Annotated in this window: 36 protein-coding genes, 1 tRNA gene, 1 pseudogene and 1 riboswitch (2 of these 39 running past the window's edge); of the genes and pseudogenes, 5 read left to right on the top strand and 33 right to left on the bottom strand. The window is 44.0% G+C overall.

From position 1 onward, the window contains the following. From DESYODRAFT_RS06420 to DESYODRAFT_RS06410, 3 genes are all read right to left on the bottom strand, one after another. Positions 1–5479: the 5' portion of a cell wall-binding repeat-containing protein gene (locus DESYODRAFT_RS06420; protein WP_007780920.1), read on the bottom strand. It extends 5360 nt beyond the left edge of the window; 5479 of the gene's 10839 nt are visible here — the first part of the coding sequence; it begins with the start codon at positions 5477–5479; its stop codon lies beyond the left edge, outside the window. A gap of 273 nt (positions 5480–5752) precedes the next feature. Further along, positions 5753–7711: a cell wall-binding repeat-containing protein gene (locus DESYODRAFT_RS26520; RefSeq protein WP_007780917.1), complete on the bottom strand. Its 1959-nt coding sequence runs from the start codon at positions 7709–7711 to the stop codon at positions 5753–5755. 55 nt (positions 7712–7766) lie between these two features. After that, positions 7767–8948, bottom strand: coding sequence for a hypothetical protein (locus DESYODRAFT_RS06410; RefSeq protein ID WP_007780914.1), 1182 nt, complete (start codon positions 8946–8948; stop codon positions 7767–7769). A 623-nt stretch (positions 8949–9571) separates the two neighbouring features. Between DESYODRAFT_RS06410 and DESYODRAFT_RS06405 the strand changes: the two genes are divergently transcribed. Further along, on the top strand, positions 9572–10309 hold the full coding sequence (locus DESYODRAFT_RS06405; protein WP_007780911.1) for a LytR/AlgR family response regulator transcription factor: 738 nt from the start codon (positions 9572–9574) through the stop codon (positions 10307–10309). 210 nt (positions 10310–10519) lie between these two features. Then, a pseudogene (locus DESYODRAFT_RS06400) lies at positions 10520–12649 on the top strand (thioredoxin domain-containing protein). Positions 12650–12744: 95 nt separating this feature from the next. On the opposite strand, the gene DESYODRAFT_RS06395 reads toward DESYODRAFT_RS06400, so the two are convergent. The 21 genes from DESYODRAFT_RS06395 to preA form a co-directional block, all read right to left on the bottom strand. Then, a complete protein-coding gene (locus tag DESYODRAFT_RS06395; RefSeq protein WP_007780909.1) occupies positions 12745–13812 on the bottom strand; it encodes an HD-GYP domain-containing protein in 1068 nt (355 codons plus the stop codon). A gap of 315 nt (positions 13813–14127) precedes the next feature. Next, positions 14128–15855, bottom strand: coding sequence for an adenine deaminase (gene ade / locus DESYODRAFT_RS06390; protein ID WP_052315240.1), 1728 nt, complete (start codon positions 15853–15855; stop codon positions 14128–14130). 120 nt (positions 15856–15975) lie between these two features. Next, entirely contained in the window at positions 15976–17307 is a 1332-nt protein-coding gene (locus DESYODRAFT_RS06385) for a 5'-deoxyadenosine deaminase (protein WP_007780903.1), read from the bottom strand. A gap of 193 nt (positions 17308–17500) precedes the next feature. Further along, complete coding sequence (locus DESYODRAFT_RS06380; RefSeq protein WP_007780901.1) at positions 17501–18877, bottom strand: NCS2 family permease; 1377 nt, start codon at positions 18875–18877, stop codon at positions 17501–17503. Between the two features lie 82 nt (positions 18878–18959). Beyond that, complete coding sequence (locus tag DESYODRAFT_RS06375; protein WP_242833549.1) at positions 18960–19415, bottom strand: xanthine dehydrogenase family protein molybdopterin-binding subunit; 456 nt, start codon at positions 19413–19415, stop codon at positions 18960–18962. A gap of 53 nt (positions 19416–19468) precedes the next feature. Beyond that, a riboswitch (purine riboswitch) is annotated at positions 19469–19568 on the bottom strand. A 269-nt stretch (positions 19569–19837) separates the two neighbouring features. Next, positions 19838–20683, bottom strand: coding sequence for a selenium-dependent molybdenum cofactor biosynthesis protein YqeB (gene yqeB / locus DESYODRAFT_RS06370; protein WP_007780899.1), 846 nt, complete (start codon positions 20681–20683; stop codon positions 19838–19840). After that, positions 20676–21326: a nucleotidyltransferase family protein gene (locus DESYODRAFT_RS06365; protein ID WP_007780897.1), complete on the bottom strand. Its 651-nt coding sequence runs from the start codon at positions 21324–21326 to the stop codon at positions 20676–20678. Before DESYODRAFT_RS06365 ends, yqeB begins: the two co-directional genes overlap by 8 nt. Next, a complete protein-coding gene (gene yqeC / locus DESYODRAFT_RS06360) occupies positions 21308–22129 on the bottom strand; it encodes a selenium cofactor biosynthesis protein YqeC (protein WP_007780895.1) in 822 nt (273 codons plus the stop codon). Before yqeC ends, DESYODRAFT_RS06365 begins: the two co-directional genes overlap by 19 nt. Positions 22130–22247: 118 nt before the next feature. After that, a complete protein-coding gene (gene xdh, locus DESYODRAFT_RS06355) occupies positions 22248–24803 on the bottom strand; it encodes a selenium-dependent xanthine dehydrogenase (protein WP_007780893.1) in 2556 nt (851 codons plus the stop codon). A gap of 2 nt (positions 24804–24805) precedes the next feature. After that, positions 24806–26200 carry a dihydropyrimidinase gene (hydA, locus tag DESYODRAFT_RS06350; protein ID WP_007780892.1) on the bottom strand — a complete coding sequence of 465 codons (1395 nt, stop codon included), beginning with the start codon at positions 26198–26200 and terminating at the stop codon, positions 24806–24808. A gap of 399 nt (positions 26201–26599) precedes the next feature. Beyond that, positions 26600–26836 (bottom strand): hypothetical protein, encoded by a 237-nt coding sequence (locus DESYODRAFT_RS29025; protein ID WP_242833547.1) that lies wholly within the window; start codon positions 26834–26836, stop codon positions 26600–26602. A gap of 124 nt (positions 26837–26960) precedes the next feature. After that, a complete protein-coding gene (gene arcC / locus DESYODRAFT_RS06345) occupies positions 26961–27911 on the bottom strand; it encodes a carbamate kinase (RefSeq protein WP_007780889.1) in 951 nt (316 codons plus the stop codon). A gap of 2 nt (positions 27912–27913) precedes the next feature. Continuing rightward, entirely contained in the window at positions 27914–28918 is a 1005-nt protein-coding gene (locus DESYODRAFT_RS06340) for an ornithine carbamoyltransferase (RefSeq protein WP_007780887.1), read from the bottom strand. Between the two features lie 84 nt (positions 28919–29002). Further along, on the bottom strand, positions 29003–30250 hold the full coding sequence (locus tag DESYODRAFT_RS06335; protein ID WP_007780884.1) for a YgeY family selenium metabolism-linked hydrolase: 1248 nt from the start codon (positions 30248–30250) through the stop codon (positions 29003–29005). Between the two features lie 335 nt (positions 30251–30585). Next, positions 30586–32352 (bottom strand): sigma-54-dependent Fis family transcriptional regulator, encoded by a 1767-nt coding sequence (locus DESYODRAFT_RS06330; protein WP_007780881.1) that lies wholly within the window; start codon positions 32350–32352, stop codon positions 30586–30588. A gap of 167 nt (positions 32353–32519) precedes the next feature. Beyond that, positions 32520–33743: a diaminopropionate ammonia-lyase gene (gene dpaL / locus DESYODRAFT_RS06325; protein ID WP_007780878.1), complete on the bottom strand. Its 1224-nt coding sequence runs from the start codon at positions 33741–33743 to the stop codon at positions 32520–32522. Positions 33744–34125: 382 nt separating this feature from the next. Next, positions 34126–35508, bottom strand: a complete 1383-nt coding sequence (locus DESYODRAFT_RS06320; RefSeq protein WP_042338282.1) for an 8-oxoguanine deaminase — start codon at positions 35506–35508, stop codon at positions 34126–34128. 91 nt (positions 35509–35599) lie between these two features. Beyond that, positions 35600–37078, bottom strand: coding sequence for a pyridoxal-phosphate dependent enzyme (locus tag DESYODRAFT_RS06315; protein ID WP_007780873.1), 1479 nt, complete (start codon positions 37076–37078; stop codon positions 35600–35602). A 147-nt stretch (positions 37079–37225) separates the two neighbouring features. Beyond that, positions 37226–38467 (bottom strand): threonine synthase, encoded by a 1242-nt coding sequence (gene thrC / locus DESYODRAFT_RS06310; protein ID WP_007780871.1) that lies wholly within the window; start codon positions 38465–38467, stop codon positions 37226–37228. 10 nt (positions 38468–38477) lie between these two features. Beyond that, positions 38478–39806 carry a putative aminohydrolase SsnA gene (gene ssnA, locus DESYODRAFT_RS06305; protein WP_007780868.1) on the bottom strand — a complete coding sequence of 443 codons (1329 nt, stop codon included), beginning with the start codon at positions 39804–39806 and terminating at the stop codon, positions 38478–38480. 86 nt (positions 39807–39892) lie between these two features. After that, positions 39893–41104 (bottom strand): NAD-dependent dihydropyrimidine dehydrogenase subunit PreA, encoded by a 1212-nt coding sequence (gene preA / locus DESYODRAFT_RS06300; RefSeq protein ID WP_007780863.1) that lies wholly within the window; start codon positions 41102–41104, stop codon positions 39893–39895. A 482-nt stretch (positions 41105–41586) separates the two neighbouring features. On the opposite strand from preA, the gene DESYODRAFT_RS06295 reads away from it, so the two are divergent. Continuing rightward, the gene (locus tag DESYODRAFT_RS06295; protein ID WP_007780859.1) at positions 41587–42882 is read left to right on the top strand and encodes an IS110 family RNA-guided transposase; all 1296 of its coding nucleotides are present in this window, start codon (positions 41587–41589) and stop codon (positions 42880–42882) included. Positions 42883–43525: 643 nt separating this feature from the next. Here DESYODRAFT_RS06295 and DESYODRAFT_RS06290 read toward each other — a convergent pair. From DESYODRAFT_RS06290 to DESYODRAFT_RS06260, 7 genes are all read right to left on the bottom strand, one after another. Beyond that, entirely contained in the window at positions 43526–44875 is a 1350-nt protein-coding gene (locus tag DESYODRAFT_RS06290) for a nucleobase:cation symporter-2 family protein (RefSeq protein ID WP_007780856.1), read from the bottom strand. A gap of 562 nt (positions 44876–45437) precedes the next feature. Next, positions 45438–48506 (bottom strand): putative selenate reductase subunit YgfK, encoded by a 3069-nt coding sequence (ygfK, locus tag DESYODRAFT_RS06285; protein WP_007780854.1) that lies wholly within the window; start codon positions 48504–48506, stop codon positions 45438–45440. Between the two features lie 83 nt (positions 48507–48589). Beyond that, complete coding sequence (gene xdhC / locus DESYODRAFT_RS06280) at positions 48590–49096, bottom strand: xanthine dehydrogenase subunit XdhC (protein WP_007780853.1); 507 nt, start codon at positions 49094–49096, stop codon at positions 48590–48592. Then, positions 49089–49970, bottom strand: coding sequence for a xanthine dehydrogenase FAD-binding subunit XdhB (gene xdhB / locus DESYODRAFT_RS06275; RefSeq protein WP_007780851.1), 882 nt, complete (start codon positions 49968–49970; stop codon positions 49089–49091). Before xdhB ends, xdhC begins: the two co-directional genes overlap by 8 nt. 15 nt (positions 49971–49985) lie before the next feature. Next, a complete protein-coding gene (gene xdhA, locus DESYODRAFT_RS06270; RefSeq protein ID WP_007780849.1) occupies positions 49986–52346 on the bottom strand; it encodes a xanthine dehydrogenase molybdenum-binding subunit XdhA in 2361 nt (786 codons plus the stop codon). Positions 52347–52602: 256 nt separating this feature from the next. Further along, positions 52603–54372 carry a sigma-54 interaction domain-containing protein gene (locus tag DESYODRAFT_RS06265; protein ID WP_007780848.1) on the bottom strand — a complete coding sequence of 590 codons (1770 nt, stop codon included), beginning with the start codon at positions 54370–54372 and terminating at the stop codon, positions 52603–52605. A gap of 136 nt (positions 54373–54508) precedes the next feature. Further along, complete coding sequence (locus DESYODRAFT_RS06260) at positions 54509–54802, bottom strand: DUF1294 domain-containing protein (RefSeq protein ID WP_007780846.1); 294 nt, start codon at positions 54800–54802, stop codon at positions 54509–54511. 232 nt (positions 54803–55034) lie between these two features. On the opposite strand from DESYODRAFT_RS06260, the gene DESYODRAFT_RS06255 reads away from it, so the two are divergent. Continuing rightward, positions 55035–55121, top strand: a tRNA-Leu gene (locus DESYODRAFT_RS06255). Between the two features lie 224 nt (positions 55122–55345). Beyond that, positions 55346–56194: a hypothetical protein gene (locus DESYODRAFT_RS28615; protein ID WP_007780844.1), complete on the top strand. Its 849-nt coding sequence runs from the start codon at positions 55346–55348 to the stop codon at positions 56192–56194. A gap of 52 nt (positions 56195–56246) precedes the next feature. Here the strand turns inward: DESYODRAFT_RS28615 and DESYODRAFT_RS06245 are convergent, their stop codons facing one another. Both DESYODRAFT_RS06245 and DESYODRAFT_RS06235 read right to left on the bottom strand, forming a co-directional pair. Beyond that, entirely contained in the window at positions 56247–56978 is a 732-nt protein-coding gene (locus DESYODRAFT_RS06245) for a zonular occludens toxin domain-containing protein (RefSeq protein WP_007780842.1), read from the bottom strand. A 261-nt stretch (positions 56979–57239) separates the two neighbouring features. Continuing rightward, positions 57240–57671, bottom strand: partial view of a hypothetical protein gene (locus DESYODRAFT_RS06235; protein WP_007780839.1) — the 3' portion only. It continues 390 nt past the right edge of the window; the window shows 432 of its 822 coding nt (coding positions 391–822); its start codon lies beyond the right edge, outside the window; it ends in the stop codon at positions 57240–57242.

Below are 57671 nucleotides of genomic sequence, written 5' to 3'. Positions count from 1 at the left end.
CGCCAAAGGCATAGATATAGGCCTTAATTCTGAGATTGGTCAAATAATCTGTGACATTTTCTTTGTCTGCTTGCCATGAGTAGTCAATGCCTCCAAAGGAAACAGGTTCATAGAGCATATGGGCATCAAACTCCAAACGCACGGCAGCACCCAGGGCAAGTTCAAAGGTGGCAGGAACAATGCCGCCAATCAAGACATTGTTAGTCGTTGAGTAATTGAAGCCAATGCCCGCTTTGATCCCGCCGCCAATGGGACGTATTTCCCATGTTGTCGTTTCAAAATTGTAACGAACTTGGCAGCTGAAGTAGCCGCCTACTTGGTAGTTGACCGAACTATCCTGGGCATCTTCCTGTAAACTCTCAAGATCATCCTTCAGATTGCCGGCCAATTCACGGGCCTTAGCGTAGCCGGATTTGACAGCGCTCTCCACCTCGTCATCATCCAGCATCAGCGAAAACTCGTCCTCTTCCGGGCCCATATCCATGACATCGTCTCCTGCCTTGAGCTGCAAGAGTCCGTTAAAGACGGTAGGATCTGAGGTGGGTGCCAGCATTAAGGAAAAGTTGTCGTTGCCAAACTTGATGTTGCTGGCATAGTCGAGGGCACGTTGGGTGAATTTGTCCTTGGCATCAAAGGAAGAACCGGCTTTGATGCTTTTTTGGAGCTCCTCTTGAAACTTTTGGTTAATATCCTGGCTTTGGGAGACATTTTCCACGTTCAGCATATTGCGAATCGAATAAGGTTGCAACGTGGAATTATACAGGGTTCCATCTGCGTTGAAGAGCTTAACGGTAAGTTTCCCCCTGCCCTTTTCATCCACCCAAATATTACTTTGATCAATGACCAATTGGTTCTCAGTTACCAGCATGGTTGCAAAGGGGTATTGGAAGGTTTTGAAATTCTGTCCGGCAAGGACGGAACCTTTTTCATTGATCAGGGAGATTGAGACCTGTTTGTTCTCCAGGGGTTCTCCCCACCAAAGTGCTTGGGTATCAATTCTGACCTTAGGTGTTTGGGCATTCAATCCCAGGTTTCCTGTCGCATTTTTTATATAGTCAAGACGTCCGCTTTTCTTGTAGCGGTCTAAATACTGGGCAGCGAAAAAGGGTTTATCCTTATCCTCTGCAGCAATCGAAACCAGATTTACAACGCTTTCACCAAAGCGCAGTACATCGGCACCGGATAAGTTGCCGGAAAACTTCCTGATTTGGGGCTGGTAATCATCGTTGCCGAAGTGAAACTCAAAGATATAGTCAATTTTGTCGCTGGCATTTACGCTGGAAGTGCTGTTTTCCCCTCCAGCAGCTGACCAAAAGCGGGTAATATCAAAGACTTGTCGATAAGCACCGTTGTCCGGGTTGATGGTGATGGTTCTTTTCCAAGCGTCAGCCTGATCAGAAATTTCACTGTCTTCACAGTAATTTCCGTTTTTATAGACGCCGCCGCGGAGGGTAACCGTCCCTGTGTAGGGTGTACCATCAGGATTTTTGAAGTTCAAGTCCAGCTGGGCGGCTTTCCGGAGCACAAAGTTATTGATGGGATAAAATTGTCCCTTGGAGCCGTCATTTTCACCGGACAACAGGGTGTTATGATAGATCGTTCCCAGATAGATACTGTCACCCACGGTACTTTTGAGCTTTACGTCGCTTTTAATACCCTTCGGTTCATAAATAGCGACAGCACCTTGATTATCGCTGGATATGGTTTTCTCTGTACCGTCTCCGTTGGTGTAACTAAATTCAGTTACAGCCAAGGGCATGGCTTGGAAGAGATACAGCTTGTCCTTCAAGGTCTTGACTGTGACTCCTAAGGTGTCGGTCATTCTGGACAACTTATGAGTAGCATCAATTGTGGTTGTGCCATCCTTTAAACCGGCCAGGATAAAGTTGGTCGTCGGCATGTAGGATGGGGAAGCGTAATTTTCAATGTTCTTATAGACGCCACCTTGTGAATAATTAATGCTGCCAACTTTGGAGTCACTGGATTTCCATTCAATTTGGTCGCTGACAGAACCATAGGAATAGTCACCATAGTTAATACTCAGTTGATTAGTCAAAGCAATGTTTCTTTCTAAGGCAACTATTTCCGCACTGGTCATGGCCGAAATACGTCCGGAATTATCCAGGGTAATGCTGGAAGACGGGTCTTGTTTATCCACCCAAATTTTCATGGCCTGAGCGTCATAGACATTGAGGACAAAGGAGTCATAGCTGTAAGCCTCGTCCCCTGTGTTTTTGATTTTGGCTGTGACTGTATACACGTCCTTTAATTTACCGGTAACATCCGCCAAATTAAGGGTATAGCTGCCGCTGGGTTCTTGGCTTTCGGTCACTGAAGCCCCATTTTTGGTCACTTCAAACTCGAAATCATAGCCGCTGGCGGTGTTTACGTTCATGGACTGCCAGTTTACAGTGAGTTGATTGGCCGTATCTAGGATATAGTAGCTGGCAGGGCGGTCAATCTTAACCTGGGCCGGAGGGGAAGTAACGATAATGTTCCCCACTGCTGCCACCGTATCGCCGGAAACGTTGGGATTATCCGTGCTTATTTTTACGGTATAGGCAGGTTGGGCGCCGATGGAAAGCTGGGTCAGTTGATCCCCGGGAATGGTAAAGGAGCTGGCATTTACCCCGCTGGTTGCCGTATAGGTGGGTGTTTTACCCATCAAATCAGCTATACTTGAGTAGCTGCCCTCATAAAGCTCCACGTTAAACGTTGTATCTTTTTGAGGCTCGGCCTGTTGGTTCATGTAGATTACATTGGTGCTCCACATAACTTGCACCGGCACACCCTTTTGGGTCGTGATAAACTTGCTCACGCTCAGGGAGGGCTTATCAAGGGATGCTTGAACCGTAAATTCGGCTGATTGAATACTTACATCCTTTGTCCCATCGTTTGTGCCATTCATGGCTACTAGATTAAACGTAACCTTGCCAACACCCACCGGCGTAATCTCGCCTGTGCTGGCTGAAATAGTCGCAATCGCGGGATCAGAAGATACCCATTTGAAATCTTCAGGTTTTTGATAGGTGGCGTCTCCACTATAGGTATACGTAAGCTTAACTGTTTCTGAATCCCCTAAATTGAGCACCTTATCCCTCCCTGAAGGATAAGACTCCGGATAGTTAATCGTCATGTCCTTTGCCTCGACTAATGTCAAAGCACCGATACTGAAATTGGCACTGTATCCGTTTTCAAAAATCGGGCGAAAAATTGGTTTCGATTCCTCATCCAATTCTCCGGTAGCCATGAAGAGCCTCATTTTGAAGACTGTATCCCTCGAAGGCAAGTCAAATTCGGCAGTCAGTTTATCTGTAGCATCTGTAATATAGAGGGGTATTTTGTTTACTCCGTTGTCATAGGAGGCAAAAAGTCGGTCAACCGTGAATTTTTGACCATCTTCTGGATCAACAGTAGTATGGTTAATCAGCCACTCATTTTGCTTGGCCCCCACGGTAGACTGATCGATGGTTGGCACATTGCTTTGGAACAACTCAATTTCCAATTGGCCTTTGGTCTCCTCTGGCAAGTAAGCCCCGGTTAGTTCAGTGCCATCTGCATGTTTTAGGGTCAAGTCCAGCAAACTGTCTAACTCGTTATAGGCAAAGGTCGTTGCCAGGGGAATAGTTTTACCAGTACCCCCATCGATTGGGAAATTATAAGCCGCACTTAGGTTGTCAGAAGTGTCCTTGACCCCTGCCGAAATACTGACAGGCCAGAGGGTTATCGGGGTCTGAGGCTGTATATCATACCTAAAAGTTACTTTGGTGCTTATGAGCCCTGTGGCTTGGCTTGTAGCGGTGTATATTTTGTTATTAGCGTCTTTCATGGTTAACGTAAGCCCGCTGTTCTGCACAACCGGTTCGCTGAAGGTGACTACGATTGGCACCTGTTCTCCTGCTTTGAATGTTTTAGCAGGGGAACTTATAGCTTTCACTTTGGGTGCCACAGTATCTGTGACCGTCAGTGAAAAATTTCGCATTGAAGGCCCCAGTGTAAGAGAGTTGTTATTTTGCGCCACCAATCTCATATGTGTAGTATTAATAGGCACTGTATAACCCGAAAAAGATAGCGTCTCGTTATGTGCGCCAACCTGGTAATCCTTATCATAGACCTGTTTAAGAGCAAGGTAACCTATATCCAAGTACTCTGACTGACTCGGTTGCCTGTCGTAAAAGTAAACTAATAGAGACGCCGTCATTGTTGAGCTTGCCTGTCCCCAAAAGGTTCCTCTGGCGCCAACCTTCAGTTCCCCGTTTGCAGCGAGGCTAATACCGTCTGCACTCAGTTGCACGTCTTGCCATGCAGTTACTGTACTATTTGCGTTACCTTTGATCTCGCCGCCATAAGTACCGTTATGCCAACGACCCTTGTCCACTTTCCAACCATCTAAATTGTTATTGGGGACCGGGTTTAGTAACACATTTGCACCTTTGAAGGCGGTAAAATTAAAATTACTATTCATTTTTACAGGAACAAGCTGGCTAGATTTCCCGTTCGCAAACAGACCACCCTGCAGGGCATGTAAGCGTACATAACATAGGTCAGCTCCACCCTTCCAGAGTATATTTTCAACACCAGGCAAATTAAGGGTAACCGATTCTGTTGGACTACCGGAAGTCAGGGTTATAGCTGCTGAGGTTGTCGTTATAGCATCAGCATCCAGAACTCCCGACAAACATTCCTGAGAAAAGGTGACACGAGCATCCGCTCCGCCCCCTGTCAAGGTGTAAGTTATGTCCACCGTGTTGTTTGCGGAGATAGCACCCAGACTATACTCGACTACTGCATCCGGATCAGTATCCGAGATTACGGCGTTTTCAGAAGTACCCTCTACAAGGCTTATACCTTCGATATTAAGCTGATTCTCAAGGTCTGCCAACATTTTTAAATGCTCATCCGTTACCGTTACCTGATTCTTGAGAAAATTGTCCTCAACAAATTGCAGGTACTTTTCAAAGTTAATTAACTGAGAGATAAAAGCCAGCATGACCACTTTGTCATCGACTTTAACCTCCTTAGTTAGGTCAACGCCGGGAGCATTGACAATCTCCCGCATTTGGTCCAAAGTGTAGAGCTTGCCGTCCATCTCGATTTTGTAGGTAAGACGGTTGCCCTTTTCATCAACGATACCCATGGAAACCATTGAGTCAAACATAGCTTCGGAGTTTTCGGAGCCGTATTGCTCCGCTAGAGCGGCAATAAGCTGCTCTCTTGCGTTTGGGTTACCTTCCCCTGGGGCAAGTGAATTTGCGGTAGTCTCAGAGATGTCTGTTTCAGACACTGCCGGATCACTGGTCTCTAGATTAGAACTCCCCTGTTCCAAGGAATTTGAAGTGCTTACAGGCCCGTCTTTGTCAGACATTGCAGCGTCACTTAAGCTTAGATTAGATGCCTGAGCAAGTGAATTTAGTGGCAATATAGAAAGCAACATGACGCTTACCAAGAAAACAGACATTACTTTTTTGAAATTTCTCACCTTTTCTGCTCCTCCCTCTAGTATTTTTTGTCTTCATTTGTCCTGTTGAAACGAACTTAGTGAAGGGTCCCTGTGTTGAGAAAAAGGGAACAATCTCACCATAGCATAAATTTTTTCAAAATAATGTTCCCCCTGCATGAAATGTATGTTTTTCGTCATGAAACGAAAAATTTCTTAGAACTATAACTCCTTTTACTTTTTAAAACGAGTGAGTACAAAAATACGCCGGTGTGTATTCCTTCACATGCGAAGACAGAGTCTTTAAGGCAAGTATTATTTTGTAATGCTGCCGTCAAGCGCTATAGCCTCTTGTGCAAAAAACAATCCTGTATCCTTTACCCTTTCCCAAACATCATCAAACCCTGAATCAGGATAAGGAATTTCGCTGCGATATGGACAGAGCTCAAGGGTAAAGGTCGGAATTTTTAGTGACCGGGTCCAATCCGCAATCCCAGCACCCCAATTTCCTGAGGTATGTATTTTCCCTCCTTTTTCATATCCGGTGAGGCTTACAAGTCTATTTGTCATCGGTTCTAATAGATAATTAAAAGAACCGCAGTTTTTATCCGACCAAAAAATATATTCGCCTTGGGTATGATAGGACACGACAATCTTAAAACTGTTATTTTTAACCAAATCCATGACAGCCATTACTTCAGGTTCGGTCATCGGTTGCGTTCCTTTATAGTTTTGTGAACTTGGAACCTTGGTATCGCTTGATTTTACATCCCAACCTACCGGAAAATTTCGATTGAGGTCTACGCCGTTGATATTCGCCTTCCAACTGGCGTAACCCAATTTCGGATAGAATAGACGCATTTGCTTAACTTTCTGAGGATTATTTACGGCAGATAACCCGTTTTGCACTAAATTGACCCCGTCCGGATTGACCATGGGGACGATGTAGAGTGTTACATTGTCCAAAAGCGTTTTGACATTATAGTTATCGAATGGTTCATCATACGTATAGGCATAGGCGTATTCATCAATCATTTTCATCAGGAAAGAGGTCGTCATATATTCCCTGGCATGCATACTGCCATTCAGAAAGACTTTCTTTTCTCCCTTGCCAAGTTTAAGGAGTAACAGCTCTCTATTTTCTACAGATTGGCCTATAGTTTCTAATTGTACAGCCTCAGGATAAAGTTCTTGAATTTCTGCAGCGTCCTTGCGCATTTGCTCATAACTATATTCTACATAAGGATTGACTACACTACTCTTCTGCCTCAATCCTCTTACTAATTCAGCCGATAAAGCCTGCGTCCCACCGAAGCAGGTGATAGTTGATACTGTTCGGAAATTGGAAAGTTCTTGAATCTGTGCATTAGGGTTGATCAATAATACCGGAGCTTTGGTTTGGGCGGCTAGCATGCCTCCCGTTATACCATCAGGGAATTGGAGACCGGATGCTATATAAATATTGGAGGCATCCGGAGCAAAATAATTGGCGATCTGACGGGAGGTATCATATCTGTCTTTGCCGGCGAATCGTATGAATTCCGCTTCCGGTTGAATCAGCTTTAACTCCGCTTCCACTTCAGCAGATACTACCACTGTTCCCCCGGTAATATAAAATTGGGAAGGTTTAATCGAGCTTATATATTCTTTAATTGAATCAGGTAGTTGATTGTTCTCGCTAAAAAGTATCGGCCAGCCATTGGCTGCAGCAATGCTGGAGATCGATAACGAATCGGGAAAATTTTCACTAGTAGCAATAACAACCGGTGTCCCTATCTGCACACTCAATTCTTTGGCAATCAAATGGTCTGTTTCAATCTTGTTTTCACCGCTGATTCTCGTAATGTTCGCACACCCGATATCCGCTAATTTACTCTCAACATCTTGTCCTATCTGATCGCTGTCCCCCACAAGGTAGACCATGCCAGCAGTATTTAAGTGCTTGGCAATGAAATCAAAGGCTTCTTTCGTTTGATTGGCACTGGGCCCTACTAAAAGAAATGCTGCTTTTTTTTGATACGCTAAAACTGCTGCCGGAATTGCATTCGCATAACTATTTCCAGGAACAAGGACAATATTTTCTACGGTATCGCTGCAATATTTTTCAGCAATCGCTTTGGCTGTTTCATACCTATCTGCTCCCCAAATCCTTGTGACCTCCGGTGTTTGTGTTAGATTTATCGAGGGGGTGGCTGCAATCGTGCAGGTGTTAAATAGCATAAAACTTGTTACAGCAAGTACAGTAATGAATACCTTAATACTATTTCTTTTCATCAATACTCCCCTTTATAATATAATTCTCACAGGCATTGATGGCGTATTTCTCAGGCTAAAACTGCTTTTCCTCAGAATCCACGTTAAATTTATTTAAATTAAGGAGTGCCTTTATCCCCCGATTGCTTTTTGTCGCGTTAATCCTGCCGTTTTCACCCGCCTTTTTTATAATAGTTTCTCCCGTGAGCAAGTTATAATCTTCCTGATCGGCATTCTCTCTTGTCGTTGTTCCTGTAAAGTATGAACCAAGTGTAGCTCCAATTAAGTACCAACCATTATCTTGAAATCTAAATCGATATTGTTTATACCATCTCCAATTACTTCCACCACAGAAACTTAATAGAATTGATCCTCTATCAACGGAAATGCTTTCAAAAGGATCTCCCCATACTCCACCTTCGTTTGCTCTCATAATCGCCGTAGCAGTCTTAACAGTTAATGTATAGGATCTATCCTTGTCTTGAACAAGAACAAAGAGAATACGTGGAAACGAACTATCTTCATCATCTTTTTTCTCAATTACAGCTACAATATCGAGCAAAGAATCCATGTTCAAATCGCCTTCAGCGGAACTCTTGATGTCCCACCCCTCCGGAATAAAGCCTTCTAAATCCTTACCCTTAAGGGGCAGTGTCGGATTATTATCATTAGCTGAATTCTGAACAGTTGTTGATGCATTAGAAGTAAGAATTGGTTTCTCTTCCGTAATACCCTCTTCCTTTCGACCAATTCCTAAATTATTTTCTGCAATAATAAATTCATATGCTTTCCCAGATATCGTCTTCCATTGAACTTTTTCAGAGGGTATCCCGTCTGGTAAATATGTTTGTATGACAATAGTTTTATTGGTTAGTGTATCAAACTTATTAATAACCCTTGTCTCTATCAATGCCTTTAGTTTGTCGTCCCATTTTAATTCTACATGTTTAAAATCCTTAATCTCTCCTTCTACAACAACTTCAATAAATTCTCCCTTCAGTAAACCATTGAGAATTATCGTATTTTCATCCTTTAATGATGGCGGCTCTTTATAATATGTCTTGATTGCAACTTTAGATTTTATTCCGCTTTGATTATCCTCTTTGCTTTCAAAAATACTAATGCCCTGATTCTGAGTCTCATGTTCATTATTCATTTGATTTAGAATAGGTTTACGATTATCGCTTTTCAAACTATTGTTAGAGCATCCGACAATTAGTATTAATATCAATAATACAGCGGCTATTATTCTTTTCATAAGTTTCCAAACCTTCTTTCATACCAATCAACGTTATGGGTAGGTACATAATAATTTATCATCAACAAGACAAATCCGTTTTCATAGACTCAGCCTTTTGTTACAAATTTTTCGAACTTGGCATTCTTCCATCTAGATTCATAGTATTATAGCAATAAATATATGAAATAAATTGAGACCTGCATGAAACGGTTGTTTTCTGTCATGAACTGTAATCTTGGTCCTAGGGATGATTTTGCGTAAAGTAAGCGTTTAACGAACTTCTCCCCAAAACGAAGAAACTAGACCTAGGAGAGATTTCTCTCTTCTAGGTCTAGTTTTCGTTTTTGCCTAGATATTCCTACTCCAACGTTTACTGCTGCTCCTTGGGCTCTTCCAGAGTAGTACATCGTAGCTTGCTTCATTAACCACATCTGTCCATGTTGCTTTCTTTCACTAACCCTAACCTCCACTTACTGTAGCATGAAGTGCTTCAAATAAATCGCCATCTGTATGAAACGCCTGCTTTTCGTTACGAATATAAATGATATAATTAATCTAATCCTAGTAGAATTATACGACATATGAGATTCTGCTTTCACTCATTTTTTGCCATACCGACAGCGAAAGGAATGACTCTTTTTATGTTACAAATTGCAATATGCGATGACAATAACACCGAATTATTATTGATAGAACAAATCGTAGAGACGTTTAAGGCTTCTCATATTTCTAAATATAATATTAAATGCGACACCTTTTCAAACGGCTTGGATCTGCTTAAAACAACAGAAAATGGAATAAGCTATGATATTTTAATTTTAGATGTTGTGATGCCTTTGATAACTGGTATTGAAGTTGCAGCAGAGATTAGAAAGAGTAATAACCTTTCTAAAATAGTTTTTTTAACCTCATCACGCGAGTTTGCCGTGGATTCTTACAAGGTAAATGCTTTTTATTACCTATTAAAGCCAATAAAAAAAGAGGAGCTTATCCCCATTTTAGAAATGGCTTGCTCTGATATTGTTGATAAAAGAGAAAAGGGAATCATCATAAAATCTAAAATGTGTTTAACAAAAGTTTTTTATCATAGGCTCGAATATATCGAGGTTTTAAGGCGCACATTATTCTTCCACTTAACAAACGGTGAGGTTTTGGAAAGCCTTGGTACTATGAGCCAGCTCGAAAACGACTTGCTGAGCGATAAGCGGTTTATCAAGCCCCACCGCTCTTACATAGTGAATATGGACTATATTCACAGTTTTACCGATAAAGATATCATCACATTTTCAAATAGTCCCGTTCCAATCTCAAGAGAGCTATATAAGAATATTAAACAGACGTATATTGACTATTCGTTTGATGGATGTAATAACCTATGATGAAGTTGAAATTCGCAAACGTAATGAATGTATCCACATTGGAAGAAATCAACCGACTATGCACGCGATATTAGCCAAGGTTTCGTATGTACATACTGATTGAAATACAATCGAATTTAAATAATAAATGAGCCTCGTGGGACATAATAGTACCAATCCCATAAGGCTCGTTATTATTTATAAATTTATAATAGAAAGGTGGTGTTGCCCATGACTACAAACAACCGAACGCCCAATAGATTAGCTAACGAGAAATCGCCCTACTTGCTCCAACATGCCTATAATCCCGTCAATTGGTATCCTTGGAGCGAAGAGGCTTTTCAGGTTGCAAAAACAGAGAATAAACCTGTTTTCTTATCTATTGGGTATTCGTAGTTTGGTCTTTTGCCGACATGTCATTGGTGCCACGTCATGGAACGTGAATCCTTTGAAGACGAAGAGGTTGCCGCTTTACTTAACCGCTGCTTTGTCTCCATAAAAGTTGATCGGGAAGAACGCCCGGATGTCGACCATTTGTACATGGCCTTCTGTCAGGCTCTTACCGGGTCAGGGGGCTGGCCGCTCACAATTATTATGACACCCGAAAAAAAACCGTTTTTTGCAGGGACATACTTTCCTAAAACTGAACGTTATGGCTATAAAGGAGTCATGGAACTCTTAGATCAAGTTGGGACTCTCTGGGCAAATAATGAAGACAAACTGCGAGAGACTGCTGATCAGATAGTGGCTGCCCTGCAATCAGGGCGTTCACTTCCCGATAAAACCTCATCCGCCATGGCCGGTGACCTTAAAGAGAATTCAGACTCTTTCAAATCCTGGGGGACTAAGGTTATCTCCCAAGCTTATGAAATCTTAGCCCACAGCTTTGATCCACATTACGGAGGGTTTGGCCGTGCACCAAAATTCCCTGCTCCCCATACCCTTACCTTCCTGCTGCGCTATGCCGGGGAACACCCTCAAGATAAGGCAAGAGAAATGGTCCGCAAAACTCTCGATGGTATGGCTCTCGGCGGCATGTATGATCATATAGGATTCGGTTTTGCCAGGTATAGTACGGATGAAAAGTGGTTAGTACCCCACTTTGAAAAAATGCTCTATGACAATGCCTTACTAGCCCTGGCCTACTTGGAAAGTTATCAGGCTGCTCATTTTACCAAGCATGCTCAGATAGCTCAGGAAATCTTTACTTATGTGCTTCGGGATATGACCTCCCCGGAAGGTGGTTTTTACTCAGCCGAAGATGCTGACTCCGAGGGAGAAGAAGGAAAATTCTACGTCTGGACTCCTCAGGAAATTGAAGCCGTACTGGACCAAGAAACAGCCATTAAGTATTGTGCCGTTTATGATGTCACATCTCAGGGTAATTTCGAAGGAAGGAACATCCCCAACCTTTTACAAGGGAATATCAAGAATGTCGCCCGCGACAACGGCCTTTCCGAAGATGAGCTTTTGCACTCTCTGGAAAGCGCCCGTCAAATACTCTTTGCTGCACGCGAAAAACGTATTCACCCTCATAAAGACGATAAAATTTTAACCGCATGGAACGGTCTGATGATTGCTGCCTTGGCGAAAGGTGCTCAGGTCCTTGGCAATAATTCTTACTTAGATGCCGCTCAAAAAGCTGTAAATTTTATTCTTACTCATCTGCGGCGCAGTGATGGACGTCTTATGGCCCGCTACCGAGAGGGTGATACCGCCTATCTTGGGTACTTAGACGACTATGCCTTCTTTATCTGGGGTCTTCTGGAGGTTTACTCAGCCAGCGGTAAACCTCAGTTCCTCCAAACTGCACTTCAGTTTCAAGAGGAACAGGACCGGCTCTTTTGGGACAAAGAAATCGGCGGATACTATTTAACCGGATCAGATGCCGAAGAACTTCTCTTCCGTCCTAAAGAAAGCTATGATGGAGCACTTCCTTCCGGCAACTCGATCACAGCTCTCAACCTCCTTCGCTTAGGCCGGCTGACCGGCGATGAGCGTTGGGAGCGTAAAGCAGAACAGCAGCTTCTGGATTTCCGAGCGGTTCTGGAAGAACATCCCTCCGGATATACAGCTTTTCTTCAAGCACTGCAATTCGCCCTTCATCCTACTCAGGAATTAGTATTAGCTGGTTCCCTCGACTCAGCAGATCTTCCCGAAATGCGTCAGCTTTTCTTTTCCACGTTTCGCCCCTTTGCTTCGGTTCTATACCAAGAAGGAAGTCTTGGCGAAATTGTTCCCTGGGTCCAGGATTACCCTCTTGATCCAAGTCAAACAACTGCGTATTTGTGTCAAAACTTCTCCTGCCAGCAGCCGGTTCATCAAATCGAGGACTTTAAAAAACTTTTAAAGATAACTTAGCCTGTACTAACTTTATGGAAAGAGCCTTAGGTTTACTTCGTTCTATCGAAGCAAACCTAAGGCTCAACCTTTTTCGTTTGACTGCTTCCCGGATATTACCGATTATCTACTAAAACAATCATTAGAGACGGACATTCCGCCAGATTATAATCAATTGGACAGGCTAATTCCCGTTCATTCTCATAGAATACCCTTACGTAAGGACGATTTGGAAACAACGGGTTTTGTTTTACAACATTACCCCTTTGTCCATTACTAAGAAGAATTCCGGAACCTGAAGGGTAAACCGCAATATGTTTCTTAAACACTTCAAGCGTTGTTGGACAAAAATGCGAATTGGATTGAGAGATGATATATTCGAAAGCTTCATTTGGCTCAATCGCGTTGCGATAAACTCGTTTACTGGTAAGGGCTTCATACACATCAGCTACCGCCGTCAACCGGCCATACTCGTGAATTTCGTTTCCTTTAAGCCCCCTCGGATAACCTGACCCATTCCATTTCTCTTGATGCTGAAAGGCGATATGACTGGAGAGTAAACTAAAATCATTATTTTTACGCAGAATTTCAAATCCCTTGACCGTATGCAGCTTGATCTCCTCAAATTCCTCCACTGTCAGCGGCGTCTTCTTATTTAAAATTGACTCTGGAATCAAAATCTTTCCGATATCATGCATTAGTATGCCCATACCAAGTTCAATCAATTTCTGTTCAGAATACCCGGAGGCAATGCCCAATATAAGCCCAAGCATGGATGTATTAATAGAATGGTGAAATGTATAATTGTCGTATCCCTGAATTTCGGTCAGATTCCCCAGAATGTCTGAACTAGCCAACAAATCATTAACCATTTGCTGAATAACCACGCGCACATCGTCCGCCACTAATAAACCTTCCATACCATTTTCAATATAACTGCTGACATGCTTAATTGTTTTATAAGCAACTTTCCGTGTCTTCCCGGAAATAGACATACCGTACTCGACATCATCCAACCGGTCATCCTCTATAAATAGAACATCATATCCCATGTCTATCAAACGTTCAATATAGGCAGCCGTTACACGCACTCCTGTCTGCAATAAAACACTGCCTGAAGCATTGATCACAGGACGTGCCAGGACTGATCCTTCCTTAACATACCGAGTGTTTACCAAGCGCATGAATTTTCACCCTATCCATTTGTGTCATGTTCCCTAAACGATTTAATTCGTCAAAATATCTAAAAAACCTTTAATTGATTAAATTCCGAAAATATTTTTCCTTTAGTCCCAAACATCAAATTGATAATTAATATTAGTTAATAATTTTATGCTATTTACTAATAATAATCAACATTTTTATAAACCTAAAAATCAGTTTAACCATTTAAGAAACCTTGCTTAATTAACGAAAAAGCCACCTTCAGTTAAATAATCATAACTTAAAGATGACAATTTTCATTCTCTATGCTAATTTGCGGTCTGGTTCCCAGACCTTTATAGAACAGCCGAAATTATTTGAAAATGCTCCACATCCACTAAGCCTAAGTCTGTCAGTTTTATTGACGGAATGACGGGCAGAGAAAGAAAGGCCAGGGTCATAAACGGATCGACCTTTTCACTGATTCCCAGCCAGACTGCCCTCTCATGCAATTCACTCAGGATTCGTGCGACTGCTTCGGCATCCTGATCGGTCATAAGTCCTGCTATCGGCAAAGGAAGCTTCCCAATCACCTGATTTCCATCGACTAGACAAAGGCCACCTCCCATCTCGACACAGGTCATAACTGCGAGGTGCATCTCTTCATCGCTCATCCCTGCAACCACCAAATTATGCGAGTCATGGGCAACCGTCGAAGCGATAGCCCCCTTTCGCAAGCCCAATCCTTCGACAAAACCGAGACCAACATTACCCGTTTCGTGATGTCGTTCCAACACAGCCAGCTTGGCGATCCTTTGAGATGGATCTGGATTGATAAGGCCATTTTTAACCGGTAATTCCCGAATCAACTCAGACGTTACTAAAGAATGTTCTTGGACTCCAATAACCCGGACCCGGGCAAGACCTTCATTCGTTTCGCCATTGGCCAAGACCCTGAGCTTGGCGGAAGACCATTCTCCAAGATGGATACTTCCTTTAAGTCCCGCACAGCCGGAGCGCGGAAATCGCGGTCGTTCTTTGCTTCCACTTTGTTTTATCCCGCGCCAATAAACTTCCTTAATCTCAAATCGGTTAAGATCATCCAAAACAACGAAGTCCGCCTGATATCCGGGTGCTACTGCTCCCAGATGAGCAAGCCCGATGGCACGTGCCGCGTTAATCGTCGCCATTTGGATGACTTGAATAGGGTCCATGCCCGCCTTTATCGCCATACGCACAAGATGATCTATACTCCCCTCATTCATTAGATCACTGGGGTGACGGTCATCCGTTACCAGAAGACATTGTCCGGAATTTTGCGGGGTCACGGCAGGCAAAAGATCTAATAGGTTTTTGGCAGCGCTTCCCTCTCGAAGCATTATGTGAAATCCTCGCCTCAAACGTTCTCTGGCCTCTTCAACTGTAGAACACTCATGTTCCGTATGAATTCCCGCCAGAAAATAGGCATTTAAATCTTGCGCGGATATGCCCGGGGCATGACCATCGAAAAATCCCACAGGGAGTTCTAACTTTTCCACCATACCCTTCTTGGCCTGAATTACGCCCAAATAGTCCATTACCTCTCCCAAGCCTATCACTTTTGGATGATCAACAAATTGTGATAATTCCTTCGCTCCAAGACTCGCCCCGGAGGTTTCCAAATCCGTTGCCGGAACACATGAAGGAAGGGCGACAAAGGTATTAAAGGGTAAGTCCTCAACACTATCAAGGATATATTGAATTCCCTTAACCCCCAGGACATTAGCGATTTCATGGGGGTCAACCACAGCGGTCGTTACACCATGGGAAAGAAGAAGCGAACAGAATTCTTCCGGACAAAGATGCGAGCTTTCAATATGAACATGCCCGTCAATCAAGCCCGGAACAACATACTTGCCGCTTAAATCCAGTTCTGTTTCCGCTTCCCCGAACTTCCCGATACCCACAAAATTACCCCGATGGATTCCAATGTCCGTTTCATGGATTTCTCCTGAAAAGACATTAACTAACTTAGCATGTTTAAGAACTAAGTCAATCTTAGCCAGGCCGCGGGCCTCATCCATTCTCTGCTTAAAGCTTGGCATTATCAATCTACTCTCCCCACTCATACGCTTCCCCCCGCTGTCCATGGCTCCGGGGACACTAAGTCCATCCATAAACGGCGGATGTACGCTGCAGACCACGAGTGCTGTGTGGCAAGCCCCCTACACAAGGCCTATCCTTTTCATGACCCGGTTCAAACTTCGAGTCGAGCTTATCTTAAGCTTGGGAACATCTATCGTCAGCAGCTGCCGATCTTTCATAACTATTTGTCCATCCACCATGGTCAGACGTACGTCAGAGGAAACTGCCTGATAGACTAATTGTGAATAAACATCCACATGCTCGACCGGCCAAGTGTGTAACCCCTGCAAACTTACCGCTGCCAAATCTGCTTTTTTCCCAACTTCCAGACTTCCCAGATCATGTTCATGACCGATTGCACGGGCACCGCCAAGGGTCGCCATTTCAAAAACCTCACGCGCAGGCATAACGGTCGGTCCATGCAACGGTTTCTGAATTAGGGCCGCATGCCGCATTTCCCGGAACCCATCCAGATTATTGCCGCAGGGCGCCCCGTCCGCACTTAAAGAAACCTCTGCCCCGCGTTTCATAAGTTCGGGAATCGGCGCGATTCCCGAGGCCAGTTTCAAATTTGAGGAGGGACAATGAGAAATCCTCGTCTTGGTCTGGACCAAAATTTCCTTTTCCGCCTCATCAAGCCAGATGCAATGGGCTAATATCAGCTTTGGACCGGTTAAACCGACTTTATCCAAATAGACAATATTGCGCATCCCTCGCGTACTCTCTACAACCTGGATTTCTGATCGGTTTTCGGAAGCATGTGTATGCACAAACGCATTTTTTGCACGGGCCAAACGCGAAACCTCTTTTAATAATGTATCCGTACAGGAAATAACGAAACGGGGGGTAAACGCAACTTCGAGCCGCCCATTTCCTTTTCCGTGATATTTTTCATATAAATCGACGCTTTCTTGCAGAGAGTTTTCCGTCGTTTCTTGTAAGGAAGCCGGAAGATCCCCATTGCAGTCATCCATCATAACCTTTCCGCTCAAAGCTCTCAAGCCGCTGGCCAGGATCGCCTCAAAGGCATGTTCTGTATGATGCACGGTTTCCATATCCACAATCGTCGTTGTCCCTCCCAGGAACAATTCTCCGATGCCTAATAAAGCGGAGTCATATAGGGATTCCGGATCATGTCCGCCTTCCAGCGGCCAAATTCGCTGTCTAAGCCAATCTAAAAGCTCCAGGTCATCCGCCTGACCTCGATATAATGTCTGACACAAATGTATGTGAGTTTGAATCAAACCAGGTATCAGTAAATCTCCATTCAGGTCGATTATTTGATCAGCAGGCTGTTCAATGACCCCGCCAACTGCTGCGATCTGCGTGTCATCCACCAGCAGATCACCTTGGATAACCTCACGTCCAGCATTCATGGTTACAATAGTTGCATTCTTAAAGAGCACACGCATCCTATTTCCACCCTTCCACTTGCATGCCAAAGGCGCTCTTCACCAATCAAAAGGCGCCAAGCATTTTCGTATTTCATACCCGAGCCCGCAACGTGCCATGCGCAGCATTCGATGTGCGATAGTTGAGTCTCAAATCATCGCACATCGAACTCTGATCAAAGACACACATCTTCCTGGCTATTAATATAAAAGATTAATGTCCGCCACCAATTACAAAATGAACAATAAAGAGGAATGTGAAGAGATACAACACTAGATTGTTTTCCTTATGCCTTCCAGCGAGCAATTTGATGATCGTATAAGACATAAACCCAAACGCAATTCCTTGAGCGATAGAGGAGGTTAAAGGCATCATCACGATAGTCAAAAAGGCCGGCAAAGCTTCTGTAAAGTCATCAAACTTGATATGAACTACTTCACTCATCATCATGGTACCAACCAATATAAGGATAGGCGCAGTTGCTTCTCCTGGGATTAAGCCGACAAGCGGAGCAAAAATAAGCGATACCAGAAATAGACCAGCAACCGTGACTGCAGTTAACCCGGTCTTTCCACCTTCTGCTACACCGGAAGCACTCTCAATATAGGATGTAACGGTCGGTGTTCCAGCGGCGGCTCCAAACATTGTTCCAAAAGAGTCTGCCATTAGGGCTTTCCCGGCACGTGGCAGATTTCCATTTTTGTCTAGAAGTCCTGCCTTCCGTGATACTCCTAGTAATGTTCCAATATTATCAAATAAATCGACTAGCGTAAATGCAAATAGGATAGAAATCAATCCGTAGCTTACAGCTCCTATAATATCAAGCTGAAGCGCCACTGGAGCAATGACTGTAAACGGATTAGTAACTGATACAATACTTGACAAACCCGTTGGTAATGAGGAATAACCCATAAGCATGCTGAAAAGAGTTGTCAGTAAAATACCGATCAGTAAGCCACCTTTGACTCTTCTGGCTATGAAAAATCCAGTGACAATCAAACCAAAAACAGTCACAATTGCACTTCCCGATTTCATATCGCCTAATGTCACGAATGTGTTGGAGTCAGCAACGACAATTCCGCCATTCTTAAGTCCGATAAACGCAATAAATATACCAATACCTACTCCAATTGAGAGACGAAGAACTTCAGGAATTCCTTCAATAATCCATTCCCGAACTTTAGTGACAGTCATTAAGAAAAAGACAACTCCTGAAATAAAGACGGCACCTAGAGCAGTTTGCCAAGGAAGCCCCATGCCTAGAACAACGGTGTACGTAAAGAACGCATTTAGCCCCATACCGGGAGCTAACGCGATAGGATAGTTCGCATACAAACCCATAATCAAGGTGCCGAAAGCTCCGGCAATTGCCGTTGCCGCAAACGTTGCATTAATAGGCATTCCTGCATCCGCCAAAATATTAGGATTTACAAACAAGATATAGGCCATGGTAACAAAGGTTGTTATTCCGGCCAGAATTTCCGTACGCACGGTGGTACCCATTTCTGTCAAGTGAAAGAATCGATCTAATAACCCTATTGGTTCGTTTGCAGGTGGCTTTTTCTGATTGTTATTCGTAACGGTTGACATGAACAGCCCTCCCATTAAGATGGATTTAGCCTATTTTTTACTTAGTCTGTAGTTTAATCAAATCCAAGGAATATTATTAGTCCTATCGCCTACCCTCTGAGTTGGTACTGGTCACCTCCTTCTTCTCTGCTAACCCTTCCAGAATCTTTTCCGGCGTCGCTGGCAAAGATGTAATTCTCACTCCCACAGCATCATCAATAACATTGATGATAGCCGCAACGGTCGGAAGCATCGCGCGTTCGCCGAGTCCCTTAGCACCAAAAGGACCGGTGCATTCCGGATCTTCCACAAAAAAAGCTTCTATGTCAGGCACATCTAAGGCCGTGGGAATCAAATAACTGGAAAGCGCCGGATTCTTGATCCTGCCCTCGTGTAATTCCAGGTCCTCAAGTAAAGCATGCCCTATTCCCTGGGTTACTCCGCCAGCGATCTGCCCTTCCACTTGAGTTTGATTCAGGGCTTTTCCTACGTCATGAACTGCAACCACTTTGAGAACTCGGACTATACCGGTCTCAGTATCTACTTCAACTTCAGCCATTTTTTCACTCTTTATTTTTTCGCACACAAAAAAGCAACCTCTATTGCAAGACTCTATGGCCATCTCTGGCTCATAGAGAAGCAATTCCGGTTGCTTCGTAGAAACCCCTGATCCAATTATCAAGGATATATGAGTTAAAGAACATTATTTAATTGTATAACGATTAACGCATGTCATTAGATTTAACATTTACTTAACAATATACAAATTCGATAGATATCTGAATTATCCTTCTTTAAAAACGAAAATATATACTTACATTTATGTTAAAACCACCCAACCAAACGTGTGTCTACTATAATTTTAGTGCACCTGTCCCCGCGTTTTACCCCGACGATGAGCTTGGCGCTCCGATATACTCTTGCAGCTTCGCAATTGCTTTCCGCCGTAAACCTTCATGTTAAAGATACTATGTAATCACTCTATTCATTGCCCCTCAGGGGACTAATCAGACCGGATTCCAGAATACTTAATAAAACTGCGGCCCCAAGAGCACGTGCTTTCTCAGAAATCGTCCAACAATACTCTTCTTGCCCACGAGGATCAATATCCCCAATCTTGACATTTGCAGAAATAGGGGTATTTGTCCTTAATAACCCTCTTAAAACACCATCAATCAGGGTTACGACATTTGCAGTCTGTATGCCATCATCGATTTCTCCCAGACAATCTCCTGCTAAAACCTGGTCTCCGATATCTCGCTTTGCTCGAAAGACCCCCGTCTTGGTAGAATAAACAACCCGATCTTTAGAAATACCCTTGATCTCGCCCGGAATACCTGTATTGGGTTGAGCCGATCCCGAATAAATAATCCTGCCCAGATTATGACCGCGGTTAGTTTCTATGACGATATCCACATCATCGCCTGCTGTAAAACCCGGTCCCAAGCCAATCGTCATCGGGGCCATCCCCCGCTTCGTTCCTAAGTTTTTCTTGGCCATGATGGCATCGACCAATATCAAAGGTTTCACTACGGATAACATTTCAAGATTAGGGTCGACTAAGACTGGAATTTCCCCTGCCTGCCAGGCAGCTTGACAATCTGAAGCCGCTGACTCTGCACGGCATGCCGTGATTCCTTCAACTTGCCACCGGCCTTCTTCAATGGCCGTCCCAAAACATACCGGCCAGCGAACCATTAGGGGGTTTGCTACTTCCGTCATCACCACTCGAAAACCGGCTTTAGCCAAAGCCCAGCCTACTCCCGAAGCTTGTTCCCCTGCTCCACGGATTAATACTACCGGTCCATTCATATGTATCTTATTCATCTGCTCGTTTCTCCTTGTCCACGTGTTTATCAAATAACACTTGGTATTGCTCCGGAGTATCGACGTCGTAAAATAAGCTTTCCCCGACGGGAAACTTGTGCCACCGCTCCGGGTATCGATTTAAAACAACTTTTCCGCCTTGCTCCCCTTGGAGTTCTGAAAGTTCCGGAATATATCGTTTATGAAAAAACACAGGTGATCCCGTTTTTTCCCCAGCCATCGGTACAAGAAAGTCCGGCAAGAACCTAAGTACCTCATCCAAGCAGTCCGAAAGCTCGTGAACCGTTATTCCCACCTGGTCTCCGGGTAAGAATGCCAAACTATGTACATCACTGCCCAGATCTTGTAACCCTATCTTAATTGTCTCAGCTAATGGTCGAGGGCCAGGGGCATAATGCCAAATTCCACCCCGTTCTTCGAATTCTTTTTTATCATCTTCCGAAATATACGTTTCAATGGGTTGCCGTGAAACGACATGGATTTCAATCCTGCATTGAGAAGAGACGCTCTTTTGAAGTTTGATGGCCTCAATAACAGTTTGTAAAACATGCCCCAGCACAGTCGTCTTTTTCCAGGGAAGTGCGAGTTTGTCCCGACCCATTCGAGTAGCTAAACCTGCTGCCATTACCACAAATCTAACCATTGGAGTTCTCCTTCCTTGGCATCCCCTGCAGCTATGCGCAAATGCTTCGGTCTCTTTGCCGCGATAGAGTTTTGTTTTATATCTTTCCATCTACCTGAAAGATCCTTTAAGATATCCAACGAACTCCTCGGATCATTTACACTTTCCTTCACAAGGTCTTTTCCAGAGCCATTGAATAGAATAACCCAAGACATATGAGCATATTGCGACGCAAATACAGGTGACTTTAAAAAATAATGCCACGCACTTTCCGCATTCCAAACGTCCCCTGGAAGATCCATACAACGATGATATCTATGAATGTCTTCAGATTGCAGAGTCCTTCCCCACAACCCACGATCTGACACTAACACTGCACAATCAGTAAGCTTTGGTATTTGCGGTTCATAAGACTCCCAGCACTTTAACTTGTGCCCCCGGGCTCCATCTCCTTCAATCACCCAATACCGTTGCCGCAGGTTGTCCACTGCAATCCCCTCATCGACAGCTGTGACCGGCGGACCAATCCATTTTCCGGTTTCATCCTCTGTTCTATCATACCAAAACCAAGCACCTTGCGCTTTTTGGGGCGGAGGATTGAGATTTTTCCAAAGAATCATATGATCCTCCGGATATACTTTTGTTGTAGTCGTTGCCACAACCGGAAAACCCAGTGACTCAATTTCATGAGCCAGCGTTTTGAGACATGTAGTTTTACCGCCGGCCCCAATGAACGTAGTAACCTGTAACCGATGAGTCATATTCCAGAGACTACCGCTTCCGCTAACCAAACCTAAACTTAACCTTGTTGCTGAACTGGTCATAGTTTCTCCTATTTTAATTGGTCATTCTCTGAAGTAGGGGCAATTTACGAATTGCCCCTACGCTCATACATAGTTTACGTTAGTTTCTTATATAGTTCAAGTATCATGGAAAATACAACTATTTTCTATAAGGAGTTTCTTTTAAAGGCAAAGAACACCTTAGCTTACCATCAAGCTTGTAGTAAGCGGATGCAACGGCTGGTGCTGTTGGAATAGACGAGATCTCACCCACCCCTTTAGCCCCATACGCTAAAGGAGAAGAGTTCTTCTCAATAATCACTGATTCAACTTCAGGCATTTCTGTCGAACGTAAGAGCCCTAATTTGGCATACTTAACCGCCGGCACACCATTAACGAGAGGGAAATCCTCGCGCAAAGCATATCCCAAACCCATGCATACTCCGCCTTCAATCTGTCCCTCGATGACTTTCGGGTTAATAGCCCTTCCCACATCATGAGCAGCCACAACCTTTTCAACCATGCCCTGCTCATTGAGTAAAACAACATGTGTCGCATAGCTATAGGCAACGTGGCTAATCGGGTTCGGCTTATCTGAATCCATGGGGTCAGTCTTCCCAAAATATTCTCCATAAAATTCCTGGCCTTCTAAGTCCGCAATTGAGGAATCATGCATGGCTTGTTGTAACTTTAGAGCTGCTTGGCGCACAGCCTCACCACTGAACATGGTTTGGCGCGAAGCCGTTGTTGTACCGGAATTTGGAGTCAGACAAGTGTCGGGCGCACCAACTTCAATCACTTCCAGTGGCAATCCAGTGGCTTCATGGACAATCTGAGTTGCGATCGTGGCAAAACCCTGCCCGATACAGGCTGCACTCGTGAGAACTAAGGCTTTTCCATTGGAGACTTTTATTTTTACCCGTCCCGTATCCGGAAGACCTACCCCAATTCCGGTGTTTTTCATAGCACAAGCAATTCCTGCCGCATAAGGGTGGGACTCATAAACTTCACGAACCGCCCGTAATGTTTCCTTGATTGCCGTACCTTCATCCGCAATCTGACCCGTTGAATTTACCATCCCTGGTTCTAAGGCGTTGAGGTAGCGAATTTCCCATGGGGAAATTCCTACCTTTTCAGCTAAGAGATCCATATTGGTCTCAGCCGCAAAAGAGGACTGGGGAACACCGAAACCTCGAAAGGCACCTGCCGGTGGATTATTGGTATAAACACAAAGTCCGGTAATCTCTACATTGTCGATTTGATAAGGACCGCTGGCATGGGTGCATGCCCGCTGCAGAACAGCCGTGCCTAATGAAGCATAAGCTCCGGTATCGGCGACAATCCTGGCAACCATAGCCGTCAATTTTCCTTTTTCATCGCATCCGGTGGTAACTTCCAATTCCATGGCATGTCGCTTGGGATGAACTAAGATACTTTCCTGGCGCGTGAAGGTAAGCTTGACAGGTTTTTGGGTTTTAACAGCAAGCAGAGCCGCATGGTGCTGGACACTTAAATCCTCTTTGCCGCCAAATCCGCCGCCTACCAGCTTACTGATTATACGGACTTTTTCTTCAGGCAGACCGAGCATTGCCATAATGCCATGCTGGTCATCATAAACACTTTGATCCCCTACATAAACAGTAACTCCACCGTCTTCCTGAGGGATAGCTAAGGCACTTTCCGGTTCCATGAAGGCATGTTCAGTCGGGGGGGTTGAATAGCGGTTCGTGACCACATGCGCGGATTTAGCCAGGGCTTCCTCAGTATTCCCGCGCTTAATCTTAGTTACGCTCAACAAATTCCCTTTCTCATGAATCCGGGGAGCCTGATCCTCAAGGGCTTCCGTCGGGCTAAGTATCGGTTTAAGCTCTTCATACTCCACTTTGATCAATTTAACGGCTTCTCTGGCTTGTTCTTTGGTTTGAGCGGCAACAATAGCAATAGCATCTCCTACATACCTTGTCTCTTCTCCGATCGAAACCATTGTCGGCCAATCATGGAAAATATGTCCATGATGGCGGTCTGCCGGGATATCCTCCGCGGTTAAAGCCGCTTCTACACCAGGATAAGCACGAGCCTCGGAAACATCCACTGATTTGAGAACAGCCCGGGGATATTTTGCCCTTAAGACCGCAGCGTGAAGCATATTATCCACATGCATATCATCCACATATTGTCCTGTTCCCATGGCTTTTTCACGGGCATCCACACGTTGGATGCTGGTGCCGACTCCAGCCCCGGACTGTAGAGATTTGGGATTAATTTCTCCTCGTAAAACTTGTCCTGCTAAGAATATTCCTTTTTCAATTTTTATATAGCCTGTGCAGCGGCAAATATTTCCGCGAATACTCTGCTTAATCTCTTGGTCAGTTGGGTTCGGATTCTTATCCAGTAAAGCTTTAGCACTTATAATCATTCCAGGTATACAAAAACCGCATTGAACAGCGCCGGCTTCAGCAAATGCCCAAGTATAAGCTTCCTTTTCGTGCTCAGATAAACCTTCAATGGTCAGAAGCTTTTTACCGGAAGCCTTAGCAACTGTCAATATACAAGCACGCATCGCCTTCCCATCGGCCAAAAGCATACAAGCGCCGCAGGCTCCTTCTCCACACCCATTTTTCAGTGAAGTAACCTGTAAATCATCTCTCAAAAAATCCAGAAGGTTTTTATCCTCTTGTACAGTGTGGACTGTACCATTAATATCAATACTATACATTGTTACCCAACCTTTCTCTTAAGGAATGGCTTACGGGATAAATAGATCCCAGTGGGTTTATCTACCCTTAGCTGTCCGCCCTGGACAACTTGTTTTCCACGCAGGAAAACGTGGATCGCTTGACCACTCTGTTTAAAACCTTCAAAAGGGGTATAATCGACTTGCTGGTGCAGTTCGTCCGCCCTTATTACGGTGGAGATACGTGGGTCCCAAACAACAAGGTCGGCATCACTTCCAGGAGCTATCGTTCCTTTTCGGGGAAATAATCCAAAAAGTTTTGCCGCATTGGTAGAAGTCAGGGCTATAAACTCGTTTAAGGTTAACTTACCGGCTGAAACTCCATAGGTATACAACAATCCCATGCGGGTTTCAACTCCGGCCGCACCATTTGGGATTTTGCTGAAATCATTTAAGCCCTTATCTTTTTGACCTATATAGTTAAGCGCGCAGTGGTCCGTAGCTACAACATCTAAAACCCCGGCTTTCAAGCCCGACCATAACCTTTCCTGATGCTGAACTGGACGCAAAGGCGGTGAAATCACATATTTGGCACCATTAAAACCCTCTGCACTATAATAGCTGTCATCTAACAAAAGATACTGGGGGCAGGTTTCCGCGTAAACTTCCTGCCCTTTCATCCTCGCATTATTCACCGCCTGAAGTGCACCGCTGCTGGTCAGATGGACAATATAGAGCGGAGCCCCCGCTAACTGAGCAAGGGTAATCACCCGGGAAGTCGCCTCCTCTTCAACCACCGGCGGTCGTGACAGCGGATGATAGAACGGAGAGGTTTTGCCCTTTGCTACATGTTCATGAACTAAATCATAGACGATGTCGCCATTCTCACAGTGCACACAGACAAGCGCCCCAAATTCTCCTGCTTGGCGTAAAGCTTGCAATAAGGCCCCATCGTCAACTTGCAAGATGCTCTTATAAGCCATATAAAGCTTAAAGGATGGTACGCCATCCTGGTGAATCAACTCTGACATTTCTTGCGCAATGGATTCGTTCCAATCTGTGATCGCCATATGAAAACCATAGTCCGCAAAACATTTGTCTTTAGCTTTTCTATGCCAATTCATTAAACCTTCTTTTAGGGTTTCTCCTTTAAATTGAGTGGCAAAATCGATGATAGTTGTAGTCCCGCCCATTACAGCAGCTTTTGTACCAGATTCAAAGTCATCAGATGTCGAAAAATCTCCCATCGGGAGATCAAAGTGGGTATGAGGATCAATACCTCCTGGAAACAAAAAACAGCCATCCACATCTATTGCCTGGTCACCAGGTTGCTTGATATCGCAGCCAATGGCTGCAATTCTCTCGCCTTCAATGCGGACGTCTGCTTGATATACATCTGCAGCCGTAACAATAGTTCCACCGTTTAATACTATACCCATGTTTCATTTCTCCTTAAGGGAAATCTCCTCATCCTGGGGCACAAATATTATGGAAACTTCCTCAGTTGTTAATCTGAAGAATCTATCTGTCTTTTATCGTTTAACATTTTAAGTAGGTATCTTTTGGGCAGTTATCCTTCGTCTGATCACTGACTGCCAAATCTCTAACTGCCGTTCAGGTTAAAGGCAACCAACATTGAAACTACTGCCCTTGGATACAGAATGACGCAGATCGCTTCCCGAGAGGAATCGTCTCTGCGCTCATCTTAATCTCAAAAAGCTACTTTACTAACGGTTTGCTCTTGTCATTCAGGAGTAGCCGCCCATGCCGCTAAGGCGGCACCAGCAGAGGATGAAAGCGAGAGCGTTCCCGGGTCGGGCAGCTTCGCCCACATCCGCTCACCGCAGCACTCCGAGGCTGGCCCACTCGCCGGTGCGGGACTTCGCCAAACCTCCGGGTAATACCTGATGTGAACCTGTGGCTACGTTTCCCCGCACCGTTTTGTGGGCTTTTACCGCCTCTCCATGCAATGGGTTCGCTTCCGTGGACAAAGCTGCCCTGCTTACGGGTCTGGGGATTCTTCCGCAGGTCTTTAGGGTCTTTTCCAGTGTGGGCTGGCCTAACACTCTAAACATTTATTTGTTAGCGGCCTATACTTGAGATGAAGAATTAAACTCCATCTCAAGTATTTAATTTAACCGATTCAGGAACTAGCTGAAGTAAAGATCCCTTGGATTTTCACCTATACCCGCCCCTGTTTTACGGATATATATGGGTTCCGGTCTTACCGGCAACAGCTTCTTCCAGCGATTCAGGATTGGTGATGATCGCTTCTTTTCCGCCATTTTCTAAAAAGTTGATAACAGCCTGAATCTTTGGCAGCATGCTTCCCGGAGCAAAATGGTTTTCAGCCACGTACTGCTTAAGCTCAGACAGAGTTACCTTATCTAACGCTTTTTCATCAGGCTTGCCATAATTCAAATATACCGTAGGCACGCCTGTTGAAATAATTAGAACGTCTGCTTTAATATCCGCAGCCAAAAGACTGGTAGCAAAATCTTTATCGATAACTGCGTCAATCCCTTGTAATAACCCGTCTTCACGTTTGATGACAGGAATTCCGCCGCCGCCAACACTGATAACACAATAGCCATCGCGTACCAGTTTATTGATTACATTCTTTTCCACAATCTCTTGAGGAAGAGGAGAAGCGACCATCCGGCGATACCCTCTGCCAGCATCTTCAATCATAACCCATGAGGGGTTATTTTTTTGGATCTCTTCAGTCTGCTCTTTGGTGTAAAAAGAGCCGATGGGTTTCGTAGGTTTTTGAAAAGCAGGGTCATTTTCTGAGACAACGACTTGAGTTACAACTGTAACAGCCGTTTTGTCCATACCCCGTTTCCTGAATTCATTATCCAGTGCTTGCTGGATTTGATAGCCGATAGCTCCTTGGGTATCTGCTCCGCAGCTGACCAGAGGCACCTGATGCATTGCTGCAACATCCTTAGCGATTTCAGACCTTCTTAAGATAAACCCTACTTGTGGACCATTGCCATGAGTAACAATCACTTCATAGCCCTGCTCGATCATTCCCACAATATGTTTGGCTGTTTCAACAACAGCCTCATATTGATCCTCAACGGTCGCATGCGCGTTATCACGAATCAGAGAATTTCCACCAATTGCTACGACAGCTAAAGTACTCACAATTATTTTCCACCTACCAACAATGTCATAACAGCTTTAGCTGTATGCAAACGGTTTTCTGCAGCATCATAAGCGATGGAATGTGGTCCATCAATAACAGCATCTTCAACTTCGTTGTTGCGGTCAGCAGGTAAAGCATGCATATACATGACATCTTTGCTGGCAGTAGCCATTTTAGCCTCAGTACACTTCCAGCTCTTATTGGCAACAAGAGCATCATCAATAACTGCAGTTGCACCGGTAACGGAAGCACCTGTTTGGTCGGTAACCCAGTTGCCCCAGCTCTTAGGAATAACGATATCGGCATCTTTGTAAGCTGCAGCCTCGTCGTGAGTAATTGTGAGAGTACCGCCATGTTTCTCGGCATTAGCTTTAGCTTGTTCAATAACCCACTCAGGAAGCTCCCAGCCTTTTGGATAAGCAAGCCATACATCCATGCCATAACGAGGGAAGAGCAGAACTTGAGTTACAGGCACTGAAATTGGTTTCTTATGGCTCTCAGCGTAAGCCCAGATGATCGAAATCTTTTTGCGGCGTAAATCGGGGAGCTTCTCTTTAATCGTCATTAGATCTGCTAAACCTTGGAATGGGTGGTAAAGGTCACATTGTAAGTTCATGATCGGTGCAGAAGACCATTTTGCCATTTCATTTAAGTAGGCATTTCCGCGACCCCAGTTACAATAACGGCAAGCAATCATGTGTCCAAAACGGGAAAGAATAATAGCGGTATCTTTAGCAGTCTCACCATGAGCAACTTGCATGCTGCTGGAATCCAAGAATCCTGCATGACCACCCAATTGAGCCATACCGGCTTCCATTGAGTTTCTGGTGCGGGTAGATTGCTCAAAGAACATCAAAAATCCGGTTTTATTGGTCAGGTAAGGTGTATCTTCGCCCATTGCAAACTTTCTCTTAAGATCCAAAGAGACGTCAAGCATTGTATCTAATTCTTCTTTAGTAAAGTCCTCTAAATTCAGAAAATGTCTTCCTCTAAATACAGTATTCATTTATTATTTCCCCCTAATTAATAATGTTTTACTTATTAAAGTAGCCAATCATGACTACAAACCCAATAAATTTCGTCGTGCTGCTTACTTTTTAATCCCTACTAAATTCTCTGTATCTTTCGGCATTTTATCAGCATATTCCTTAACATAAATTGTAGGAATTGCTGCATACATAGCTGCACAATCAACCAGTTCCTTTTTCCAGGTCCGCTCATTGGGAGCATGTGCCTGGTCTTCATGTCCTGGTCCGAAACCAATACAAGGGATGCCATAACGTCCCATGATGGAAACTCCGTTTGTAGAGAAAGTCCACTTGTCAACGACCGGATCTTTACCGAATAATCCTTTATAAGCATCTGTAAGAGTGCTGGTGACAGGGTGTCCTTCTTCAATCAGCCAAGTTGGGAAATAGCATTCGGTTGGATAAACCAGATCCGTATAGGAAGGTCTATCATACATGTACATGGTTACTTCCGCATTAGCAGCTTTAACTGAAGGAAGGTTTTTGATTTGCTGAACTGCATATTCCCATGTTTCTCCTGCGGTTAAGCGGCGATCAACGGAAATCCAGCAGCTGTCAGCCACTGCACAGCGTGAAGGGGATGTATGGAAGATTTCAGAAACTGTCAGGCTGCCTTTGCCGAGGAATGGATGGTCCATGAGGTTTTCATGCAGGCTGCGAAGTTCTTGGAGAATCGGAGCCATTTTGTAAATAGCATTGTCACCGCGCTCAGGAGCAGAACCATGGCAGCTGACTCCTTTTGTCATTACCTTAATTTCCATCCGGCCACGATGTCCGCGATAAATCTTTCCATCTGTCGGTTCAGTAATTACTACAAATTCCGGTACAACTTTATCTTCATTAATAATGTACTGCCAGCATAATCCATCACAATCTTCCTCTTGAACGGAGCCGACAACAACCAGTGTATAATCATCTTCTAAACCGAGATCCTTAATAATTTTACCTGCATAAACCATGGATGCCATTCCGCCGATTTGGTCAGAAGCACCACGGCCGATAATGATCTCATCATCTTCGAAGCCCTTATAGGGATCATACTGCCAGTTATCTAAATTTCCTACACCAACAGTATCAATATGAGCATCCATAGCAATTAGGTGTTTTCCATGACCGATATAACCAAGAACGTTCCCTTGTGGGTCAATCTCAACTTTATCAAAGCCGACTTTTTCCATCTCTTCTTTGATGCGAAGTACAGTCCCTTTTTCATCACAGCTTTCACCTGGGATGGCGATAAGGTCTCGTAGAAACCGACTCATTTCCGGCTCGTATTTTTTAGCCAGTTCGAGAACTTTAGCAAATTCCATTGTTAAATTAATCCCCTTTCAATACCTTAATTAATTGGTGATGGCCTAATCACTGATTCGATGATTTTGGTTTACATGGATTTAAACATTGCAAGAACCATGCCAAACCTTAACCGGGCATAAAACGTTTTTTTATTGTGATTAGACGTTATCTTTCCCCGGAAATCATTCTATTATCACAATGCTCTAATCTCATTTTGAGACACTTACTCAACCAATTGAAACGACTAAATCTCTGAAACTATTGCCAATTCGACAATCTTCGGGTTCAGTCTCATTTTGATACAAAAGTCTAGCTTTGAAACGGGTATTAACCAGAATTTGGAGCGTAATTTTTAGGAAAAGGTTCGATTCTCACCGATTTCGTATTCCTTAATCTTACGATAGAGAGATGCCCTGCTAATTCCTAATAATTTAGCCGCATCTTCCTTATGTCCATTAGCATTTACGAAGGTTAATGCCCTCTTGATAGCCTCCCGCTCCAACACTTTGAGATTTAAAGACAAATCTTTGCTCTCGGTTTGCTCTTCGATTTTGATTCTTTTCGGTAACGTATCTGCCGTGATCATACCCCCGGCCACCATAGTCACGCAGTATTCTATGACATTCCCTAATTCCCGTACATTTCCCGGCCATGTATAGCGGGATAAAATGTCTATTGCTTCCGAAGTAATACCGCTAACCGACCTATCAGTCACGACGGAGTAATAATCTAAGTAAAATTGGGTTAGAATCGGGACATCCTCTAAACGTTCACGCAGCGGAGGGATCGTTAAGGGAATAACATTCAAACGATAGTAGAGATCTTCTCTGAACTCCCCCGTTTTAACCATGTTATCCAAGTCCCTGTGAGTAGCGGCAATCACACGAACGTCTACGGGAATTGAGCGGGTACTGCCAATACGCTCAACTCTTCGTTCCTGCAGTACTCTCAAGATCTTTACCTGCAAGTGAAGCGGCATATCCCCAATTTCATCTAAAAAAAGCGTACCATTATGTGCGAGTTCAAACTTCCCCAGTTTTCCGCCACGCTTAGCACCCGTAAACGATCCTTCTTCATATCCGAACAATTCACTCTCCAGCAAATTCTCAGGGATAGCGCCGCAGTTGATAGCGATAAACGTATGCCCTTTTCTTTTACTGCTCTGATGAATTGCTCTGGCGAACAGTTCTTTCCCTGTTCCGCTTTCTCCCTGAATCAAGAGGGTTGCCTTACTAGGCGCTACATGCAAGGCCAGAGCTTTTATTTCTCTCATCTTCTTGGACTCTCCGATAATTTGAGAGAAATGGGTTTCAATATCATTGACAGTAGCAGCTTTGACTAATCTCTTAATTTGCTGAAGATCTCTCAGAGCAATGACTGCACCTTCAATAGTTCCGTCCTTTTTAATAGGCATGACATCACAGTAAAGTTGTGTGGCCACCCTCTTTCCTTGGATGTTTCCAGAAAACGTTTCACCGCGTTCTACGGCAAGCCAAAGCTTTTTATTATCCAACAAGTGATATAAAGCCTGTTCCTGTTGCGCATCAATGTCCAACAATTTAGCGGCCAACGTATTATAGTGGGTCACCTGCTGCTGATCATTAACTAACAAAATTCCATCATGCAACAAATTCAGCACGGTCACTAATTGGCTTGTCAGAAGCTCCCGGTCATGGTTTTGTTGAATTTCTGCCGCCTTTCCTACGAGGAGATCAGCCATCTTTTCCAAAAAAAGCAGGAGGGATTGCTTGTTATCTATTAGACGCTTTGTTTGTTCCTCATCAAAGCTGACTAATCCGATAACCCCTATGATTTGTTCTCCAATGCGTATGGGTATAGCCACTTCTGCAAACTCCATACAGTTTCCCTTACAGGGACAAGGCTGGCAGAGTTCATTAAAGCCAGGATTGTCAATAATAACCGGCTTTCCTGTTTTAATAACATGCCGATAGACAAAACCATCGTCCATAGGTCCGCCGCATTGGCTTTTATACTTTCCTGTTCCGGCGATCCGGATTAGGTTGGCATCCGCAATTTCAACTTCAATTTTCAAAGCTGCGGCAATTGCGTCAGCAGTTTGTTGGACCGTACTCTTAATATTGCGCAGGTAATTCAACATGCTTTACACCCCATATTATTAGCTATAACATACATTATATGCAATTTTCCGCCCTATTTCGCTTAGTTCCTACTCAATAACTCTTCTAAGTATACAGCATTTTGAAATGGAAAAGGAAGCACCTTATCTCAAAAGAGTGCTTCCTTTTCTTATCATTCAAGCTTAGATTAACGTCCCCCTGAAGGCAACTCTCCATCCCATACGATACTCCGATATTTATATGGATCAGTATTCCCTTCTGTGTTAAATACCAAAACATGAGACTTCTCGTCCAGCTGGAGTGCTTCTCGTGCTTCTTTAAAAGAATCATCGATCATGAGCACACTGAGCAATCCTGTGGTCACTGCTCCGGATTCGCCGGAGATCACTTTTGGATCCCCAAGCAAAGGATTAGCCAGCACTCTCATACCTTTCGCCGCTACCCAGTCAGGAGAAGAAACAAACATATCACTGTAATCCCGCAGGATATTCCAACCAATAGGATTTGGTTCTCCACAAGCGAGTCCTGCCATCACCGTAGCCATTTCACCGCCAACTACCCGGGGGTTACCGTCGGCTGCAAGCGCTGATTTGTATAAACAATCCGCTTGATCTGCTTCGACAATGACGGTTTTGGGACGATTTTCCTTAAATAAAGAGGCAAAATAGCCTTGTACAGATCCTGCTAAAGCACCGACTCCAGCCTGCACAAAAATATGGGTCGGTTTTTCTACACCAAGCGTATTCAACTGGTCCAGGGACTCTGCCGACATTGTTCCATACCCTTGCATGATCCAAGTAGGAATCTCCTCGTACCCTTCCCAGGCAGTATCCTGAACAACAACCCAGCCATGCTTTTCGGCTTCTTCAGCTGTCATACGTACGGCATCATCATAATTCATATCCGTGATCTCAGCAAATGCGCCTTCTGACCTAATTCGTTCGAGCCGGTATTGAGAAGAACCTTTGGGCATATAGACCACGGATTTTTGACGTAATTGCCGGGCAGTCCAGGCAATTCCCCGGCCATGATTTCCGTCAGTCGTAGTAGCAAAGGTGATATCGCCTAACTGTTTCTTAACCTCCGGCGATGTCAGAACTTCGAAAGGCAGTTCGTTAATATCTTTGTTGAGCCGCTGAGCCAAGTATCTCCCAATCGCATATGAACCACCAAGAGCCTTAAACGCATTTAGTCCGAATCGATACGACTCATCTTTGACATAGATTCCGCCAACGCCTAAATTGTTAGCCAGCTTGCTTAGTTGACGAAGGGGCGTAGGTTGGTAATCCGGAAATGTCATGTGAAAATTGATCGCCTTATCAATCGCCTGTTTGTTAAAAAGTTCAGTTGGAACACCAGTCCCATATTTCTTCAGCATGCTATTTTTCGTCCATTGAATTCTATCATTCATGATTTATACCTCTCCCTTTTTTCATATTGTGCAATAAAACGGAACATTTAATACGGTATTGAAAAACAATTTCTTGTTTTAGCTATTGACCTTCTATCTCCCCCTAAACCAATTCATTGACCATGACACCACAACCATTATCTTATGCAATTTTCGTGCCAACTAACGCATCAGAGGACGGTCCATTGACAGGTTTTGGGATGGAGTACCTCTGCTTTGGCCCTGCGAAGAAACGTAAAAAGATTATACCTCATAGGAAACCGATCATTTAGAAAAAGAAACCCACTAGATATTCCTTCGTATCTAGTGAGTATTTCAACACTCTATCTATCGATTTGCAATTTCGGTTGCCGGCTCGCTCACAATTTAGACCGTCCCTCGATCATGCTTTTTTCAAGCCTCGCTCTTTCCGTACTATTTCGGATGCGACTTGATGTGCTTTGCTGCGTATTTCCTCAGTATCTTGGGTAAGAAGCTGTCCTTTTCGTACAACCACCTTCCCGTTGACAATCGTGGTATCGACTAAGCTATGATTTCCGCAGCACACAATGGAGACTAATGGGTCATGAGAGCCTGCGTAGGCCACATCCTGGAGATCAATCAGAATAATATCCGCAGCTTTGCCCGCTTCCAGACGCCCGGTATCCGGACGGCCAAGAACATCCGCTCCCCCGCGCGTAGCACATTTCAGAGTCTCATAGGCGGAAAGACCTTCATCTTTATAGCGTAAATGGTTCAAAAGATAGGCTCTCCGAACTTCTTCCCAGATATTCGAACCATCATTACTGGCACTTCCGTCGACGGCAATCCCCAGTTTAGCACCCGCTTTGACCAGGTCTGACGTAGGGCAAATACCACTTCCCAGTTTCATATTCGAGCTTGGACAGTGGGCAACTCCCGATCCACTCTGAGCCAGAAGCCCGATTTCCCGCTCACTAAGATGAATTGCATGAGCAAACCAAACATCAGGTCCTATCCAACCCACATCTTCCATCAATTCGACCGGACGGCGTTCATATCGTTCCAAACAAAACTTTTCCTCATCAAGCGTTTCGGCCAAATGTGTATGCAGCATAACTCCATTTTCCCGCGCTAAAATTTGGGATTGACGCATTAAGTCGAGGGTTACAGAAAATGGGGAACAGGGGGCAAGCGCTAGTCTTGTCATCGCAAAGGGTGAAGGATCGTGATACTTCTCAATCAGGCGCTGAGAATCCTTGAGTATGGTCTCAGAGTCTTGAACCACCTCATCAGGGGGCAGCCCGCCTTCGCTTTTCCCTAAGGACATTGAACCGCGGGTCGCATGAAAACGAATTCCGATCTCATGGGCCGCGGTAATTTGAGTATCAATCAGATTGCTTGCTTGTCCTTTCGGGAAAACATAATGATGATCTGTTGTCAAAGTACATCCTGTGCGCAGAAGCTCACTAAAACCAACCATTGCTCCGTAATAAACCGCGTCCGGAATGATATGACGCCAAAATTCATAAAGGTTGACAAGCCAATAAAACAGCGGCATACCTTGGACCTCCGGCAGCCCACGAAACAGGGTCTGATAGAGGTGGTGATGAGTATTTACTAATCCGGGCAGCACGGCCTTTCCATGAGCATCAATAATTTGAGGTTTCTCCGAAGAAGGTAAGCTCAGGTTTTGTCCAAGGGCAATAATTTTGTTGTCTTCTATGAGAAGATCAGCTTTCTCCAATAGTTCGTCATGGTCATTGAAGGTAATTATATAGGAAGCATTCTTTATTAAGATTGACATATCTTTCACCCTTTCTAAAAAGAGGCAGTGGTTCCTGAGCAAGAACCGCTGCCTCTAAGATCATTAGATTCTAAATAGAATTATTAACTTGTCATGCTCCTTGTACTCTGGCATTAAATTCGTCAATCAGACGATCCAGTTCAGGTCCCATTTGGTGCAGCTTACCCCAGTATTCATCATAATCGTACCATTGGGCATTCAGATCATTTACATCATACTCTTGTTGTTCAATCCAAGTGTAGTACTTAAGGTTGTGGATGCGCTTTCTGGTCAGATAGGTTAACTCTTCCATCGAATCTGTTCTAATACCTAAAACATTTTTGTTATGATCAACAGCGGCATTAAGAGAGCTGTATTTATTCCCTCTTTCCTCTTCCATCTCACGTAACCTTGATTGATACATTTCAGCAGAGTCTGTAAGAACTGTCATCACAATATCATTCTCAGTCAACTCATAGTATTTGGCAAACTTAATACAGGAAAGGATATTTGCCGCACCGGAAATTCCAATCCAGGAAAGCTTGGCGATAACCTCTTCAGAAACTCCCTGCTCTCTTAAATAGTCTTGTCCTGCCTGTTCATTAACAAGACGGAACAATCCTAAGCTGTCATTGTCATCAATGGCTATCACCATATCTGTGTTTTTAACGTTATGAACCCAAGGGATATGTTTATCCCCAATCCCTTCAATCCGGTGTTCGCCAAAACCATTATTCAGTAACGTCGGGCATTGTAAGGCTTCGCCTACGGCGATCTTAGCCTGTGGATATTGATCTTTTAAGTAATCTCCGCTGCCCAGCGTACCCGCCGAACCCGATGTTAAGCATACACCCGCAACTTTTCCCTTCGGGCCGATTTCCGCTTTGATAATTTCGTGCATAGCATTGCCGGTGACTTCATAATGCCATAAGTGATTACCCAATTCTCCAAACTGATTAAAGATGACTACGTTATCACGGGTTCTTCGGAGTTCCCAGGTTTTATCGTATATTTCCTTAACATTACTTTCGCTGCCAGGGGTTGCTATAACCTCTCCGGCAACTGTTTTCAGCCACTCAAAACGCTCTTTGCTCATATTCTCCGGCAATATAGCAATTGATTTGCAGCCCAATAAAGCGGAATTATAAGCCCCGCCGCGGCAATAGTTACCGGTAGAAGGCCATACTGCCTCATGGTATTTTGGATCAAACTGTCCGCTGACTAAACGAGGGACTAAGCAGGCAAAGCTTGCTCCAACTTTATGGGCGCCCGTTGGAAAATACTTTCCTGACATAGCAAAGATTCTAGCCTTAACCCCAGAAATTGCAGGGGGAATTTCGATATAGTTCGGCAACTGATTATATAAACCGCCTTCTTTAACAGGCTGATTTTTCCAGGAGATTCTGAATAAGTTAATCGGATTGACGTCCCATAGCCCAGTCTTCTTTAATTTTTCCTTGACGGATTCAGGTATTTTATTGGGGTCTTTCATTTGTGCTAAAGTCGGAATAACAATGTCCTTTTCCTTAACACTTTGAACCGTTTTCTTAAGCTGCTCTTCATTAATTGTTAAATCAATCAGACTTTTCATAAGTGGACCTCCTTAATTTTCGAGGCTCGGAACTCCTTCTTCGCTCCTCATCCTCTTGCTTCACTTATTGCAACTCACGTTCCAAGCCTTGCCTAACGCGACTAGAACTCTGCTTATCGCGCTTGTGCCACGCGCATCAAGCGTCGATCAGACTTTACCTTTTAATTTAACCAACAATTCTTCCAAGGATGGATCAACTTTGATGGGTTCGCCAACAGCCTTAATCGCATTTTGAACATCCTTTAATCCATTACCCGTCACAATCGAAACAACCTTTTCGTCGGCTCCGATAATCCCTTTTTCCACCAGGACCTTGAGTCCCGCTGTACCGGTCACACCGGCAGGTTCTCCAAAAATACCGCTCGTTCTGCCCAGTTCACGCATGGCCGCCAGGATAGCTTCATCAGAAACGGCTATCATAGTGCCGCCCGATTCGCGTACAGCGTTTAAAGCCTTATCCGGATTGCGGGGCACACCAACCGCGATACTGTCGGCAATGGTATTCTCTTCCTTAGGAACCCAAGGACGATCTTCCAGGAAGGCATCGACGAGAGGGCAGCATCCTGTGGATTGAACTCCTGCGATTTTAGGCAAACGATCAATCCACCCGGCATTATAAAGGTCTTTGAAACCTTTCCAAACACCTGCAATGGTGCAGCCGTCCCCAACCGAAAGGATTACCCAATCCGGTACTTCCCAGTTCAACTGCTCTGCAATCTCCAGAGCAACTGTCTTCTTACCTTCAACTAAGTAAGGATTAATAGCGGCATTTCGATTATACCACCCAAAGCGTTCGATCGCTTCCGCCGAAAGTCTGAAGGTATCCTCATATGAACCCTGTACACTAATCACCGTCGCTCCAAAGATCAGCAGCTGAGCGACTTTCCCTTGGGGTGCGCGGCTTGGGACGAAAATAACCGATTTAATACCCATAGCAGCCGCGCTGCCTGCTAAGGAAGAGGCGGCATTTCCCGTGGACGAAGCTGCAACCGTCGGAGCCTTTTCCTCCACTGCTTTAATAACAGCAATGATCGAAGCGCGGTCCTTCAGGGAAGCTGTCGGATTTTGTCCGTCATCTTTAACATACAGATTACTCATTCCCAGACTCTTCCCTAACCCCTGTGGTTTATAAAGAGGACTCCAGCCTACTCTTAGATGAGGACGAGCGGAATCGGGACCAATCGGAAGAAAAGGCAGGTAACGAAAAATTGAATAGTCTTTGGACTGGCTTAATTGCTCACGAGAAGTCAGCTGATTGATGACTTTATAATCGTATTCAACATCCATGATCCCGCCTTTTTTGCCGCAGGTAGGGCAGGTATATGTTCCCGCTTGAGCAGGAACTTGTTTTCCGCAATCAATACAGCGGAGTCCTAACACATTCTTCATCAAGATCACCTCAAATTCTATTCCAAAGTGCTTGGGCTAATTCTCTGGAACGAGCACCAATAGCTTCTTCATCAATATCGACGAGTTTCCTGTCAAGCATGCGTACACGTCCGTTAATAACCGTTGTTTCAACCGACCGGCCTGAAACTCCAAAGAGCAGATGCCCTGTCCAGTTATTTGAATTCAGAGGAGTTGGCGGCACATAATCAACCACAATAACATCCGCCCAAAATCCTTCGGCCAATTCTCCAAATTTCCCTCCGAACAAATCCGCGGCGATCTCAGGGTTGTTTCCATAGAGCATTTGCGGCACCTCGCCCCAGGCGACACTTGGATTGGCTGCGGCGTGTTTATGAAGTACGTTGGCAACTTTGCCGCTTTCAAACATATCGCATGTGTAGCCATCGGTACCCAGACCCACTTTAACCCCTTCAGCGAGCATTTTTAGAACCGGGGTTACCCCTACGGCATTGCCCATATTTGATTCCGGATTATGGACAACCTGAGTTTGAGTTGTTTTTAAAAGATCGATTTCATGATCATCGATATGGACACAGTGTACCGCAATGGTTTTCGGTCCTAAAATCCCGAACTTTTCTAATCGCTCGACAACCCGCACGCCATATTTAGAGAGACTATCCTCTAAGTCTTCTCTTCCTTCGGCAACATGAACGTGGAATCCTGCGCCCAGTCGCTTGGCTTCCTCGCCGCATTTAGTCAAGGTTTGATCGGATAAGGTCAGCGAAGCATGAAGCCCGAACATTCCTGCAACCATAGAGTCCGGCTGAGCCTGACACGCCGCAATGAAATCGGCATTCTCTTTAATACCCTCTTGAGCAATCGCGTCTCCATCCCGGTCTGAGACTTCATAACAGAAGGCAGCACGTACTCCCATTTCTTTAGCCGCTTTAGCTAAAGTAGCCAAACTTCCTGTAATCGCCATCGGGCTGGCATGATGGTCAATAATCGTCGTCGTCCCTGTCTTGATACACTCAATCAAAGGAGTCAGGCCACTGTAGTAAACATCATCAAGGGTCAGAAGCTTATCAAGTTTCCACCAAAGTCCCTCTAGGATATCTCCAAAGTTTTGAGGGGCCTTGCTTTTAGCATCCATTCCCCGTGCAAATGTGCTGTAGAGATGCATATGGGTATTAATCATTCCTGGCATAATAAGCTTTCCGCGCGCGTCAATAAACTCCGCATCGGGAAACCGGGTTTTTAAATCTTGGGTCGAACCTACTTCTAAGATCTTACTGTCTTGAATTAGAACCCCGCCGTTTTGAATAACCTGATTACTTTTACCGAGGGTTAAAACCGTACCATTAGCAATCAATAGCATATAACATTCATCCTCTCTATTATAAATAATCTGTTCGTGAGCTTAAACCTATTTTAATATCCGACAAGCGCGCCTCTATTTGATTACTAAACTAAAGGCGAACATTTTAGTTCTCTGCCAGGTCGGATCAAAATTATCGCGTTCAAAGCACATATGGCGCGGCAAATACCGCAGCCAATGCAGTTATCTGCTTCAACCTCAGGAAATCCATTAGTCCAGATTATTGCATTATGTCCGCCGGACCGGCAAGCAGTGTAGCAAGCCCCGCAGGTATCACAGATTTCTTTTTGAATATGAGCAACCACTTGAATCCCTCTCGGCAGCCAAGAATGTTCTACCAAGTATGGCAGTGACTTTCCAATGACATCCGTTAGGCTCTGAAACCCTTTTTCGACCATCCAACTTTCCAGCCCTTGTTTCAGGTCTTCAATGATTCCTAAGCCAAAACGCAGAACAGCCGTACATATTTGTAAGGTACTGGCCCCCAGAAGAAGGAATTCGGCACTATCCTGCCAAGTTGTAATTCCACCGCTTGCCGCAATATCCAGATCCACTTTCTGAGCGATTTCGGCCGTACAGCGCAGAGCAATCGGTTTTAAAGCGGGACCGGAAAGTCCCCCATAGGTTGAAAGTCCGGCTATGTTGGGATAAGGAATCAGGGTATCCAAGTTTACACCGGTAATACTTTTTATGGTGTTGATGGCACTGACTCCGTCAGCACCGCTGCGCTCGACCGCTTCAGCTGTAGCTATTATATCTGAATCCAGCGCAGATAATTTTATGACAACAGGAACATCTTCCGCCGCTTCCTTGACCCAACTCGCGATTTGCTCAGTCCCTACAGGCTCTTCTACCTTCGTACACAGGGTCCATTCAGTTCCATGGGGATGCCAGATACTGCATTCAATAATATCGGCACCTGCGGCAATAAAACGCTTGGTTAAGGTTTGCCAGTCATCCTTAGTGAAAGCCATGATACTAGGGATGACGATCTTATTCGGAAACCGTTCTTTGAGAATTCGCACATTTTGTTCAATAGTTTCTACCGAGTGTTCCGAAACAAGATCAATATTTTGTAAGCCAATAAAAGCTGCTTCTTGTTCCACACGCGTAACCATAGGGAATACACGGCTGACAATTCTGGAATTAAAAGCAACGGTCTTCAAGACTGCCCCAGCCCAACCTGATTCAAAAGCCTGAATCAAGAGCTCCAAATTATCTGTACTGGGCGAAGGAGCCAGGATAAAGGGGTTCTCATGTTTTATTCCGCAAAAATCAACGGATAAATCGACGGTCATTTTTTAAAGCCCCTTCGTTGAGTTGTTTATTCAGGTACCAGCAGAGGATGAAAAAGAGAGTGCCCTCGGGTCGGGCAGTTTCGCCCACATCCGCTTACCTCAGCATTCCGAGGCTGGCCCACTCGCCGGTGCGGGACTTCGCCAAACCTCCGGGTAATACCTTGTAAGATAAGTATAGGGTTTGTGGGTTAAAACCTCTCCGAACGTTCTTTGAAAACACAATCATCATTGTTCAGATGGGTTTGACCACACTATCCCAAACATAAATGCTATAATCATTTTTGTCAGAGAGATAGACGTGTGCAGTACCTTGGATCCCTTTTTAGGACTTATCCGTACATCAGCGTGTCACTCCACAAGAATGATTCAATGGTTAGCTGGTTGGGTCACGACGTTTAGTGTTACCCGTTTCAAAAGCAAGGCTGTTTGCCATTCTTATTTGTGGATACTCTGATTTATCGTTTTCGAAAGGTTGTGTTTTTTTGTCCCATTTTTTGAATGACTTCGTTATCGGAATTGATGCTTCTTCCGAGTTCTCTATCGTTGCTATGCTTGCTCCCAATGGTGAACTCATCCGTAAGCCTTTCAGGATTGATCATAGTCCTGCCGGTTTTCATAAACTGCTCGAGATTCTAAAAAAGGAAGAAGAGCGGTTAGAACGAAAGCCCATCTACTTCGTAGAATCTACGGGTATCTTTCATTTACCACTCTTCTTCTTCTTGAAATCGAATGACTTCAAGGGCTTTGTACTTAACCCTTTGTGTGTTCATTCTACCAAGAATATCGACATAAGAAAAGTGAAAAATGATAAAAACGACGCCGTAGCTATTGCTAAGCTCGCTAAATATCAGGATATAAAGGTTTCAATAGTTCCTGAACCCCAAATTCTAGCGCTACGGATGATGACGAGGGATTACTACACTTATTCTGATCTGCTCACGGAGATGAAGAACCGACTTTGTACGGATCTTTACCTGCTTTTTCCGGGATTCGTTCATGTATTCTCTGGAGCCCTTGGAAAAACAGCTTTAACGGTTCTAAAGAACTACCCTTCGCCAAGAGCCGTTAAGGAGGCGGATATAGAGACACTTACTTCCTTAATCTCACAAACAAGCCGACACGGTACTAAGTGGGCTTCTGAGAAAGCGAGAAAACTTCAGGAATGCGCTCAACTTAGTTCTTCACTGCCCAGCGAATTCTCGCTACTTGATGCTAAAATCAACGTTCATATTGATGGTATCGAGAGCATACAGGCCAGTATCAATGGGATTGAAGCACAAATCCATAAAATGATTGAGTCTAATGAGTTTCCAGTAGAAGCAAGACGGAATATTGAGCTTCTCGATGAAATGCCTGGCATTGGTTTTTTAACAGCGGCTACGCTTATTGCAGAGATTGGAGACGTTAGTCTCTTTAAATCGCCCAAAGCCTTTACAGCCTTCTTTGGGATTGATCCCTCCGTTAATCAGTCTGGCAAATTCAAGGGTGACAAAATCAAGATCTCCAAACGAGGTACACGATTTGGAAGAAGAGTTCTTTTTACGATCGCTATGGCCTGTATCAGGACAACAAGTAAGGGTGGACTTAATCCTGTCTTGCGGGAATTCTATACCTCGAAATGTGTCACTAAGAAGAAAAAAGTAGCCCTCGTTGCTGTCATGCACAAACTTCTTCATTATATCTTTGCTGTACTACGTGACCAAAAACCCTACGAACTTAGAAAGCCCGAGGACCACCAAGCTTGGAGAGCAACAAAGATTCGTGAAGCTGTGGCCTGATACCATGTTCAATGAAGACAGATTGTCTAATTCGTGTCAAGGGTGACACGAGGGATACCGGAGGCCTTTAGGGCCAAGGATATGCTCGCTGGCATCCCATTGACACGAGCACAGTAGCCAGACGCTTAAAGACTGCAAAGTCTCTTCTGCCCCAAAGAATCACCCACGACCAAAGAGAGTTTGCCTGGCTAGCGCCGAGCGACTAGAGACCCTTATTTTAGTCATTGTTCGGCTTTTCAATGGCTTTGTTTGCAATACCATTCTTTCAAACAGGTGAAAAGGGTGAATTCATTGAAAAAGTTCTTGACTTCTATTAGCTGGTCTGATGTGAACCCGTGGCTCCGTCTCCCCGCACCGTCTTGTGGGCTTTTACCGCCTCTCCATGCAATGGGTTCGCTTCTGTGGACGAAGCTGCCCTGCTTGCAGGTCTAGGGATTCTTCTGCATGTCTTTCGGGCCTTTAATTTTTAAGAGTAGCCGCCTGCCGTGGCACCAGCAAATGATGAAAATAGGTTCCTTGGGTCTGTAAGATTCTTCAGGAGTTTTGAGAAGTATTTTTCAAAGTAGTATATAACGCAAGTTTATACTCTGACTAGTATAGCATGGAAAAAAGGGAGAGAGGATTCTCTCTCCCCCCAGGCACATTACTCACGAATTCCTGCGTTCGCTTTGAGTTCGTCTAAGTCTCCTGCCCCTTGGCTTCCATTAAAGAAAGCATTGAGGATAATTGCCGTGATTGAACCTAATGTGATACCACTGTGCATGATCGTCTGGCTCCAGGCCGGGAAGTTTTGGAAGAAGTTTGGAACCATAACCGGAATCACACCAATACCTATACTAATGGCAACAATAAAAATGTTGGTATGGTTTTTTTCGAAGTCCACCTTAGCAAGAGTTTTGATTCCACTTGCAGCAACGATACCGAACATTGCGATTCCAGCTCCGCCAAGAACTGCATTAGGCAGGGAGGCGATAATCGTAGCCATCTTGGGGAATAGTCCCAAAACAACCAGGATCAAACCGGAAGTTGCTACTACGAAACGGCTCTTTACGCCGGTTAAGCCGACCAAGCCTACGTTCTGGGCAAATGCAGTGTAAGGGAAGGCATTAAAGACACCACCGAGAGCAGTCGCTAATCCATCTGCTCTTAAACCTGCAGTAAGTTCCTCTTGCCCAATCTTTTTACCGACCATTTCACCAATAGCCAGGAAATCACCCGTAGATTCAACCATAACAACTAACATAACCAAAATCATGGAGATAATCGCGCCGATATCAAAGATAGGTAATCCATAGTAAAATGGTGTTGTAATGCCTATCCAAGGAGCATCAGCCACATCCGCAAAGCTGACCAGGCCAAAGGGGATGGCTACTATAAGGCCGATAATTAACCCAAGCAATACGGCGATGTGAGAGAGAAAGCCTGTAAATAGCTTGTTGATCAGAAGAATACTTACAAGTACGACTGTCGCAATGAAAATAAAGGTTAACGAACCAAAATTCGGATTACCTACTCCGCCCCCGGCCCAGTTTATACCTACTGGCAAGAGAGACACCCCGATGATGGTGATAATAGTTCCCGTAACAATTGGCGGGAAGAAGCGAATTAACTTACTAAAGAAAGGTGCCGCTAAAAACGTAAATAGACCAGCTACAATAACAGCGCCAAAGATCATCGTCATTCCGCCCGTCTGAGCCATGATGACCATGGGCGTTACAGCAGCAAATGTTACCCCTTGAATTACCGGAATTTTGATTCCGATTTTCCAGATTCCTAAGGTTTGGAGCAGAGTAGCAATTCCACAAGTGAATAAATCTGCGTTAATCAGAAAGGCAGTTTGCGCCGGAGTCAATTTTGCTGCTCCTGCAATAATCAAAGGTACCGCAACCGCTCCAGCATACATGGCGAGTACGTGCTGTAATCCATACAAAAAAAGTTTTCCGGCAGGTAGCATTTCGTCAACTGGTGCGACTCCATTATTGGTATTTGCCATTGTTAACTTTCCTCCTTATTTTCAGTGCGGTAAATTAAATGTAAACGATGTTCACCTCCTTATGATGCTTGTCCTTGAGTAAGTCCCGCAACTAATTCAAGGGGTCTACTTCGCCTTGACCTCTTCAGAAAACTTAAAAGCCTCTGTAACCAAGGTCTGCTGCGAAGCATTGAATTTGGGGTCAAGGGTCCTTGCCAGGAGCAATTCGCGCCTATGCTTTCTTTCAGTAGCAATATTCGTGCCAACTCGACAGATTAGACTAAAGTTGCCTAAAACACGACTTTTTTCTACTTTGATCTCGAATTATCTTTATCATAATAATAAATTTTATTCGAACTTCAGACTCTCTTTTCGAAAAAATGCCGAGTTTTGAGGTAAAAGATGGTTATGTAGATCTTATCATTATGATAAACACCTATACCTTAATGATAAGATTTTTTAATATAAGGGTCAATTTTTTCGATCACGAATAAAAAATCCACCGAAAGCAAACTACCTTACCCTATTTAATTTGAGATCCAGAGAGGCCAACCCGAAAGTTCGGCCTCTCTCAATATGTGCATTAGTTTAATACTTTATACAGATACTCATAGTCTTTATAAACGGTCCAGACAAAAGCCGCCATCTTCTCATCCATCGGCACATCCGTATTGCCTGATTCATCAAACTTCACCTTAGTTATTTTCTCATCTAAGCGAAGCATAAATTCACCCTTAGATCCATTGTCTAAGAAATAGAAGCCGATATTAGGACTGTCATTGAAATCCTTCTCAGTCCAGAACAGAGTTAATTTGACCTTATAGGGTTCACTGGAATATGGGCAGAATGTTCCGCAGTTACCGCAGACATTACACATCCCATCCACGTGCAGGATCTGATTCATATTGGTTAAACCTTTACCATTAACCGGAATCATCAGGTTAGCACGGTTCGGGCAAACCTCGGCACAGATATTGCACACTTTGTTGCACTCTAAACATCTGTCAGATTCCAGTTTGTGATCAGCAACAGGCTTCATTACTGCTTTCTTTTCAGCGATCTCTAATAACTGTTTTTGATGATCAAAGGAGATGTTTGATGTATACTCCTGTTTGAATTCACGCTGCTCTTTTTCCAGAATGGCTTTAGCCGCCATTGTGCCATGCTTGGCAGCCCCGACCACAGTCCAGGGGCCAACAAGGGCATCTCCGCCAATGAAGACATTTTCCACGCTGGTTTCCAGAGTTTCATCGTTAACGAGGATTTTACCCTTTTCTCCTATTTCGATGCCATTATTTTTCAAGACATCATAATCAATAAGTTCTCCGATCGCCGAGAGAACGGTATCAACCGGCAATTCTTCGAACTCGCCCTCTACAGCGACCGGTCTCATTCGTCCCGAGGCATCCGGTTGACCCAATGCCATCTTCTGACATTTCAAGACACCTTTTGTTAAGGAAATCGGAGCCAGAAGTTCCTTAAAGATTACCCCATCTTCCTCCGCATAGATTAATTCCTCATGGTCTGCAGGCATGTAGTCTTTGGTTCTGCGATAAACAATGTAGACATTCTCTACACCTTCCACTCTCAGAGCAGCACGGGCTGCATCCATTGCGGAATTACCGCCCCCGACAACCGCCACGTTCTTGCCAAGTTTCAGAGCATCTTTGTTGGCATTAAAAGACTCCAAGAAGGGAATCGCTCCCATTACTTGCTCTGTATCCCCTTGGATATCGAGATTATTGGTTTTCCCTGCACCGATTGCTACATAGACATACTTGAATCCTTTTGCCTTGTAATCCGCCACGGAAAAATTCGGATCAATTCCAAATTCAAACTTGACGCCCATCTTTTCAATAAGCTTAATATCCTTGTTAATGGCTTCTCTCGAAATTCTGAATTCCGGGATCACGTATTCAACCGTACCGCCGGCTTTCGCCCGTTTGTCAAAAACAGTGACCTCCAGGCCGCCTTTGGCAAGGAAATACGCGGCAGCCAGACCGGAAGGACCCGCTCCAATGACGGCAACTTTGGCGGAGGACTCGGGTTTAAGCGCAGGAATCTTCTGCATGTAGGCATCATATCCTTTTTCAGCAGCCACTAATTTCTGTCCGCGGATATGAACGGATTCATCATAGTCCAAACGAGTACACTTGGTCATACAATTGTGAGTACAAATTGTCCCCGTAATGAAGGGGAATGGGTTTTTGGAAACAATGACATCGAAGGCTTCCTCATACCGTCCTTCTCCTACCAAGCGCAGATACTCCGGAACATCCTGTTCAATAGGACACCCCACTGTACAAGGCGCAATGAAGCAGTCAAGCACAGGCAGCTTAAGCTCAGTTTTCCGGTTGATCAAATCTCTCTTTTCTTTAAGATGATTGGCATCATTAAATGCGCTTTCTGCCAGAGCTTGCAATTTGTTCATATCAAGTTTACCGGCTTCTTTATTCGTCATAAGCGGATCTAAGATTTCAGCCATTTGCTTAAAGCGCATGTAGGCTCCCGGTTTTAAAAGGGTTGTAGCTACTGTAATCGGCTGAATACCCGTTTCAAAGATGCGGTCAATATTAAAGGCATCCGCTCCGCCCGAATAGGAAATTTTGAGATCCCCCTCGAATTCAGAGGCTAACTTATAAGCCAGGTTAATGGTTAAGGGGTAAAGCGCTCGTCCGGACATATACATTTCTTCGCCCGGCAACTCCGATCGGCCAATTTTCACCGGCAGCGTGTTGGACATCTTAACGCCAAAGTCTTTATGCTGCTCTTTGGCAAATACTTTAAGACGTTTTAGCATCTCTACTCCATCCGTAAATTGGAGGTCATGGGTAAAGGATTCTTCCCTGAGCAGAATATACTTATATCCCATTTTATCGAAGGTATTCCTTACATACTCATAACCCAAAAGGGTCGGATTCATCTTAACAAAGGTATGCAGCTTCTTCTCACTGAGCAAATACTTTATGATGGCTTCAATTTCCGCCGGCGGACAGCCATGCATGGTCGACAAAGTGATGGATGTGCAAATATTTGGGGAAATCTGTTCAATATAGGATCTATCAATGTTCTTAAACTGATCAATGTTCTCAAGCAAAGAAGCCAGACACTCCTTAAAAACGGCGGTTCCCGAAGCATCTTTAAGCCCCTCAATAAATTGATCGACTTTAGGAGATTGGATTCCTTTTAGGTCATACCCTACGCTCATATTAAACATAAAGCCGCGATCGCTTTGACCAAACAGCTCTTTTTGTAAAACATGAAGTGCAAACCAGGCTTTTACATACTCGTCAAAAGCACCCATAATCGGAAGCTCTGTAGACCACTCAGTGTTGTAACATTCATCCTCAGCCAGAATACAAGGCTTCGGAATCTCTAATTCATCCATGATTTGGACTGATTTTAGTTCGAAGAAACGGCTCCCGCTTAAATAAGAGGCAATAATATTTTGAGCGAGCTGAGTGTGCGGACCAGCAGCCGGGCCTACCGGAGTGTCCATAGTTTCGCCGAAAAGCTGAATCTGTCCGCCACTATTTTTTCGAAAAAACTTCACGTCGGATACACCAAAAATTGTTTGAGACCGTTTATATTCCTCAAATGTCCAATTAATCAGTTTCTGAAAGGGAATCGGGATCATTTTGTCACTCATCATTATTCATCATTCCTCAATTCTTTTAGTTGTTTTCATTTATTTGATCTTCAGAAGAAGCTAAAACCCCTTCAGAAGTAAATTCCTTACTCGCCTCTATAATGGGGACTATCTACGCAGGTACAAACATGCCCTTCCAAAGACTTTTCAGCTGCTTTCAAAATACTCTGATAGCCCGTACAACGGCATAAATGGCCCGAGAGTTCCCGCTTCAGTTCATCTCTAGTGTAGTCTTTGCCACTCTCTTTCAGAGCCGTAGTCGTCAGCACCAGTCCGGGGGTACAGAAACCACACTGGACAGCCCCCTCTTCAACAAATGCTTTCTGGACATCAGAAAGCTCTCCATTTTTCTCAGCTACACCCTCAATGGTTCTAATATCCTTACCATCTGCCCAAACTGCCAGGTAGATGCAGGTATCATAAGGAGTATCATCAATGAGTACGCTGCAAGCCCCGCATTCTCCGACCCCACACCCTTGTTTGGCACCGGTAAAGCCTAAGTGACTTCTCAAAACATCGAGCAGCGATTCGCGCACATCCACCTCAAAATTGTAAGATTTCCCATTTACCGTAAAGGCAATTCGTTTAAACAAGTTCCGCACCTCCTGCGTTGACAATGGCTATTTTCAGAGCTCTTTGCGTGAGTTCTTCCACAAGATGCTCCCGATACTCTTTCGAGGCCCGCCATGAGGTTCGCGCCTTTGTTGATTTAACCGCCAACTTACCAATCTCCGCTAAAGTTTCAGATGAAACAGGCTTCCCTTTGGCATACTCTTCCGCCTCAAGACACCTTAAGGGAGTCGGACCCGCAACCCCAAGCCCAATTCTAACCTCAGCAAAATATCCGCTCTGCAGTTTGCATACGGCCGCCACTCCAAGCGTCGCGATATCCATCGCTTCCCGCATAGCAAACTTGATATATTGTCCGCCAAACCCTTTGTAATCCTCTGGTAAAATAAGAATTTCGGTGAGAATTTCCCCCGGATTCAAAGCAACCTTGCCCGGTCCTAAATAGAATTCGCGGATCGGAACGATGCGTTCCCCGTTCTTATGCTGTAATTTCAACCGGGCATTCAGGGCAAACAATGAAGAAGCACTATCTGCAGACGTCGCTCCATTGCACACATTTCCGCCAATGGTTGCAATATTTCTGATTTGCGGACCTCCCATAGAGACAGCCGCTTGGGTTAAAATCGGAATGACCTCCCGAAGAATAGGATTGTTGAAAATCATTGAAAAGGTGGCCATCGCACCGATAACCAAGGTCCCATCATCTGCAACACGAATACTTTCCAAGGATTTAATCTTGCGAAGGCTCAGGAGTTCAGCCTCTTCAAGCTGCCCTCCGTGCATTTTGATGAGAACATCCGTCCCACCCGCAATAAGTTTCAGATCGGAGTTTTCCGCAAGCATCGCAGCAGCTTCACTTACTGTTTCTGCATCGTAATATCCTTTAATATCGTACATCTCATCACCGCCTTACTAGATTAATCCCACTTCTTTGAACTTTTCAAAAACGCGTTGTGGATTCATAGGAATCCGATTAAAGGCCACGTCCGTTGCATCCAGCACAGCATTGCGGATAGCGGGAGCAGGAGAAACAATGGGAGGTTCGCCAAGAGATTTAACGCCAAAAGGTCCTGTAGGATCTTCTTTTTCCACGAAAGCTGCTCCGATATCCGGAGTATCCATGATCGTAGGAAGTTTATAATCTAATAAATTATTATTTAAAGGCTTACCTGTTTTCTCATCAAAGAGCAGTTGTTCGGACAAAGCATAGCCGATTGCCATACTAACTCCGCCATGAACCTGCCCCTCCGCCAAGAGAGGATTAATAATTTTACCCGAATCATGCACATTATAGATCTCTAAAACCTTAATTTTCCCGGTCTTGATGTCCACTTCCACTTCCGCAAAGGTTACCCCAAAGGGGATCGCATTGATGCGTGCATTATTTGAGACATCACTGGTAATTGGTTGGGCGTGAACTCTATCATAATAAGACTGCATTGCGACAATTTCCAAGGCCAGGACTTTTTCACCTGATTCTTTAAACACAACGTGCTCTTCCTTGAGATCTAAGCGATGAGCAGGTATATCCGTCATCCTATGGGCAACATCAAGAACCTTTTTCTTAACCTCTAAGGCCGCTTTTTCAATAGCCATCCCTGATACGTAGGTTTGCCTCGAAGCATAAGACCCTGTATCAAAGGGGGTAATATCTGTATCCTGGGTGGATATCACATGCACCATATACATCGGAATTCCCAGAACTTCTGCGACCATTTGCGCAAAGACCGTGTCACTTCCCTGGCCAATCTCTGTCGCACCCAACTGCAACTGAACCGAACCATCTTGGTTCATAACAATCCTTGCCCCGGCAAGCTCTAATGCAACCGGATAAGTTCCGGAAGCATAACTAAAGCAAGCCATGCCCAATCCCCGGCGTTTATCTCCACTTTGTTCCCTATACAAAGCCTTCTTGGTATCCCACTTGATCAATTCCCGGCCCTTATCAATACACTCACGGATTTCACAGCTCCAAATCGTATTTTTACTTAATGGTTCTACGAAACCCGCATTGACAAGGTTCTTCTTCCGTATTTCGATGGGATCCATCTGTAGTTTTTTGGCGATATCCTCGATATGGGATTCAAAGGCAAAAAATATTTGTGGCGTTCCATATCCTCGCATCGCCCCAGCCACCGGCAAATTAGTATAAACCGTTATAGGGTCATATTTTAAAGCCTTGGTCGGATAGAGATAGCGGAATTTGCCGCCTCCGCTTCCCGCAATCGAATGGCCGTGCGAAGCATAGGCTCCGGTATTCGAAACAGCCGATATATGTATACCGTTGATTTTCCCATCGTTGTTAATTCCGGTCTTAATTTTAAACTTAAATGCATGACGGGTTCGAGTATCAATCATGGCCTCTTCCCGAGTAAGCTCAAGCTTTACCGGACGTCCGCCCACAGCTAAGGTCATGGCCGCATTCAGAGGTTCAATACAAACATCCTGCTTATTACCGAACCCGCCCCCAATATAAGGCTTAATCACCCGCACCCGGCCCCAGGAAATCCCGAGCGACTGGGCGACGATTCTACGAACAATATGAGGAATCTGAGTCGAGGTCATAATGACAATTCTTCGATCCGAATCGACATAGGCATGAGAAACTTGGTTTTCCATATGACAATGCTGAACAATGCTTGTTTCGTACTCCCCTTCGATAACATGGTCCGATTCTTTGAAGGCTTCTTCAACATTTCCAATTTCATATCCATTCGATGCCAGAATATTTCGTTCGCAGTCGTCATGGATTAGAGGAGCTCCTTCTTTAAGAGCTGCATCAGTGCTTGTTAAAGCTTCCAACACCTCGTATTCAACCTCAATCAGCTTTAAGGCCTTCGAAGCAGTAAGAGCATCCGTCGCAACCACGGCTGCGATATTATCTCCAACAAATCGTGCCTTCGGTGTCAAGATATAACGGTCCTCTTTATCCCGATGACTAACATCCAGCGAAAAGGGATGTCCTGCCGTTCCATATTTAAGCTCGGCTACATCCACTTCATCCGTAGCAATAGCCTCTATAACTCCGGGCATGGCCGTAGCATATCGAATTTGAGGCAGATCTTTATATGTTAAAACAGCCTCTACTCCAGGCAGGGCCTTTGCTTTACTGACATCGATCGATTTAACAATCGCATGAGCATAAGGACTATGTAGAATCTTTCCAATCAGCATAGTTTGTTCAGAAAAATCATCCGTATACTTGGCCTTACCTGTCACTTTGGCTACAGCATCAACTCTTCTGACACTTTTCCCTACAACCGTATATGCCATTTTGTTTCCTCCCGTCCAAACTAATTATTAGACCTCACTGTAGCTATAGCTTTTGTAAACGTGCAAAAATCATGCCAACAATCTTACATGTCGAAAAATGGTGTAAATCAGCGTTTTTCAAGCAAACCCTCGCATTCTGTTTATCATATTGATATCCACCATAATAATCTATCCCACAAATAACAAGAATATTTGTATTATCATAATGATAATACAAATATCATTTTAATATGATACTATCGTTTTGATAATACCATTATTCAATGTTATACCGTGCAAGTTTTCGATAAAGGGTCGCTATTCCGATTCCCAAAGCCTTAGCAGCCCTTTCTTTACCTTGCACACCTGCTCCGAACGTTCGATAACAACTCAGAATCGTCTCACGCTCAACTTTTTCCAAGTTAAACTTATCCAAATCATCTCGGATTTCAATATTCTTTAGTCTTGGAGATAGATGCTCTTCAGATAAGGTGGTTCCTACTGCCAAATTCATTGCGTATTCAATCACGTTTTGCAATTCACGGACATTGCCTGGCCAACTATATTCGTAAAGGTGTTTTCGAAATCCCTCCGACATCAATTGAATAGTTTTATCGAGCTGTTGATTGAACCCCTTAATAAAGTGTTCACACAAAATCTGCAAATCTTCTTTTCGATCACGTAAAGGTTTAATATCCATAGGAATGACATTGATTCGATAATAAAGATCCTGGCGAAACTCTCCTTTAGCCATCATCTGCTCAAGGTTCCGATGTGTCGCCGCAATAACCCGGACATCAACAGGGATTGGGGCTATTCCGCCAATGCGTTCAACTTGTCTCTCCTGAAGTACCCGTAGAATTTTAGCCTGCAAAAACAAAGGCATATCCCCTATTTCGTCGAGAAAAAGTGTTCCTTTATTAGCTAATTCAATCTTCCCGATTTTCCCTCCTTTGCGCGCTCCGGTAAAGGCACCTTCCTCATACCCAAAGAGCTCACTCTCCAGCAAAGCTTCCGGAATGGCCGTACAATTAATCGCCATAAACATGCCTTGCTGCCTGGAACTCAGATTATGAATCGAACGAGCTAACATTTCTTTTCCCGTCCCACTTTCTCCGCGAATTAAAACCGTCGATTTACTTTCAGCAACCGCTTGGGCCCGTTCGCGAACCTGAGCTATTGATTCACTGACGCCTAAAATATCATCAATGGTATATCCCGCGTCTTGTAAAGAAAGCCGGTGCACAATTCGGCCAATTTCATCAAGTGGGCGCAGGGTTACACCAATACTCTTCACTCCCTTTTCACCATCTATAGGCAACGCTCGCAAAATCATCTGAACACGATTTTTCTTGGTTTCTACATGCACTTCCCGCTCGATGACTTGATCCGCATTATTACCTACTCCAAGGATATCTGAGACAATCTGTGCAGAGAATAAGCTTTTCAGATGACTTCTCGGGGTAAGCAAATTGGTGCTGAACAAGCGCTTGGCAGCTTGATTATAATGAAGGACATTTCCATCGAGATCGACCGTTATCAACCCTTCATCCAGGCAGTCGATAATCGAATTAAGATAATGGTTCGCTGAAACGAGACCCGCCAAAAACTCTTGCTCCTTCATTTTCAAGGCAATAGTTTCCGCCATTTTAGTTAAGAAAATAAGATAAGACTGTTGGTTTTCCTCAATGAGTTTAGCCTGAGCCTCAGTAAAACAAATAAGCCCAATCACTCCAACCGACTTATCATCAACATTGATAGGAGAAACGACTTCGTATTTCTCCGAACAATTTCCTCTTGCTTTACATGGGGAGCAAAGAGGATGGTTCCCTGGGGTTTCTATGACAAATTGGTGTCCGGTCCGCAAAACTTCCTGATACACGTACCCTTGGCGATCCATGGATAGCCCTACCCCTTTGTGATACCTGCCTGTTCCAGCGATACGCATCAGATTATGATCCGCTACTTCAACATCGATTTTCACAACAGTAGCAATTGCTTCAGCTATCTGCTGTGCATAATCTTTAACGGCCATAAGTTCAACCATTAGGTTACCCCCATTAACGCTATTATTTCTCACAAAGTCTGTTAATATGACAATTAGTTTTCTTTTACCTGATTATTTTCATATTCGATTCAGAATGATAAATATCCTTCTAAGGAATTATCATTTTGAGAGAAGATTAAAAAATCACCAGCCGATAATTTCCAACGTAGTAAAAAAAGCCAATCATTAAGAGATTGACCGCAATTAGGAGGGGCGCACCAATTATAAACTTTGAATGACTGGTCTTATGATGAAAATACTTCATTCCGGCATAAAGGCCAACTCCCCCCAAAGCGGCTCCCATGAGGAGCAATCTTGCTTCTGGTATCCTCCATTGGTGCCTTTTAGCCCGGCGTTTATCTCTTCCCATCGTCATAAAGACAAAACTATTCCAGAGAACGTAAATCCCTAAGAAAACCTCAATACTCATTACCCTATTCTCCTCCCTACCTATATAGCCTTGGAGCTAATTCATAACCTTGGAGCTAATTCGAATTTTCTTCTTTTCGTGCTCCCATACGAAAGGCCCTAGCATGATTCATGCTGGAGCCTTTCAGTAACAAGTATAATTTAATATTCTATCATAGATAATCTCTCATAGAATAATTAGTCAAAAAATTATTGACAAACTATCCATCTTCTCATATAATAATCAATGTCACGCGGTCGTGGCGGAACTGGCAGACGCGCTAGATTCAGGTTCTAGTGCTCGCAAGGGCATGGAGGTTCAAGTCCTCTCGACCGCACCACTTAGAAACACAAGGCCTTCGGGCCTTTTTTCTTTTTCCTTTGTTAACACTAAAAAATATAAAATAGTCAACAAAAATTATACTACACCTATGAAGTAATTATATACTTTTTATGATATGAGATATCTTGACACTTAATAAAAACGCCAAAATGTGCAGGTTTTGTTGTCGTTTTGTCGAACATATCTCTTATTAAAGGCTTTAATGAAATAGGAGGAGGTAAAATGTTCAAAACGATAAAATTAGTCCAACGAAGAATTCGGCTATTCGTCGAATTCTATTGGGTCAAGCTATTGCTAAAAAAGCGTCAAATACTCCGGCTAATAACAAGATTTTATAAACGTTTTCGAGACATTTGGTATATTGGATTATTATGCTCAATAATCATAGGTGGTTTGTTATCTACTAGTTGGAAATTCAACATATATGATGAACTAAAAGGTTACATTTCGGGCCTGTTCAATATAATAGTTACCGTTTACCTAATCGATTTCCTTCGCATAGAATACGAGCGCAAAAAAAATGCCAATAACATTTTCGTCTTTGATAAGCAACTAACTTTAATATTTGAAGACTTTATGAGAAATGCGATTTTAGCATTAAACATAGATTTATTTAATTTTAAATCAAATGGCCTAGAACTAACTCACGAAATTACAAAAGCCATAAATTCAACACCAACATTCTGGACGGATTCAATTAATATCGAGAATAAGGTTGCACATGACTATTTTATTCCCCGACATCAATACTTAAAAGAATCCTTTCTAACCCTTCGCGATAAACTTCAGAGATATATTTTAAATAGCTATGTATCCCTGGATGCAAAGCGATTTAAGTTCATAAGAAGAATCCAATGGGATTTAAGTCTAAGAAACCACTTTTTTGATGAAAGAACAAATTTCCCTTTGCTCCAGCCTCATCAAATATCCTACGCAATTAATTCGCTAATGGGTTATTATCAGAAGATTAGGGAAATTGAAGAGTACTGGCATAAAGATTCTGACTTGGAAATAAGACTAGAGAAAATATGTGAACAAGCCCGTTACATAGGTCTAAAGCTACCATTTTAGCTTTTTAATTCTCTTTACGAAACACAATACAGCTCTTTTTAGATCATGCGATTCATCTAATACATATAATGTTCTTAATGAATGAACAAAAACTTCGTATTAATGAAATTCCGCGCGGATGCTCATGCGAGCAGTCTCGCGCGGAATTTTCGTTTAACAACTTTGAGATTTGTTGATTCTGTTGTCCTAATTTCTTAATACGCTCATAACATGCATAAGTATTATAATTCGTCTTCAAATCCCTGGCGAAAAACCAATTACGTGCATAAACAAAAGGTTTTATAGTCTGACCATTATCCTGCTTTTCAAATTCAGCCTTTGCATACATAGTATGGTGGAACAATTTAAGTCCCCAAATATAGCCGCATGACCAAATGAATTGTGTCTTTGCTCTAATCATAAGTTCTATATCACCTAGAGATTGAGTCGTGTAATAAAAAGCAACGACACCACCATGCCGAAACATAGCAAACCAGTCGCGAATGTCTTTCTTTGTTTTGGACCATTCTCTCGAAGGCCATAAGGCTTGGGCTTCATCCACAAAGACAGCTAGACGCTCATCATAGGTCACTGGGTCCAGGTAGATTCCTAAGAGTTCTTCTTCTGTGTTAAAATGGATAGCTCCTTCTAAGGTCCATTGGCAATTCCCTAAGACTACTAGATAGCCTTTGGCTTTGTATTGTAAGGCCAGTTTTTGCAGGAAGTAGGTTTTTCCTTTCCCGGGGATGCCGACAATTCCTATGAGTCCTTCGACTTTTTTGGCTCGGTGATTGGTTTTGCTCATGTTAGGCTCCACTCCCTCGAATTAGGTTAATGACGAGCATGAAGGTTGAGTAGACGATGAAGACGGTTAGCATGGCTAGGGCTGTTTGGAATATATTCAATATGGTTCCTATTGGAATAACCCCCGACCAGGAATAGGCTTGCTCCCATACTTGACTCACTGAATCAAAGAGTGATCCCACCTCAAAAAGATGATACTGAGGTAAGAGTTCCGCAAACCAAATTAGGAATCCACAAAGTAGTGAAATTATAGAAGCTATAATCACGATATCTTACCTCCCCTTTTTAATGCCATTGCTAAAATTCCTACTTCAAAACCAAGCCATAGACCAAGGGTTAATATATGCCTTAATTTATCTGACATGGCCTTATGACCAGAAGGAATATCCCCAAAATCAAAGACTACATGATACCGTGATACTTGGTCAGGGTCCGTCATGGTGTACCCTATACAGGGATATTGAAGGCCACCGTCAGGCGGGAAGAATAGCCCGTGTAAGTCGGCTGCTATAGAAAATGGGAATGCATTGGCGAAGGCTTCATTGACTGCTGAGAAGTCTTCTTTTATCGGGGTTAAATCTGTCGGTACAAGTAGAGCTATTAGTCCTGTATTAATCGCGCTTGCAATAAGTGTCGGCAATGTTTGGACCCAATTCCAAAAGGTATTTAACCAGGTCCAAACTTGATTAAACCA

It is taken from the genome of Desulfosporosinus youngiae DSM 17734, assembly GCF_000244895.1.
Lineage (GTDB): Bacteria > Bacillota > Desulfitobacteriia > Desulfitobacteriales > Desulfitobacteriaceae > Desulfosporosinus > Desulfosporosinus youngiae.
Note: the sequence above shows the minus strand (reverse complement) of the source record. Positions and strands in the feature narration are given on the sequence as shown.

Coding starts and splice junctions, on each gene's coding strand:
- DESYODRAFT_RS26520 (WP_007780917.1), bottom strand. CDS start 7,711: ATGAAAAGAAATAGTATTAAGGTATTCATTACTGTACTTGCTGTAACA.
- DESYODRAFT_RS06410 (WP_007780914.1), bottom strand. CDS start 8,948: ATGAAAAGAATAATAGCCGCTGTATTATTGATATTAATACTAATTGTC.
- DESYODRAFT_RS06405 (WP_007780911.1), top strand. CDS start 9,572: ATGTTACAAATTGCAATATGCGATGACAATAACACCGAATTATTATTG.
- DESYODRAFT_RS06395 (WP_007780909.1), bottom strand. CDS start 13,812: ATGCGCTTGGTAAACACTCGGTATGTTAAGGAAGGATCAGTCCTGGCA.
- ade (WP_052315240.1), bottom strand. CDS start 15,855: ATGCCAAGCTTTAAGCAGAGAATGGATGAGGCCCGCGGCCTGGCTAAG.
- DESYODRAFT_RS06385 (WP_007780903.1), bottom strand. CDS start 17,307: ATGCGTGTGCTCTTTAAGAATGCAACTATTGTAACCATGAATGCTGGA.
- DESYODRAFT_RS06380 (WP_007780901.1), bottom strand. CDS start 18,877: ATGTCAACCGTTACGAATAACAATCAGAAAAAGCCACCTGCAAACGAA.
- DESYODRAFT_RS06375 (WP_242833549.1), bottom strand. CDS start 19,415: ATGGCTGAAGTTGAAGTAGATACTGAGACCGGTATAGTCCGAGTTCTC.
- yqeB (WP_007780899.1), bottom strand. CDS start 20,683: ATGAATAAGATACATATGAATGGACCGGTAGTATTAATCCGTGGAGCA.
- DESYODRAFT_RS06365 (WP_007780897.1), bottom strand. CDS start 21,326: ATGGTTAGATTTGTGGTAATGGCAGCAGGTTTAGCTACTCGAATGGGT.
- yqeC (WP_007780895.1), bottom strand. CDS start 22,129: ATGACCAGTTCAGCAACAAGGTTAAGTTTAGGTTTGGTTAGCGGAAGC.
- xdh (WP_007780893.1), bottom strand. CDS start 24,803: ATGTATAGTATTGATATTAATGGTACAGTCCACACTGTACAAGAGGAT.
- hydA (WP_007780892.1), bottom strand. CDS start 26,200: ATGGGTATAGTATTAAACGGTGGAACTATTGTTACGGCTGCAGATGTA.
- DESYODRAFT_RS29025 (WP_242833547.1), bottom strand. CDS start 26,836: ATGTTTAGAGTGTTAGGCCAGCCCACACTGGAAAAGACCCTAAAGACC.
- DESYODRAFT_RS06340 (WP_007780887.1), bottom strand. CDS start 28,918: ATGAATACTGTATTTAGAGGAAGACATTTTCTGAATTTAGAGGACTTT.
- DESYODRAFT_RS06335 (WP_007780884.1), bottom strand. CDS start 30,250: ATGGAATTTGCTAAAGTTCTCGAACTGGCTAAAAAATACGAGCCGGAA.
- DESYODRAFT_RS06330 (WP_007780881.1), bottom strand. CDS start 32,352: ATGTTGAATTACCTGCGCAATATTAAGAGTACGGTCCAACAAACTGCT.
- dpaL (WP_007780878.1), bottom strand. CDS start 33,743: ATGAATGATAGAATTCAATGGACGAAAAATAGCATGCTGAAGAAATAT.
- DESYODRAFT_RS06320 (WP_042338282.1), bottom strand. CDS start 35,508: ATGTCAATCTTAATAAAGAATGCTTCCTATATAATTACCTTCAATGAC.
- DESYODRAFT_RS06315 (WP_007780873.1), bottom strand. CDS start 37,078: ATGAAAAGTCTGATTGATTTAACAATTAATGAAGAGCAGCTTAAGAAA.
- thrC (WP_007780871.1), bottom strand. CDS start 38,467: ATGAAGAATGTGTTAGGACTCCGCTGTATTGATTGCGGAAAACAAGTT.
- ssnA (WP_007780868.1), bottom strand. CDS start 39,806: ATGCTATTGATTGCTAATGGTACGGTTTTAACCCTCGGTAAAAGTAAT.
- preA (WP_007780863.1), bottom strand. CDS start 41,104: ATGACCGTCGATTTATCCGTTGATTTTTGCGGAATAAAACATGAGAAC.
- DESYODRAFT_RS06290 (WP_007780856.1), bottom strand. CDS start 44,875: ATGGCAAATACCAATAATGGAGTCGCACCAGTTGACGAAATGCTACCT.
- ygfK (WP_007780854.1), bottom strand. CDS start 48,506: ATGATGAGTGACAAAATGATCCCGATTCCCTTTCAGAAACTGATTAAT.
- xdhB (WP_007780851.1), bottom strand. CDS start 49,970: ATGTACGATATTAAAGGATATTACGATGCAGAAACAGTAAGTGAAGCT.
- xdhA (WP_007780849.1), bottom strand. CDS start 52,346: ATGGCATATACGGTTGTAGGGAAAAGTGTCAGAAGAGTTGATGCTGTA.
- DESYODRAFT_RS06265 (WP_007780848.1), bottom strand. CDS start 54,372: ATGGTTGAACTTATGGCCGTTAAAGATTATGCACAGCAGATAGCTGAA.
- DESYODRAFT_RS06260 (WP_007780846.1), bottom strand. CDS start 54,802: ATGAGTATTGAGGTTTTCTTAGGGATTTACGTTCTCTGGAATAGTTTT.
- DESYODRAFT_RS28615 (WP_007780844.1), top strand. CDS start 55,346: ATGTTCAAAACGATAAAATTAGTCCAACGAAGAATTCGGCTATTCGTC.
- DESYODRAFT_RS06245 (WP_007780842.1), bottom strand. CDS start 56,978: ATGAGCAAAACCAATCACCGAGCCAAAAAAGTCGAAGGACTCATAGGA.